This window comes from Flavobacterium sp. HJSW_4, assembly GCF_042436695.1.
Classification (GTDB): Bacteria; Bacteroidota; Bacteroidia; order Flavobacteriales; family Flavobacteriaceae; genus Flavobacterium.
Genome location: NZ_JBHNPP010000012.1, coordinates 1 through 57,671, shown reverse-complemented (window position 1 = coordinate 57,671; position 57,671 = coordinate 1). Strand labels below are relative to the sequence as shown.

The following is a 57,671-nucleotide window of genomic DNA, read 5'->3' as shown; positions in this document are numbered from 1 at the left end:
AGTCCAGGTGTTGTTCATTTAGTTTATATATTGAATTTAATGATTAAAGGTTTATGATCGCTGTACATTGTCCAATCTTGATAACTTCCGATTTCGACATGCTCTAAAGTTTCGATAAAGTCATTTGAAGCAAAACAATAATCAAGATGATATGGTTTGTTCTCATGGCGATACAGATACCAAGTTGGATGTTCTTCTTTGCCTTGAACTTGATTGAAGTATTTGTGATAGGTGCTGAAAATTTTCTTTTCTGCCAATTTATTTACAACTGTGGTGTGATTTCCTTCTCTTCGCGGTTTGTCCCAAATCGTGTTGCTGTTGAAATCTCCAATTAAAATAGTTTTGGTTTCTTGAATTAAATCTTCGTAATAATTAATCGCTTTCCAAATTTGGGTCACATAAGCACCATCTTTATCTGCGGGATTATTTGCCCAAATAGCAAAAAGGGTAAAGTCAAATTTTTCACCAGTTACGGCAATTGGAAGAATGTTTTTAAAATCGGGATTATGACAATCTAAAAGCTGAAATCGATAATCGCCATAAGAAAAAACGCCAATACCTTTATTCGGATTTGTTCCGTACCAAAGAATATCGGAAGGTAATTTTGTGTTGTCTGGGAATTTGAGTTTCTCAGGACTTTCACACTCAGAAATTACGACAATATCAGGATTGAAAGCTTGGAGAAATTGAGCTTTTTTTCTGAATGCCATATTGCAATTCCAAGCGATGAGTTTCATGTTTAAAATAGCTCTTAAGTAATTAAAATAACTGAAATCCTTATCAAATATACTTATTTAGAAGTTTAAAATCAGTTTCTTTAAGAACAAAAAAATGCCTTTTTTCAGTTTTGAAAAAAGGCATTTTAAAGATGTATTTTAATCATAATTTTATTCTTAACCAACAAGTCTTGTTGTGCCACAATTGATGTCAATTTCTGCAAAATGATGTTTTCCCATCACGATAAGAAGTTTATCTGAATTGTAACCAATATATCTTATTTCAGGATTTCCTTTTTGGGGATTTCCGCAAACAGAAATGACATTGGTTTGCCATTTCAACTTCTTTCTTTTGTAAGCAGATATGGTTTGTAAATCATTTTCAACATAGTAGACAATGTTGTTTTTCTTGATGCCTCTTTTTTGTGTTTTGGCGAAATTGATTTCTGAGCCTTTTGAAATTAAGGCATCGCTGAATTTTTGAGCAATACCAGTTTGAGTAACCAAAAAGGTTAGCATAGATAATTTTAGGAATGGTTTCATTAGGATAGAATTTGGGGGGTCTTAATCGCTTCAAATATAAATAATTAAAGCATATATTTAGAATTTTATTAACAAAAAAAAATACCCTTTTTCGAAATAGAAAAAGGGTAAAATATATCAGTTAATTTTGAAGAAAATTTATTTTTTCCAGCTAAAAATTTTCGGATCTACAGAAATCATTAGCCAAGCCCAGTTATTAGTATGGCTAGTGTCTCCTCCTTTTACAAATTCCATTGTTTTAGATCCAAACATTTGAGAATAACCTCCAGTTACTGTTATGTTTTTCTTGAAATTATATCCAAAAGTTGCATCAACTTCAGTTCCTAAATACGAATCTAATTTCTCATTTACAGGCGTAACAACATCTGCAGCAGTTAAAAATATATGCGGAATCAAAGCAAACTGCCATTTGTTTACATTGTAATTTAATTTGATAAAGGCATCCTGTAAACCAAAGCTGTTGGTGTAATTTCCAACATAAAAATAATCCATATAACCATTCAATCCGTGGTTAGTTCCAAAAAGCGGATTGAAAGATTTAATTACTGTACTTCCGTCATTTGAAGATTTTCCAGATAAAAATTCGTAACCTAAGCCAGCTTTAAAAGTATCTGTTATTTGATATCCTAAATTGGCAGCAGCATTCCAAGCGCTTACTTGTAAATCAGTGCTTTTTCCTGTTTGTCCGTACAACCAAAAACTAGTGTCTAATTTGCCTGTTTTATAAGTCAAATACGGTCCGAAAGTCTGTTTGTAATCCACTAATAATTTTGCATCTGCGTTAGCATATTCGTAACCTGTGTTCAGCAATAAAAAGCTTGCACCTAAATTTTCGCTGAATTGATTGTGGTACCATGCATATTGCATAGTTTTATACATATTAGCTACATTATAAGGTGTTTGAACAAGGTTTTCGGCATTGGAGTTGTATGCGCCTCCAAAATCTAATTTTTGACTTTTATCATGATAAGAAACTGTTAACGCATCGTGGCTTTGTCCTTGTTGTGCCCAATCCAATTCTCCAAGAATACGCTGATTATCATAAGAAAGCACTTGACGTCCCATTCTTGCGCTCCATTTTTCAGTGAAATTGTATTGTGCCCAAGCCTCGAAAACTGCTACTCCGTTTTTATCGGCAGTAGTTGTGCTTGGTACATCACCCCATGTTCTGGTATTTTGCAAAGTCAATTTTACGATTAAATCCTCTTGTTTGTAATTAATGCCTAAACGAGAGCGTTGTGAAATTTGCGATGTTCCTTCTTGTCCATAAAGCAACGGTTGCTTGTATCCGTTTCTATATTCAAAACGTGGTCTGAGTTGAAGATTTACATCTAATTCTTGGGCTTGGATTTCGAAACTTAATCCTACGATAAGTATTAAAATTAGTTTAAGTTTTTTCATAAATTATTTGGTTTATATCGGGGGTAAATTTATAAGAAAATACCGTCTTATAATATGATTGTAATCATATTTCTAATTTTTTTTTAATTTAATTCTAATACGCAGGCTCTAATTTTGCTTTACTTACTTTAACTTCTTTTTTACTAGATAGTTGGGTTATAGTGTAATGCATCCAAACTAAGCAAATAGTTGAAAATATTAAAATAAATATCCATGAACTTGACCAAATTCCGGTTGCAGTTAATAAATATCCGAAGATAATTGGACCGAAAAAACCTCCTAAACCGCCAATCATTCCGACCATTCCGCCGACAACTCCGACTTCATTCGGGAAATATTCTGGAATGTGTTTGTAAACTGCAGCTTTTCCAATTCCCCAAGAAATTCCAATTAGAATTACTAAAACTAGAAATACCCACATATTTGCGTCAAATTTAATTACGGTAACGCCTTTTGCGATTAGCTCTTTTTTAGCAACACTTTGATTGTGAGAAACAACAACATCCTGCCAGCTTGAAGTAGTTGGGAAAATGGCATTTTCTGATGTAGCTGTATTGGCAGTTTTTTGATTGATAGGATATTCTTTATCTCCAATTTTTACAGTTTTATCGCTGATTTCGTTTACAACTCCTTTTTTAGCGGCCAAGATTCCAGGACCAGAAGTCGTGATTTCCATTTTAGGGATTGATAATAAAGCGCTCAGAATTACTGAAGAACCCAAAACCCAATACATTACTTTTCTTGCTCCGAATTTATCAGACAAATAACCTCCGAAAGCTCTAATTACACCAGAAGGCAAACTGAACATCGTTGCAAACAAACCGCCCATAACTAAACTGGTTTGGTAAACGTTCATGAAATTTGGCAATAACCATTGAGAATATGCCACAAAGCATCCGAAAACTAAAAAGTAATACGCTCCAAAACGCCAAACTCTTTGCGATTTTAAAGGTGTAAGCATTTGTGAAATAGTTTTACCGCTACTTTCTATTTTTTTGTTTTGAGCGAAAATTAAAAAGGCAACACCAATTACTACTAATGATATAGCGTAAATAACAGGAAGAATTTTCCAGCCGTTTTGTGGATCATCAATTGAAAAATGATTTAATAATGAAGGCGCTAAAAATGTCGTAATTGCGGCGCCAGCATTTCCCATACCGAATATTCCGAGTGCACGGCCTTGCCATTCTTTTGGATACCAGATTGAAGTATAGCCAATTCCGACAGCAAAACTAGTTCCAACCATTCCGAATAAAAAGCTTAGTAAAGCGAACATGGCGAAACTGTCAGCGTAGGGAAGGAGAAATAGCGGAATCGAACAAAGCAGCAATAAAAGCGAAAAAACATGTTTCCCACCAAATTTATCCGTCAAGATTCCGATTGGGAGACGCATGATTGATCCTGTCAAAATCGGAATTCCAAGAAGCCATCCAACTTGAATAACATCCCAATGGAAAATTCCGTTATCAACTAAAAAGGTTACTAAAACCCCGTTTAATGTCCAACAGGCAAAACACACTGTAAATGCCAATGTGTTCAAAAATAAAATTTTGTGTGATTGCGATAGTGAGTTTGTATTTTTCATAGCACTTATATTTTTATGTAAAAATAAGTACTATAACTTAGTTAAAACCTGCTAAAACGCAGTTTTTGAAAAATAATTACGTATTTATACGTATTTTTTTAAATTAGAGAATACTCTGCAGCTTTATTAGAAAGTTCCATTAGGTTTTTGACTTTCAGTTTTTTCATTAAGTTAAAACGGTGTACTTCAGCAGTTCGTTTACTGATATCTAAGGCTTCGGCGATTTCTTTGTTTCCTTTTCCAGATAATAAAAGCGTAAGTATTTCTTTTTCTCTTTTCGTAATCATCATTTCTTCGCCTAAAGTTTGTTTAGGTTCTAATGATGTTGACGAATTTGTCAATTGACCAATTAAAATAGACGAAATATCACCACTGAAATATTTTCCTCCAGCAGCAACATTATGAAGCGCTTTTAAAAATTCTTCCTTGCTTGAACCTTTTAGTAAATAACCATCAGCTCCAGCTTTTATCGATTTCAAAACATATTCTTCCGATTCGTGCATCGAAAGCATGATGATTTTTACGGTATTATTCTCGCTTCTAAGTTTTTCTACTACCTCGATGCCGGTTAAGTTAGGCATACGAATATCTACTATAAGTAAGTCAGGTTTTGTAGCTACAACAACTTCAAGCGCATCTGCACCATCAATTGCTTCGCCCACAACCTCGATGTTTGCTTCGTTTTCCAGTAAAGATTTGATTCCGTCTCTAACAAAAACATGGTCATCTGCTAATACTACACGAATGATATTACTCATAGTTTACTTAATTTAGATTCTGGATTTTTACGTATATTCATCTATAAAGAAGACGCTAATATACGTACTTTTTTAAAAATAAATTCCAAAATTTTTAAATTCCAAATTCTAACATTAAAAAATCATTAGAAATCTAGGGAAGAATTCCAATAGAGAAATTTCAAATTTCAAATTCTGGATGTTCAGCTTTGACAAAGTTTTACTCGTAAAGATTGTCATTCCGACGAAGGAGGAATCTCACGCGGGATTTGACAAAGATTATCGATTAAGATTGCGGAGTTTCTTGTGGAGATCTCTCCTTCGTCGAGATGACAAAAATGAGGTAAATGCTGAGATGTAATTAGATAATTAGTTAATGTGTCAATTAGAAAATTATTTCATTGCGAAAAATTATCTAATTATCAAATTGCCACATTTTCTCATTTTAGAATCGGAATATTAAAAGTAATCCTAGTTCCCTCACCAGGAATAGAGTTCATAAACACACGACCATTGATGTATTGGATTCTTTCCTTCATAAATAGAAGTCCCATTCCAGATTCGCTGTTGCGTTTTTTATCGACTGAATTGACGTCGAAACCTTTTCCGTTGTCGTCTACGATTATGCTTAAAAGTGTTTCACTGTGTGAAAGCTGTACAATGATATGCGATGATTCCGCGTATTTTATGGCGTTATTTATCGCTTCTTGTGTAAGACGGTAAATATTGATTTCGATTAAAGAATCTAAACGTTGGTCAAAATCGGTTTTGTTGTAAAAAAGAATTTCTTTTCCAGTTAATTTAGAAAGTTCCTGCGTTAGTTTTGAAAGCGACGAAACGATTCCGTGATCGCTTAATTCTGGTGGCATTAAGTTGAAAGTTGCCGTTCTTACACCTTTTATAATATCTAAAGAAAGTTTCTTTAAATACTCAATTTTCTGTTCTGATTTTTCTCTATCATCTAGATTAATGCTTTCTAAACTGAATTTTAAACCCGTAAGCATTTGGCCAATTCCGTCATGAATTTCTTTGGCTATTCGGTTTTGTTCGTTTTCTTGATTTTCAACAATTTTACTTGAAATAATCTTCTGCTGATTGATTTTTTCGGTTGTGTTTTCAAGGTTCAAACGTTCAACTTCACGTTGTGCTTTTTTACGTTCGGTGATGTTAAAACAAACAATTAAAAGTTCCAGTTCGTCTTTTTTAATCATTACAGGAACCATCGATAAATCAAGCCAAATTTCTTTTTCGTCTTTGTTTACGATTTTGATTTCGCCCTGCCAGCCACTTCGTTGTTTTTCGAAAATTAGACGATCAAAATTAACCTGTTCTTTTTCGTCTTCAGTAAGTACTTCAGAGAATTTTTTGTTGGATGAAAATTTGGTGTAATTTAAAAGTTTGGCGAATTTTTCTCCAATATGAATGATCGAACCGTCTGGTGAAATTCGGCAATATAGCAAAGTGTTTTCCATCGCATAGTTAAGCGATTTTAATTCTTTTACTGAGTTTTCTTTGATTTCACTGATAATTTCGGTGTCGTATGCCAGTTTTAAAGCTTTCTTTTCAGAAGATAAAAGTTGAGCAATTAATCTTTCGATTTTCTTGTTGGTTGGTTTGAAAATAAAGAAAAATTCTAAAAGCAGAACAAGTAAAGTAAAACCGAAAATCCAATATTCAATTCGGCGTTGTTCGGTTACTTTTTCGTGTGCTTCAAGATCGTATTGAGTTACAATCTGATTCATTTTAGAAAGGAAAAGTCCTTCGTTTTCTAATATAGTTTGAACTAGTTTTTGATTTTCAGAAACTGATTTTTTCTGTTCTAAAATAAGTAAAAAAGAATCGGCTGTCTGCGCAATTTTATTGAAAATCGGATTGATTTCCAGATACAATTTATTTAGCGTTTCGCTTTTTTCTTTAGGAAAAGACAAGCTGTCACTTCCGTTTTCGAGTGCGTTTTGGTTCTTTTTCCAAAGCTGTAAAACCTCTTTTAAGTGCGAAGTTTTTTTGGCTGTAGCCGAATCAGAAACGTAATGTAAAATCAGAACTTCTTTGACAATTTTCTGGCTCAACATTCTTTGTTTTCCAGAAAAATTAATGATTTTAGAATCGCTTAATTGTTGATTCAGATTGTATTGAACTAGAAACTGACTGATAATTATGGTTAAGGCAATAGTAAGAAGCGCAAAAAAATACAGTCGTCGTAAATTTTTGAAAGTGATTTTTTCTGCAGCTTCCTGATTGCTTTTCTTCATATCTTTTTACAATCCCAAAGAAGCTTTTATTAGGTTTAAATTTTCTTCAGAATAGTTGATTTTTAAAGCTTTCTCATGTCCTTTATCCGACATTTTATCCCAAGTTTTCTTGATGATGTTTTTCAGCTTTTCATCATCGTGTTTTTGAACGAAAGGTTCTAAGTAATAATCTAAAAATACCAAACAAATTACATCTTCTAGTAATTGCGTTTCAGCATCTTTTTTCAGCAGTTTTTTTTCGATTAAGAAAGAAACACGATCTATGAAAGTTTGGTCATATCCCGCTTTTACTAATATTTCTGCTGTAGTTTTGGCGTGGAATTTTTTCAATTCTTCTCTCCATTTTAAATAGCCAACACGATCCATTGGATACGATTCGCGAGCCACTTTCCAACGACAGATGTGCTGTGCTTTTGAAGCAATTTGAACTTCTTCTGAAGCGTTGGGTTCAAACTGCATCAGTTTTTCATACATCCTATTCGAATACAATAATTCTTTTGGATATTCGATGTTTTGATCTAATTCGATGTTGGGATCTTGAGCGTTTTCAGCATCAATCCACTCGCTTGCTTTTTGAAAAGGTGTATTCATTTTTTGGTTGGATAATAGATTTCAAAGATACGGAATTTAGTGGGAAAGTCGAAAGTCAAAAGTCGAAAAGGGAGAAGCAAGAAGCAAGAGGAAAGATTGCTCAAAGTTTTTCAAATCTTGCTTCTTGCTTCTTTCATCTTTTAACGTCATCTTAAAAAAGTCTAATCTACAAACCCTACAAAAACTTCATCTTCAACAATTTTAATAGGGTAAGTTGCAATACTATAATCTTCGCCGTTTAAGTTAGAACCATCGACCAATGAAAATGTTTTTTTATGCATTGGACAAGCAATTTTCGGGATATCATCTGCAGAACCAGTCATTCCTCTTGAAAGTACCATTTCCATTTTGTGCGGACATGCATTTTGGCAAGCGTACCATTGATTTCGGCGCGCAAAATTGAAAATCGCGATTTGTTTGTTTTTGTATTTGATACAGCCTCCTCGGTTGGTTGGAAAATCTTCTACTTTACCAGCTTTGAACCAAATTGTTACATCGCTTGCGTGAACTGTTTCGTATTGATTTAAGATTTCTTCCATTTTGATTGAGTTTTGGGTTCCTGTTTCTTAGCCCTCTTTTACAATCATGAGAGTTATGATGGCGCAGTAAAAAGAGGGTAAGAAGGACAGCAAACGTTTAATGATTTTTTTTTCTTTTTTTTGGAGCTTTATTTTAAACACATAGAAACATAGATTTTTTGTTTTTTGTTTGAGAAATAGAAAATTAAAAGAAACTAGTTTCTAACACATAGAGCTATGTGTATTAATGCAAGTGAAACGCCTTTTTTAAGTTTAGTTGATCTATGATTCTATGTGTTTAAATTATTTATTTTATGACCAAGCTTTTGGCATTTTTTGATCTCTTAATGGAACAAAGGCAATGTTGTCGTCTTTGTCATCAGAGTTTACGAAATGATTGAAACGTTTCATTAATCTTGGCTTTTCTAGAACTTGCTTCCATTCGCATTCGAAGGTATTGACCATTGTTTGCATTTCAGCTTCAAGTGTTTCGCAGATTCCTAAACTGTCTTCAATGATTACTTGTTTCAAATATTCTAAACCGCCGTCTAGTTTTTCTAACCAAGTTGAAGTTCTAATAAGTGGGCCAGCGGTGCGGATGTAATACATTAAGAAACGATCCATGTATTTGATTACAGTTTCTTTATCAATTTTCTCAGCTAAAAGAACCGCATGTTTTGGATTCGCTCCACCATTTCCTGCGATGTATAAATTCCATCCGCCTTCAACAGCGATTAGACCGAAATCTTTTCCGCGTGCTTCGGCGCATTCGCGAATGCAGGCAGAAACACCACCTTTTAATTTATGAGGAGAACGAATTCCTTTGTATCTGTTTTCTAATTCGATCGCAAATCCGGCACTGTCGTCCATTCCGTAACGGCACCAAGCATTTCCAACACAACTTTTTACAGCACGAAGTGATTTTCCATAAGCATGACCGCTTTCAAAACCATTTTCGATTAAGATTTTCCAGATTTTTGGCAAATCACTTAAATGTGCGCCAAATAAATCAACTCTTTGCGCCCCAGTGATTTTAGTGTACAAATCGAATTGTTTTGCTACTTCGCCAATTACGATTAATTTCTCAGCTGTAATTTCACCTCCGGCAACCCTTGGAACAACAGAATAGGTTCCGTTTCGTTGAATATTCGCTAAGAATCTATCGTTTGTATCTTGTGTTGTTACGTGTTTGTTGGCAGTATCATTATAAATACTTGAGAAAATAGAAGCTACAACTGGCTTACAAACTTCGCATCCGTCGCCTTTTCCGTGATGATCTAAAACATCGTAGAAATTCTCGTATTTGTTGATTTTCACCAAATCGAATAATTCCTGACGTGTATAGCTGAAATGCTCACAAATAACCTCTTTTACTTCTTTTCCTAAAGATTTTTGAGTTGCTTTTACCAAATCAGAAACCATTGGCTTACAGCCTCCACATCCAGAAGTCGCTTTCGTTGCTTTTACAACATCTGAAAATGTCGCACAAGATTCATCTAAAATTTTACAGCAGATAGAACCTTTCGTAACATTTTCGCAAGAACAAATTACGGCTGTATCTGGCAAATCCATTACGCTTCCTAAAGAAGAACCTTCAGAACCGTCGCGAGAACCTAAAATCAAATCTTCTGGATTTTTAGGCAGCGCCATTCCGTTGTTATAAATCTGAAATAACGAATTATAATCACTAGAATCTCCAACTAGAATTCCGCCTAAAAGTGTTTTAGAATCTTTTGTAATGTTGATTCTTTTATAAATACCACTTAATTTATTTTCGTAAACTATTGCAGTAACATGTTCGTTTTCGATAAAAGGATCACCAAAACTCGCAACTTCAACACCAATTAATTTCAATTGTGTTGACATATCGATGGTTTCTCTCATGGTTTTGTCACCATTTAAGATTTGCTCAGCAGCGACATCGGCCATTTCGTAACCTGGAGCAACAAGTCCGTAAATATTTTGGTTGTAAAGCGCCGCTTCGCCAATCGCAAAAATAGAAGGATCTGATGTTCGCATTTGATTGTTTACCACAATTCCGCCTCTAACGCCAACTTCAAGCCCTGAAACTCTTGCCAGTTCGTCGCGAGGTTTAATTCCGGCAGATATAACCAACATGTCTACTTTTAACAATTCGTCGTTTGCAAACATCATTCCTGTTATATTTTCCTTTCCGTCAATATATTGCGTAGCTTTGTTAAGATGAATTCCAATGTTTAATTCTTCTATTTTTGATTGAAGCATATCGCTCGCGCCTTGATCCAATTGCCTTGGCATCAAACGAGGAGCAAATTCCACCACATGCGGATTCAATCCTAAATCTCGAACCGCTTTTGCAGCTTCTAACCCTAATAAACCACCGCCTAAAACAGCTGCTTCTGTAGCGCCTTTTTGTTTTATTTTTCTAGCGTAAGACATAATTGCATCTAGATCTTCGATGGTTCTGTATACAAAAACACCTTCTTTTTCTACACCTTCGATAGGCGGTACAAAAGCCGAAGAACCTGTAGCTAAAACTAAGTAGTCGTACGTATGCGTTTTGCCTAAGTGCGTATGTATTGTTTTTACATCACGGTTAATATCTGTAATTAACTCAGACGTGTTTAGAATAATATTGTTTTGTTCGTACCATTCGGTTGTTGAGAGTGATAAATCATCTGCAGTCTTTCCTCCAAAGTATTCGCTTAAGTGAACGCGATCATAAGCGCGTCTTGGCTCTTCTCCAAATACTGTGATTTGATACTTTTCTTGTCCTGATTTTGCAACAAACTTTTCGCAAAATTTATAACCAACCATGCCGTTTCCAACTACTATTACTCTAATCATGATTTCTTTAATTAAGTATTACTACGCAAATATAAGTATTAATACTTATAAAAATACGTAAAATAAATATTTTTAAATACTAGCTCTATTTAGTAGTCTACGTATTTTGTCTTAATCTTATACGTAGTGCGGGTTTTGAATGATTTTTGACTTACTTAGTTTTTTTAAATTTGAAAGGATTCTAAATAAGCGTTTCGAAAAAATGTCGTAAATTCATAAGAATTTTATAGGTGTTTTGGAAAAGAAATGCATTTTAAACTGAAATCTCATGAAAAAAATACTTTCAATATTGTTGTTGTCAATTGTAATGATAGGTTGCAAAACGACCGCAAATAAAGATTCTGCTGGAACAACTTCAACAATTTCAACAGAAGAAGATTTAAAATATTATTTTAAAGGCACTGGAAATGAACCGTTTTGGGGAATCAAAATAGGGAATGAGGAAATTGTCTTTACATCATTAATTCCAGGAAAAGAAAAAATTGTTTTTCCTGCTGTTGATGCGATTAGAGCAATGGATGCTAATGTGAAAATGTATAAAGTAAGTAATGAAACTACTTCAGCAACTATTACAATTCAGCAATTGGATTGTCAAGATTCTATGTCTGGTGCGATTTCGCCTTATAGCGTTAAAGTAGAAATCAAAAATAATTCAGAATTAGAAGCTAAAAAACTTAGTGGTTGCGGAAAATATTTAACTGATTATCGTCTTCATGATATTTGGGTTCTAGAAGAATTAAACGGCTATAAAGTTTTTGCGACTGATTTCCAGAAAGAATTTCCGAGAATCGAGATCAACTCAGCTGAAAATAGATTTATGGGTTACGGCGGATGTAATTCGATAACCGGACAAATCTTTTATGAGAAAGATCTTTTGCGTTTCACGAAAGTAGTTTCGACTTTAATGGCTTGTCCACAAGGGAATAAAGAAGGAGAGTTTTTGAAAGCTTTGCAAAGCACGACAACTTACTCTATTGGAAATAATCAATTGACTTTGTTGAATCCTTCGGGGAAATTGGCTGTTTTTAAGAAGGTGGATTAAAGGTTTGGTTTTATTATTGTTTCCCGCAGATTTGGCAGATTGAGCAGATTTTTTTCTGTAATAGATTTCACAGATTAAATTGATTTTTATCTGCTCAATCTGCAAAATCTGCGAGAGATTTTTTTAGGATATTTTAATCTTATTCAAACAATTCTTTAGGTTCATCATTTTCTGATTCTTCTTCTCCTTCAATAAAATCCAATTCCAAAGCTTTCACACTTTGAACTGCATTTCCGGCAATACCACGAATTGAACCGTACATTCCTAAAGTATTATGAACTACTTTTTCGATTTGTTTTTCTCTTTGTTTCCAAATTCTCTGCATTGCTCTTTTTTCAGAATCTAAATCACTTTGCATTGTTGTAAAGCCCTCTACAATTCCTTCAATCTGCAAACGGAATTCGTTGCTTGTAAGGAAATCGTATAACATCGACATTTTATCGCCTTTGTTTTCTTGTGCTTGAACGGCTTGATTAATTTGAATTAAAGACTGACGTAAAACGGCACTTAAGCCTTTAAATTCCTCGTACGTACAAATCCAGATTCCGTCGCGCATTCCCATTCGGTCCATTCCTGAAGGCATAACTTCGGTAACCAAAACACCAATATTGGCTCTTTTGGTTCTAATATCATTTTTGAATTTCTCAATCCAAGATGGCTGAAACGCTTTAGTTCTTTTACTTTCGTAATAAATAGAACCGCAATTTTGGTGCTCTCTCGTGTTTACGACTTGAAGACAATCGGCACCGTTTGCACCTTTTTTAATTTCGTCAATACTGTCAAGCGGGAAATTGTTGGCCAGCCATTCTTCAATCGCTAATTCCATTACTTCTCCTTGTAATTGCATCGAACCTTGTTCTTGCTTGCGTTTCATTTCTTCAGTCAGCTTTTTTTGTTCTTCGAGCTGTTTCTGAAGTTCTTTGAATTTCAACTCGTTTTTATCGTCTTCCTGTTTTCTAATTTTTTCGCGTTCCAAAGCCAATTGCGCGTTTAATTGCTTTTCTGCTTCAGCTTGAATTGCTTCTTTCATTTCCAGTTTTTCGCGCTGTAATTTTGCGATTTCACCTTCCATTTTATTCAATTCTCTGATTTTTTCAGATTTTTCAGAGAGTTCTTTTTCCATCAATAACAAACGGTCTTTGTTTTCTTCTTCCAGTTTTGCTTTCAGCTTTTCTGAAATTTCTTTCTCTGCGGTCTTTTTTTCGCGTTCCAAACGTTCAGCAAAAAGTTCGTTTTCCTGTTTTTTCTTCGCTTCAAATTCGGATTTAGCTTTTTCCAATTGCTCGTTTTTAAGCTCTAATTCGCGGTTTTGTACGTTTGCTTTTTGTTGAAATTCTTTACGGATGCTATCTTCCAATTGATGTTTTAAAACATCATTGACATCGATAGGGGTTCCGCAGTTTGGACACTGAATTGAAGATTGTTCAGCCATTTTATATTAATTTTTATGGAATGGAATTATAGTTTGCTAAGGTATTTAAAAGTTCTGTTTTTCTGATGTGGATTTCTGTACTAATTTGTAACGAATTTTTTTTATGGCCACAAAGGCGCTAAGGCACAAAGTTTTTTCTCATTTTTTGTTTTCCTGAGCGAAGTCGAAGGGTCGCATGCTAAATCCATACAGTGCGTGTCCTTCGACTTCGCTCAGGAGGACATAACTTTATGGCTATTTTCAAAAGAAAAACTTTGCGCCTTAGCGCCTTTGTGGCAACAAAAAGGCAACAGCAGATTGCGTGATTTCTGAATGATCATCTTTTGAAGTAATTAAGGAAACTTTGGTATATAAATTGACTTTTTTCAATTCCACAAAACCAATTCCAGGATCTTGATTGTTTTTTGCAATATTTGAAGGAACAATCGAAATTCCCAATCCGTTTTTTACTAATTGTACGATTGAGTTAATGTTATTCGCTTCGTGAATAATCTTCGGCGTAAAGCCATAAAAAGCGCAAAGTTCCAACAAAACTTCATGATAATGTGGTGCATAATCCTTATTGAAGAATACAAATGTTTCATCTTTTAGTTTTAAAATATCGCTTTCTGATTTTATTTGAAAAGCATTTTTATTGTAAACCAATGAAAATCCGTCTTTAAACCATAAATGCGATTTTATTTTTGGTGAATGAATGGGCGATCTAATAATTCCCATTTCGATTTTTCCTTGTTCTAAAGCGTCGATTTGTTTGGTTGTGGAAATTTCGAAAAGTTTGAAATTAACGTAAGGAAACTGTGCTTTCAGATGTTTTATTAAATCTGAAATGACAGAAGAATAAATCGAACTGATGTAAGCGATTCTGAATTCGCCTGAAACGTTCTCTGCAATCTTTTTTGTTTTGATAGAAATATGTTCTAAGTTTTGAAAAAGTGCTGTTACTTCTTCTTTAAAATATTTTCCAGCTTCGGTGAGTTCTACTTTTTTATTGTTTCGAATGAAAAGCTTTGCTTGAAGTTCTTCTTCTAATTCTGCAATTTGTCGGCTTAATGGCGGTTGTGAAATAAAGAGTTTTTCTGAGGCTTTGGTAAAGTTCAGTTCTTCGGCTACAGCCAAAAAATATTTTAGGTGACGTAACTCCATGATACTTTTAAGGTATTATTAATTGATAAAAATAGTATTTTTAAAGTATTTATGAAAGAAGTAGTTTTGAAATATAAAAATAACCCTCTCGCAGATTTAAACAGATTTAGCAGATTATTAATTTAGATAAATCATCTTAATCATAATAATATCCCAATCATATAATAGCAAAAAGATTCGTTTTGTCTGCTTGATCTGCGAGAGATTAAAGAAAAATAAAAAATAAGTTTCACGCAGATTTAGCAGATTTAAGCTGATCAAAGCAGATTTTTTTTTTACTTGAATCGTAAAGAATAAGAGAAAGAAAATCATTTTTAAATCTGCCTTAATCTCTTTTAATCCCGATAGCTATCGGGAGCGTGAAAAATTTAAAAAAACAAAAGACCATGAAAAAATCAACTATTGAAGAAATCAAAGAACGATTTGACAATGATGTCGAACGATTTTCAAATTTAGAAACTGGACAAGTGGCTACAATTGATGCTACAATTTCTTTAGAATTAATAACTGAAGCTTCAAAACGAATTGTGCCGAATGCCAAAAATGTTTTGGATGTAGGCTGTGGAGCAGGAAATTATACTTTAATGATGTTGTCTAAAGTGCCGAACTTAAATTGCACTTTGGTCGATTTGAGTTTGCCAATGTTGGATCGTGCTTTTGAAAGGATTTCGGCAGTAACAAACGGAAAAGTCGAAATAAAGCAAGGCGATATTCGTGAAGTAGATTTGGAAGAAGAAAGTTTTGATATTGTTTTGGCTGGAGCGGTTTTGCATCATTTGCGCGATGATAATGATTGGGAAACGACTTTCACTAAATTATTCAAATTATTGAAGCCTGGAGGCTGTTTAATGATTTCTGATTTAATCACACAAGATACCGATTTGTTAAATGAATATACTTGGCAACGTTATGGCGAATATTTGGAAGGAATAGGAGGGGCGGAGTATCGTCAGAAAGTTTTGGATTATATTGAAAAAGAAGACACTCCAAGATCTATGAATTATCAATTGGACTTGATGAAAAGAGTAGGTTTTTCAAAAGTTGAAATTTTACACAAAAACATGTGTTTCGGAGCTTTTGGCGGAATTAAATAAAGGTTTTTTTGCCACGAATTACACGAATTTGCACGAATTAATTTTTTAGTTTGGAAAAGAAAAATTAGTGAAATTAGTGGCGAAAAAAACTATGCGTTAATAGGCATCGGATATTTGTTTCTAAGATCGAAAACTAATTCTGAAGGTCCATTTTTCTGCAGGTAATCTAATTTTTCTACAGCTTCTTCCATAGTTGGGATTTGTCCTTTTGGAATCCACCACATTGCGGTATGCGCTTTTCCGAATTTTTGAAACCATTCTTTTCGGCGTCTTAAAAATTCGCTGTGAAACGTTTTGTACATGTAATGTTCTAATGTTTCGATACTTTCCCAAACGGATACGTTGATAATAATCTGTTCATCATTGTACGGATTCAGACTTGTGGCATTGTAACTGTCTGTATCGTCTTTTAATCTCCAAACAAAACCTTCGCTTTCTTCGGCTAAACGGTTTACAGTATCTAAATTGTCTACAAATTCTTTCATTATAGGGTCGCTGATGTCGACTCCTTTCATTTTGGCAATATTGATTTCAGCAAGATGATAATGACTCATGAGTTTTTATGTTTCTGAATGAGAGGCAATTTAGCTTTTTTCTGAATAAATATGCAGGAATTTTTTCGCCACGAATTCACGAATTTATTTTTTAAAATCTATGTGTAAAGATTTAAATTAATTCGTGAATTGCTTCGCCTGTTCGCTATCGCTCGAGTCGTGGCGAAAAACCTTTATAGAATCTGTGCAGTTTTGTAAACTTGAATTGGGCTCGAAACTAGACTTTCAGTATTTTTAATGAAATCTTTCAAGTATGATTGGCTGTTGTGTAAATCTAAACCAGCTTGATCTTTCCATTCTTCCCAAAGGATAAAAACATTTTCAGAAGTGTGTAAATCGTAACGAATACAAGCTGCTTCTTTTCTAGTTTCATTTACTAAATTGGTAATCAAGTTTTGAATTTCAGTTAAATGCTCTGGTTTACTTTTCAAAATTGCTGTAATCGAAATCATAATTATAAGTTTTTAAAGGTTTCTTCTAAATGTTTCGTGTAATTCTCTTTAAAGATAACGATATTTTCTGGTGTGGCACCTTTTTCTACGTCATGGAAGTGGAATCCGTTTACGCGTTTCATTCCTGTGAATTTGTTCATTTTGTGGAAGCCAAACATTGCACCGTCATCAACAGAAGTTTCTTCGAAGAATTCTCCTGGAAGCGTAAAAGCCGTTGCAGGTGCGTTCCAGCTTGTGGTAAGCATGTATTTGCGTCCGTGTAAAAGTCCGCCAGTTCCGTAATTAATGTCTGGATTTACTCGGCTTCTTCCATCGCTTTTGTAAATTCCGTTGTTGTGTCCTTGCGTGAAAACATCATCGATGTATTTTTTGAAAAGGTTCGGAATTTGAAACCACCAAACTGGTGTGTGATAGATGATTAAATCTGCCCAAACGAATTTTTCTACTTCTTTTTGAAGATCAATTTCGTCTTCAACGTGAGTTGTTTTTATTTCGTAATCATTGTTTTTAGAAAGAAATTCTACTGTCCAATCTTGAACGGTTTTATTGAATTTTCCTCCTGAATGCGCGAATTTTTGTCCGCCGTTAATTATAAATATCTTTTTCATTTTAATTGTTCTTATGAAAACGGATGTGTGAGGGATAGTAGTGGAAATCCTTTTGTGCTGGGGTTCGGCATAAAAGATTGCAACGGATAGCCCGGCCCTTGGGACACACCCAAATTGTTATACTTTTTGAGATTTTGTTTTTAAACACATAGAAACATAGGTTTTTCTTTCGTGAAAAGGGAATTGAAAGAAACTCGTTTCTAACACATAGCTATGTGTGATTATACAAGTGAAACGCCTTTAACGACAACGAAAGAGTATGTTTCTATGTGCTTAAATATTTTAAAAGAGAATTATTTTATTTTAGCAATTGCCTGATTGATGAATTCTAATTCTGAAGCTGATAAATCGAAATTCATTGTTTTGGCATTTGAAATCGCTTGTTCTGCGTTTCTTGCTCCCGCTAAAACTATTGCAATTCCTTTTTGTAAAGAAGTCCAACGAAGAACTAATTGCGATAAACTTGCTTCTTTTGCGTGTGCTAATGAAGTTAATTCTTCGACTAAAGTTTTTACTTTTTGAAGATCGAATTGGCTGAAATAGCCGTTTCTGTGATCGTTGTCTTTTAATTTGCTGTCCGTGAAATATTTTCCTGTCAATAAACCTCTTTCCATTGGGCTGTAAGCAATGATTCCGATGTTTTCTGAAACTGTAAACGGAATTAATTCGTCTTCAATTTTACGATTCAACATGCTGTAAGCTACTTGGTTTGAAGCGATTTGAATTGTTTTTTGTGCTTCTTGAATTTGTGAAACGTTGTAATTACTAACTCCGAAAGCTCTGATTTTTCCTTGTTGGATTAAACTTTCTACAGCTTCCATTGTTTCAGAAATTGGTGTTGTAGAATCTGGCCAGTGAATTTGCAATAAATCGATATAATCGGTTTGAAGGCGTTTTAAGCTTTCTTCAACTTCTTTAATTACGTTTGCTTTTGATGAATATTTGTAAACTGGAACTTTTTTACCATTGTCATCTGCGTCGAAAAAGAAATCGCCTTTTCCGTTATTGCTTCCGTCCCAAACTAAACCAAATTTAGTAAGTAATTGAATTTTAGAGCGATCCTGACTTTTAATTGCTTCTCCAATCATTTCTTCGCTTAAGCCAAATCCGTAAAAAGGAGCGGTGTCAATTGTAGTTACACCGTGGTCGATTGATGCGTGAATTGAGTCGATTGAATCTTTCTTTTCTGTTCCGCCCCACATGGTTCCGCCAATAGCAAAAGCACCGTAAGTGATGGTTGATAATTCTAGTTCTGAGTTGCCTAACTTTCTATATTCCATGATAGTGATTTTTTTCGTTTAAAATTGATGAGGCAAAATTATACCGTTTTTATGATTCTAATTTGGTATATATTTGTCTTTTTTAGGTATATTTGCATCTTCAAATAAATTGAATTATGAAAAAAGAAAACTTATATGAGCCTTTTACGGTTTCTTTTGAAACGTTGAATGAATATCCAGATGTGGGAGATCGTCATAATTTTTTCGAATTGGTTTATATTTTGGAAGGAACAGGAAGACAATGTATTAATAAGAATATTTTTGAATATGATCCTGGGCATTTGTTTTTGCTAACGCCTGAAGATTGCCATAATTTTACGATTGAAACTGAAACGAAGTTCTTCTTTTTAAGATTTAATGATATTTATTTGAAAAATTCGAGTCTGCAGAATGAGAATATTCAGCGATTGGAGTATATTCTTCAAAATGCGAATCACCAGCCGGGTTGTATCTTAAAAAATGATCCTGATAAATGCTTGGTAAAAGTGATGATTGAAGCGATTTGCCGTGAACATCAGGATAAAGATGTTTACAATCAGGAATTGATTCAGCAATTGGTGAATACGCTGATTATTATTGTAGCGAGAAATATTGCAAAATATTTGCCTGAGCAAGTTTCAATAAGTACAGAAGCGAAAGCGATGGATATTCTGCAATATATTCAGAACAATATTTACTATCCTGAAAAGATTAAAGCGGAATCTATTAGTGATTATTTCGGAATTTCGAATACGTATTTAGGTCGTTATTTTAAGAAACATGCGAGCGAAACGATGCAGCAATATATTAGTAATTATAAAACGAAACTGATTGAACATCGTTTGCAATTCAGCGATAAGCGTATTAATGAAATTGCCTATGAATTTGGTTTTACCGATGAAAGCCACTTTAATAAATTCTTTAAAAAACAAAAAGGAAATAGTCCGTCCGAGTTTAGAAAGACGATTCGATTGAGCGCTTAGGTTTTTGCACAAAAAAGTTAGATGGAGAGATATGATGCCAAAAAGACAATTGCAATTCATGAGTTGAAACAAATGTCTGACAAAGAGAAATTGGATATTTTGGAACATAATTATTGGTTTTTTGGAGATAAAGAGGGAATAAAAGAATCTGTACAAGAGGGTTCTTATCCCAAAATCTCAGAGGCTATGATTGAAATAATTGATAAAACACCAAAGCCGTTTTTGAATGATGAATCAGAAACATTATTAGTTGATTATCAAGTAGGCAGATTAAAACATGTTACTAATTTATATCTGCAAATCAAGTTAAAAGATTTAAATCCTGATTTTAAAGAGGAGATTTTTGGAGAAATAGAAAAAGCAGGTTTATGTCCCTGCTGTGAATATTTTTCAATTGATTATGGAGAAGACGGTTTTTATGATATTTGTCCTGTTTGTTTTTGGGAAAATGGAGGAGACGGACCAAATCATATGACTTTAGCGGAAGCTAAAATGAATTTTCAAAGATTTGGTGCTATTGACGAAAGATCACTAAAATACGTTGATATAGAGGGCGTAAAGAAATATTTGAAAAAATAAATCTGCCGGATCTGCTAAATCTGCGAGAGAAAAAACAAAAATATCAGTATAAATCCGAGCGCTTTAACTTTCTTTTCCAATAATAAAATCAAAGTGTTCGGTTTTACCTTCTCTTAAATTATTGATTTCGTTTTTGATTAATTCTTCTAAAGAATCTGCGACAATATCTCTTGACCAAGATTCATTTTGTAGTTCTATAATCTGGCCAAATTTTCCTTTTGAAGCAGGATCTGTGTCATAAACTAAATAATCGCCATTTCTTCCAGTTGCAAACGGAATCCATTTTGGATTGGCGTAGTTGTTGGTTTGGATTTTTTCGAAATCTATTTCTTGTTCTGGTAAATCTTCTTCGTCAAATTGTAAATCTTGAATTGAATTCCATTCTTCTGCAATATCTTCAAACGGAATTAAATCATAACTCCAATTGTTTACTCCAAATTGAAAAACAGCCGTTACAGGATCGTAATCTACATTTTTAACTTTGTAAAAGTTTACTAGTGCTGGCGGTATTGTAATGTCATCTTCAAGTTCTCTGTGTTCTTGAATATCTTCTTCAGAAATTCCGTCTGTAAGATTGTAGTAATCGTTATTAGTTGAAACAATTTTATTGATTTCCGAAATCCATTCTTGCCATAAAGGTTCAAATAATTGGAATTCAGGATCAACAGCTGCGGTTCTTTTCTTTTCTTTTTCTTCGTTGGCTGAAATGCTCAAACTTGTAATTTTGCCATCTTCTTTATCAAACCAAACACTTATTCCGTTAAGAATGAAAGCGCCGCTTCGATCTCCTTTAAAAAGTTTTACCAGCTGATTTTTATTGTTTTCGTAGTATTGAAATAATTCTTGTCCGTCAAAAATAAATTCTCCTGTAAAGATGCTTTTTGCACAATAATCATATTCTCTAACTTCAAATTCAATCGCAAGGCTTTCAACTTTATTTCCTTCTTTAGAAAAAGCCATAATGCCTAAATCATCCCAAGTGTAGATATGATTGTATTGTTTTTTGATATATCGGGAGTCTCCTAAAGCTTGTTTTAAAATTGTTATATCAATTGGGAATTCAATGTTTACGCTGTTAATCTGAAAGCCTGTTTTGGATAAATCAAGTTTAGTCATTTTGCTTTTTTGAAGGTTAGATAATCTTTTTAATTACACGTAATTTATGGGTATGCTTTCTTAATTCAGGATTGTAAATTCCAGTATGATCCAAACGGTCAATACGAACTTTTCCACTTGCGTGAATGATGTAATTGTTTTCCATAATGATTCCGACGTGGGTAATATTTCCTTCATCATTATCAAAGAAAGCCAAATCGCCTGGTTCGCATTCTTCAATAAAACTTAACGGATCTCCTTCAAGCGCTTGTTGAGAAGCATCTCTATGAATTTTATAGCCGTTTAATTTGTAAACCATTTGAGTGAATCCAGAACAATCGATTCCAAAAGGTGTTTTTCCGCCCCATAAATACGGAGCATTCAAATACATAAAAGCCGTTTTTATTAAAGCGCTTTTAGGTTTGATACCGCTGGTTTTGGTTCCTTCAAAATCAAAGCTTGAAATATTGATTTCGCTATTATTTAGAAAAGATAATGAAGCTCCAAGCGGAATTGGAAGCAATAGATTGTTTGGTGCGGTGATGTAGTCAATTAAGTCAGCATTTAAAATAATGGACTCTTTGCTCAACAGATCAAATTGTTCTTTGGTAATTTCCTGATATTGTTTAGAATCTACCCAGCCTTCATAATCATCAAATTGAATTCTTATTTTGGCCCATTGATTATGGCGTTCTAAAATTTCGATATGTTCGCCAAACAAAAGCTGCGTAACAATTTCACTTCTGTCGCTGGCTTCAGCTCGAACGGGTACTATGGCTAAATTGCAAATTCCAAACATTTAAGGAAATTTATAAGTTGAAAAATCAGGAGTTACATTTATAACTCCTGATTTTTTGTGATATTGTTTTAAGCTCTTTCGATAACAATTGCTGATGCGCCACCACCACCGTTGCAAATTGCAGCAGCTCCAGTTTTTGCATTGTTTTGTTCTAAAACATTAAGTAAAGTTACAATAATACGCGCTCCAGAAGCTCCAAGAGGATGTCCTAAAGAAACTGCACCACCGTTTACGTTTACTTTATCGTTATCAAGGTTTAATATTTTTGCATTCGCTAATCCAACAACAGAGAAAGCTTCGTTAAATTCGAAGAAATCTACATCTGAGATTGAAATTCCTGCTTTGTTTAAAGCTTTTGGAAGTGCTTTTGCTGGACTTGTTGTAAACCATTTTGGTTCTTGCGCAGCATCTGCATAGCCTTTTATGTAAGCTAAAGGTTTTAATCCTAAAGCATTTGCTTTTTCTTCAGACATTAAAACTAAAGCAGCAGCTCCGTCATTAATTGTTGAAGCGTTTGCAGCAGTTACAGTTCCATCTTTTGTGAAAACAGGGCTTAAAGATGGAATTTTATCTAATTTAACATTAGTATATTCTTCGTCTTTAGAAAATATAATAGGTTCGCCACGTCTTTGCGGTACTTCAACAGGAACAACTTCATTGTCGAATTTTCCAGCGTCCCAAGCTTTTGCACTTCTTTCATAAGATTGAATTGCAAATGCGTCTTGTTCTTCACGGCTGATTTTGTATTCAGATGCACATAAATCGGCGCAAACTCCCATTGCGTTGTTGTCATAAGCATCTGTCAAACCGTCTTTCTGCATTCCGTCCAACATAGTTGCAGGACCAAATTTGTTTCCAGCACGCATTTGTACATAGTGAGGAATCAAGCTCATGCTTTCCATTCCGCCCGCTACAACAATTTCAGCGTCTCCGCATGCGATTGCTTGTGCAGCAAACATAACGGCTTTCATTCCAGATGCACATACTTTGTTTACTGTTGTAGCAGCAACTTCTTCTGATAATCCGGCAAATAATGCAGCCTGACGCGCTGGAGCTTGTCCAACACCCGCCTGAATTACATTTCCCATGAAAACTTCATCGACTAATTTTGGGTCAAGGTTAATTTTTGAAAGCGCTCCTTTTATGGCAGCAGCGCCTAATTTTGGTGCAGGTACAGTAGATAACCCGCCCATGAAACTTCCGATAGGTGTTCTAACGGCAGAAACGATAACAACTCTTTTGTTCATTTTCTGTTTAATAATAGTTAGTAAGCAAATTTAATGTTTATTTGAATAAATTCAAATTTTGTGTTAGATCGAGGTGAATTTAAATTTAGGGTGAAATTTTTGTTAATTCTATTTGTTTGATTGTGAAGTGGTTTTGAAAAAAGATGAAAAAAAACTAAAAAAACTCAAAAAAAAGCTTGTGAGATATGGAATGTTGTTATACATTTGCACTCGCAAAACGGAAGCAATTCCTTGAGCAAGGAGAGGTGCCAGAGCGGTAATGGAGCAGATTGCTAATCTGTCGACGGGTAACCGTCGCCAGGGTTCGAGTCCCTGTCTCTCCGCTTAATTTTTGCCTCGGGGTGTAGCGTAGCCCGGTTATCGCGCCTGCTTTGGGAGCAGGAGGCCGCAGGTTCGAATCCTGCCACCCCGACTACAATTGAAATAATGGTCGCATAGCTCAGCTGGATAGAGCACCTGCCTTCTAAGCAGGCGGTCGAAGGTTCGAATCCTTCTGCGATCACAAAAAACCATTCACTCGAATGGTTTTTTTGTTTTTATGTAAATACTTTTGATTTTTTTCTTAGAAATTTTAAAGTAACGGTTCCATAGCTCAGCTGGATAGAGCAACGCACTTCTAATGCGTAGGTCGAAGGTTCGAATCCTTCTGGGATCACAAAAAAAGCCACTCAAATCGAGTGGCTTTTTGTGTTTTGTGCTAATTCGGATTATTATGAGTCATTTTTATATTTTATATTCAAAATGGCTAGATCACTATTATATTGGTTACACTTCAGAACTTATTCAAATAAAAAAAGACCAAACATTTTTAAACGTTTGATCTTTTATTTTTTTGAGTTTTCTAAATACCAATAAAGAAGTATTAATAATTGTCAAATTCTCTTCGTTTGTAAAAAGTATCGTCATTACTTTCAGAAGCAAGGCGCGATTCTTCTGTAGGATAATAAGAATTCAATACTCTTCTTTCGTATTCCCTATCAAAATCATTTTGCCAGTTGTATCGGCTTGTTTTTCTAAAGGTATCGTAGCCAATGTTGTTGGCCATGACAATTTTAGTGTCTTTATTTATGCTCACAGAACCAATTGGAATGATAATATGGCTGTCTCCATCTTTGTAGATAAATTCCTTTCCATTTTCATTCGCAATTGCATCATGCACTTCATTACGACTGTCTTCAATTAATCCTTTGTCTAGATTAACATCAAGATAAACAACGCGTTGCATGTCTTTATTAACCCAAAGATTATCAATTTTTCCTATTGTGCGGTTGTCTGCGTCTACAATTTTCCAACCTCTTACATCAGAATAGTTTGAAGCAACTTTATAATCTGAAAGCTCATCTAATCTGTATAAATTTCTATCTTTATTTTCCATAGTTCCTTAATAATTTGCTGTGCTATCTACACTAGAATTGTTTTCGATTTCCATTCTGTTTTCGTTTTGCACTTGATCATCTCTCAAAAAGACATAGTATACAAGTGCTGAGATCAATAGGACTGCTACAATCCATGGCCAAATTGGCTTCTTTTTCTCAATTTTGATTTCTGCCATAACCTATATTTTTTATTATGAATATTTAATTTTAAATAAAGGTACAAATGGGAATAGCGTTCGGAAGTATTTAATTTCAGGCAGAAGTTATACAATTTCCAGTTGGATAAAAAATTGATGTAGAATGGTTTAAGAATGATGATTTCTAAGAATAAATAGATTTACTTCTGTTTTTTGAAATTATTTCTATTAATGCTAATGTTTGAAAATCTAAAAACGCTTTCGCTTTAAAGTCAATGTTTGTGGGGATTTTAGCTCTTTTAAAAATATTTTATAGTAAATTGCTTCTTCATTTTTAATTCTAATAACAAATAAAAATTTTTACTACACTCCATGAATGAAGAAATAAAATTATACCGAAACGCCAAGAAAACTAGAAGCTTACTTTTATACGCCATTTCAATCAGTATTTTATTAGCGATTGCACTTTTATACGGTATCGGAATTTTTGATGGAATATTCAAAATAAAACTATCAATTGCTTCAGGCGCAATTCTTTTGATAATGCTTGTTCTGACTTTTAAAATGCTTGCAAACGTAAAAGATAAATCTCCATTAATTCAGATAGACTCCAATGGTTTTTCAGGAAGAACAACTCCAGTGGCTAAGGCTTTTGGGAGAATAGAATGGGTAGATGTTACAGGTTTACAATTGCAGAAAGTAGGAGGTGATACCTTGGTTGTGGTGACAATTGACAATACAGCAAAGTATGACGGTCGTGTTTCTAAGTTTCTGTGGAAAATGGCTTATGATGAGCAAACTTCAAAATTGAATATAATGTACTCCGCGTCAGAAATTGATGTCGATGCAAATAGATTGTACGATTTGTTTGTAAGTCATTCGAAAAAATAAAAAAAGAGCTGCTCAATTGAGTGGCTTTTTTTATGTTTAGATGAAATGATTTTTTTGTTTTGATTTAAACAATTCTGAGAAGAAGAATTAATTCACTATTCTTTTCGCATTTTCCATCTGATTAAAGCATTTTAAATGAATTTCCAGGCCTTCTTTATATTGTTCAAAAGTCATTCCGTACAAATAGGTTATATTTTCAAAATTGATCTTATTTGAGGTTTCAAATTGTTTTTGAATGGATTCTGATTGGTTGTTTTGTTTTTTATTGGGATTTTGATTTGGCATAAAATGAATCTTTGATTGAGAGTGTGCTTATGTTTATTAGGTTTCTGACGTTAAAAGCTTTATTTTTTCAATTGCTTGTTTGTTTTCGTAAGCTACTTCTACTAATGCTAATAAAATATCGTTTCTGAATATTGTTTTGTTTCTTACATTTCGAATTAATGCTTTACTTGGAGCAGTTTGGCCTTTTTGAACGATGCAAGCAATAGTAAGATCAACATAGGTAACTGGTAAATGCTTAGCTATAAATTCATAAGCTTTTTTATTGTGAGAATTATCTTCTTTAAAATCACTATTATTGATTAATTTTGACATATATTTGCTAATTATTAATGACATGATTATTGGTGTATGTAAATGTAAGAATAATATTATATTTATTATTCTTTTTAGTGTTAAAAATATATTTTGGCTATATTTTGGATGAATTTTAATGATGATGATGTATCACGAGAAACTAAGTAAATTCTTTAAGGATAAAGGATTAAAACAAAAAGAAGTTGGGGCAATTCTAGGATTTAGCCCAGCAATGATTGGAAGATATTTACACGGAACGGCTAATATTGGTTCTGAATTTATTATTAGCTTAAGTAAAAATTTTCCGGATGTGGATTTAAATGACCTTTTTGCTTCCGATGAGCAAAATATGGTTAATGAAGCTGGAGCAGTTTATGAAAAACAAACTATTTTAAATGATTTGCAAGAAATAGAAGGTCGTATTCATAATATCAGACTGCGTCTGGCCGACAAAAAGTTTGAGGAATGATAAAAAGTTTTCCCAAAAAAAGCATCTGACAATTCTAATTTAACAACATTAAATTTAACCACTCTAAACAGAGTGGTTTTTTGATTTAAAACACTTCGTTTTTAATTGATTCAATGCTAATAGGTTAAGTTTTTTTTTATTAAATTTGGTTAACAATTTCTAGCAGTAACCAACATGGAAAAATTAAAAAGACCGGTTTATGTTAAACCAGGAACGGATGATTTTTTTAAAAAGATGCGTTTAGAAGTGAATGAAACGGTCTTAAAAAACTCGTCCTTGTATGTATTAAATGTGGTGAAGTCTCTCGGACTTCTAGCAGTATTTTTTTTGTTCTACGCCTGTATTTTAATTTTTGGGAACCAGACCTCATTACTATTTCTGTTTTATATTTTGTCTGGTATTACAATGATCGTTTTATTTATAAATGCTTTTCATGATGCTGCCCACGGAGCTTTGTTTAAAAAGCCAAAACACAATGAATGGTTTTTGTATGTTTTAGAACTCTTCGGGAGTAATCATTGGTTATGGATGCGACGTCATATAGGTCTGCATCATGCGTACCCAAACGTGCCCGATTGGGATGTTGATATCAAACAGAGCGATATCATTAGAATTTTTCCAAACAGCCCGTTGTTCAATTATCACAAGTATCAACACATTTATATGTGGTTTATTTATCCTCTTTATAGCCTAAATTGGCTTTATATAAGAGATTTTAAAGACTTTTTTGGCACAAAGGATAATTATGTAAAGAAAGTCGTGGATAAGATTCCAAGGCAAGAAGTTTACAGATTGTTTGCAGCCAAGATTATTAATTTAATTTACCTGCTATTTATACCGATGATGCTTTTAAATCAGCCTTGGCATAGAGTGCTTTTTGCTTGGCTATTGATGCATTTGTGCGGTAGTGCAACTGGTGTTGTCGCATTGGTTTCAACTCATGTTGATGAAGATGCGCACTTTCCTCACGCAGATGAAGACGGAAATCTTTCTGATACTTGGGTAGTTCACCAAATGATTGTGACTAAGGATTTTAGTACAGAAAGTAAATTGGCGAATTTTTTATACGGCGGATTTACTCATCACGTTGCGCACCATCTTTTCCCAGCGGTGGGGCATACGTATTATCCTTATATTACGCCAATTATAAAACGCTATGCAGCAGAATATGGATTACCTTATACTTCATATCCATTTCATCACGCTGTTCGTTCTCATTTCAGAATGTTGAAAAACAAAGGAGTAAAAGAAAATATTTTAGTGACTGGAGAAATATAGTCCTGGAAAGTATCAAATAAAAAAGCGGTTTTTAAACCGCTTTTTTTATGATTGTACTTAATTTTTAATTTCGGCATTTTGCTTTTTAATGTCTAAATCTTTTAGGAAAGCATCTTTAATTTCAATATTAAAATCATCTTCTTTAAAAATTGTCAGTTTAGATTCAGCAAACTTGTAGATGTTAATTTTGTTGCTTTTAACATCAATATATAAATCATACGAAAAAGAATTGCAATCATGCTGTTTGCATCCCCAAGCGTGAAGTATATTGTCTTGCTTTTCAAAAGGAGTTTCTGTATTCCAAGTTTTTACCATTTGGTCGTAATCGGTTCCCAATAGTTTTTTTAATCTTGGCGCTAAACTGCTTTTCGTTAAAAACTGTGTTCCGATGACGCTTTTGTCTACTAAATTATACAAAGAATCTGTCGGGTTTAAAACGGTGCTGTCAGCTTTTAAAGCTTCTGTTTTTATAGATGTGGAATCTGTTTTTGGAACACTTTTTATAATTTCTTTTTTACAAGAAAAAAAGATTAAACTAGTCAATATGGCTGCTGAAACGTATTTGGCTCTGTAATTCATATAACTGTTTTTTAGAATTAATAATTTAATTTACAAAGTCGTAATAATCTAATTTTCATAAAGATATTAAAAATAATGTTTGCTTTGAAAGGAATTTAATACTGATTATGGATTCAAAAAAGTAAAAAATTAACTTTAAAGAGAAATTACGAAAATCGGTTATTAAGATTTTTTTGTTTAATTTCAATTTTTAAAATTTGTCTGAAAATGAATCACACGTTAAAAACTTTAGTCTTTTTTCTTTTAGGAATTAGCTTCTTACAAGCTCAAAATGAAGTTTATACTGCTAAAGCTGAAGCTAAAATATCTGATACAACTTTTGTAAATCTGAGAGATTATAGCAATGATTTTGTCTATGATATGAAATATGCAACTGAGGATAATTTTCTGAAAACAAAAGTGTACGATTGTGCAGAATGTATGCTTCGTTTAAAGACCGTAAAAGCATTAATTGCAGCCAATAAAGATTTTCAGAAGAAAGGATACAAAATCAAGTTATATGATTGTTATAGGCCTTTGGATATTCAGAAAAAGATGTGGGAGATTGTATCGAATCCTATTTATGTTGCCGATCCAAAAAAAGGCTCCATCCACAATAGAGGAGGAGCCGTAGATATTTCTTTGGTTGATATAACAGGAAAAGAAGTCGATATGGGAACTTCTTTTGATTTTTTTGGAACGATGGCCAGTCATAATTTCAAACAGCTTTCAAAAGAAATACTTTTAAAAAGAGCGTATTTAAAAAGTACTATGATTAAAAATGGCTTCAATTCATTCGATTCTGAGTGGTGGCATTATAATTTAAAAACAGGTTTAAAAGATAAAGTTTCTAATCAGAAATGGAAATGCGATTGATTACTCAACGCATCTTATATTTTCTTGGAAATAAGTGTTAGGATGCGTAACCTTTCCGTTTAATTCAGAGGTAAGTTCTCTTTTTACAATATAATCTTCAATATTGGTAAGATATTTTACTCGCATAATTGAAATAGGCGACTTTTTCAGTTCTTCGTAATTATCTTTCATGAACATAAAAATTCCTGTGTTTATGCGGTTATTAAAACCTTTGTCATCACGAATTAATGTTCCGCAATTTTCTTGATTAATATGCATCAAGGTTACAATCTTGCCGTTTTCTAATTGTAAAAAGATTTTTGAGTTTTTATCAAAGCAGTTCGCTTTAATAAAATCTTTACTTTTTTGAATAGACTGTAGATTTAAAGTAGGCAATCCGTCTGTTTGAGCTAATGAAAAGAAGATATAATCAAAGTTTCCTCCAAAATATTTTTCGCTCATTAAATACTCATTTGTTACTTTATAGCTTCCAATTGAGTCATTTACATTTACACTATATTCACAAGGTTTTTGGGCAAATGCGGTAAAGGTTAATAGGAAAAGAGTTAGTGTAATTAGTTGTTTCATTGTATTAGTTTATTTTGGTGCAAATTAAAACTATTTTGTTATCTTTTACATCAGTTGTAAAAAAACAATACAAATTCCCTCCATTTTTTATTTTCCATTTTTTTCTAATGTTTTCTACGGTCTCTGGAAAATTGCGTGTAGTTATATTGGCCTGCTGATTGGCAAGCTCATTTTTCATTTCGTTTTTGTTGTATGAAATGACTTTTTGAATCTCAAATTTTCTTCCTGGAAAATCAATTAAATTCTCAGAAGTATACAAATGCGAATGTTTGTGCAATTTATCAATTTGAAAAGCGATGCTTACTTCATCAAAACCGCCAGATTTCATAATGGCAGCGTTAGGTTCGTAAAGATATTTCTTCGGAAAGTCTAAAGAGGCGTAAGAGATTTCATCGCCCAAAACAAACTCAAAAGTTTCTGTTTTTTCTTTTAAAATATTAGCAGTTTTTAAAGTTATTCTATCTGAATAATCTTTATGAATCTCAAAAAGAAGTTCCTTAACTTCATTTTCAAGCGCTATAATATGAATGTTCTTTACGTTTTTTAATTCTGATAATCCTGCTGAAATATCTAATAACGGAGCAGTTTTAATTAAAATAGAATCTGATTTTTCAAAATAAAAATCAAGCAGTTCTGGAACATTTGGCAAACAATCTTTCAGCATGAATACTTTGCCTTTGCTGTCATTTCTTCGTGAAGGATCAATATAAATCCAATCAAATTTCTGATTGGTTTCTTCTAATAAATGAATAGAATCGCCAGCATGAAAAGTGCAGTTTTCAACTTTTAACTGATCAAAATTGTGTGATACAATGGCAGATAATTCTTCATTGATTTCGCAATGCGTTATCGATTTGAATTTCTTCGAAAAATAATAATCATCAACGCCAAAACCTCCAGTTAAATCAATTAGAGTTTCGCCAGAAATTAAAGAAGCTTTGTAAGCAGCTGTTTTTTCTGAGGAAGTTTGTTCGACTGAGATTTTACTTGGATAAATAATGTTTTCCGCACCAAACCAAGTCGGAAGTTTTTCTTTAGCTTTTGTTCGCGCTTCAATTTGATTTAAAATTAAAATCCAATCCACTTCTGGAAACGGATTTTTCTGCAGCGCCAATTTTGTTGTATCTGCACCAGTATTTTGAATGATAAATTGTTGAATATCTGGATGCAAAAGGGAAATGTTCAAAGCTAAATTCTTTCGGTTAATACGGATACAATTTTATTGTCAGGAAAAAATTCTTTTAAAATCACTTTAATCATTGTAAAAGCAGGAACGGCAATGATCATACCTACAATTCCAAACGTGATACCGCTGATCAAGATTACTAAGAATATTTCTAACGGGTGCGAATTTACGCTTTTTGATGAAATTATTGGCTGACTAATATTATTGTCAATTGCTTGAACTACCAAAAAGCCTATAATTACATAAATTGTCTTTGGCAATATTTCAGATTGAAAATCTTGACCGATCATACTGATCATGGTTAGAATTCCCGCCAAAGTTGTTCCGATAATTGGTCCTAAATATGGAATTATGTTTAGAATTGCACATAAAAAAGCAATTACAAAAGCATTTTTATTTCCGAAGATTAGCAATACAATTAGGTAGAGAATAAATACAACTATTAATTGTAACAGTAATCCAATAAAATATCGGGTTAATAAATGGTTGATTTTTGTGATAGAATTCAGAATTTTATCTTCATTTGAGTCAGGAAGTACTCTTCTTGCTTGATTTTTAAAAATATCTTGATCTTTAATAAAAAAGAATGTAATAAAAAATACCGATACTAATCCCATTCCCATATCGGCCATGAAATTAATGATTGAATTGATAAATCCTGTAAAATAGCTAAAATCTAACAGCGAAGTAAGTTTGGAATCTTTTATAATTTTATTTAAATCAATATGTTGAATATTAAAGTATTCTTCAAGATGTGTTTCTGTTTCTATAAATTTAGACTGTAAATGTGCAGTGTCTAAAAGCGCTAAGTTGTTGGCTTGAGAAATAATTAAAGGCACAAATAAAAGAATAAAACCAACAATCAGAAATACAAAAAGGATGATCGTCGTTGAGGCTGCCATCGAATTGCTGAATTTCAGTTTGTTTTTTAAAAATAAAACCAGAGGATTGGCAATTAAACATAATATTAGAGAAACACATAAGTATACAATAACTGTCTGAATTTCATATAAAAAATATAAAGCGAGGCCAATTATTACGATTGTTGCTAATGCTCTTAAGATTCCTCGCGAAATGGTTTTTGACGTGATCATGTTTAAAATTTAGATTATAAATATAGGAAAAAGCATTTTAAAATCTAGGCATAAACAAAAAAAGCGAGATGAAAACATCTCGCTTTGACTGATTTTTTTGATTCAACTATTGTGCAAATGAGGCTCTAGCTCCTCCAGTTGTAAAAATAGCTGATATTCTGCTTTTTTGTCCATTTGAAAACATGTACATTGCTGCATCATCAACATAATCCATGTAGTTCATTGTCATCTCTACAGGCGTTCCAGAGCAAGTGCTGTAGTGTGGATATGCAGGAACTCCGTAGTTTGCAGTATTATGAGTAGGAGTATCTGCAACAAGATCGCTTCCGCAAGTTGCATCTCCCCAAATGTGACGTAAATTCATCCAGTGTCCTACTTCGTGAGTAGCTGTTCTTCCTAAATTAAATGGAGCGTTTGCAGAACCAGATAATCCGAAGTAACGAGAATCGATTACAACTCCGTCAGTTGCAGAAGCACCTCCAGGAAATTGTGCATAACCTAAAATTCCGCCTCCAATGTTGCAAGACCACATGTTTAATTTTGTAGTTGGAGTAGTTGGAGCAAGTCCTCCTTGAGCTGTTTTTTTCATCGCGTCATTTGTTCCCCAAGAAGTCTTAGTTGTAGATTTTCTAATAACTTGGTCTAAAACAAACGAAATTCCAATATTAGCCTTAACTCCTGCAAATAATGCTGGTACATTATTGTAATCTGAGTTTAAAGCATTAAAATCTTTGTTTAGCACATCAATTTGTGATTGAATTTGTGCAGCTGAAATGTTTTCTGCAGCCGTTCTGTATAAAACATTAACGACAACTGGAATTTCAATTTTTCCATTTACCAGACGGCCTGTAAAACTTGAACCAGCATGTTGTACAGTAAAAGTTTCGATCTCATTCATTCTAATAGCTAATGAAGGATCAGCTTTTAATTGAGCTTCTAAAACTTCTTGTGTTGCGCATCCTCTTCTAGAAGCAACACTTGCATCTGGGTTAGCAGATTCAGCTGATTGATCATTTTGACAAGCAAACAGCATTATTGCTGCAAATGTGGTAATAATAACTTTTTTCATAATAACTTGGTTTTTTTGTTATAAAAACGTTGATTGGTTAAACATTGCAGCAATTTTATAACAAAAATATAAAGTGGAAAAATATTACAAAGATTATTTTGTGAGAAATTTTACAATCCCTTACAAACATTGATTCCTACAAAAAATAAATCAAAAATATTAGTAAGTTTTTTCTTTCTTTTTTATTTTTTTAATGCATTTCATCTTGATTATTTGCAGTTTAACGATTTTTTCGTGTCTGCTGAATCAGTAGAATTTGTGTTGAAAGTGAAAAAAAGCGATTTTTTAACTTTTTTTTATAAAGAAGTAATCTCGTAAAGTGCAATACTAGCGGCTTGAACAACATTCATACTGCTGTTTTTGCCAAACATATTAATATGCACAATTTGATGAGAAAGTTTTAGAAGTTCTTCTGAGACTCCATTGATCTCACTTCCAATTAAAAGTGCGATTTTTTTGTTTTCTGGAATAACGACTTCTCTTAAAGGTTTACTATCTGAAGTTATTTCTAAAGAGATAATTTCAAAATCATTATCTAGAAGAAAAGATTGAAGTTCTGTAAAATCTTCAATTACAGAATGCGCCACATGAAGATGTGTACTACGCGAAGTTTTATTGATTTTGCGAGGCGTCAGCGGAATGTCTTTTCCGAAAAAGATAATATTTTCAACTCCAAAAGCTTCAGAAATTCTGAATAAAGAACCAATATTCTGCTGAAAGTAAATATGATCGCATACTAAAGTAATGGGAAACGTTTTTCTTTCAAATTGATTTTCTTCGTGAGTTAACTGCACCTTCTAAAATTTAATTGGTAAAAATATAATTGATAATGTTAGCGCCCATTTTCAGCGCTTTGTCTCTTACGTTTGCGGGATCGTTGTGTACTTCTGGATCTTCCCAGCCGTCGCCCAAATCACATTCGTAAGTATAAAGTAAAACAAGTTTATTGTCGATAAAAATTCCAAATGCCTGCGGACGTGTTCCGTCATGTTCGTGAATTTTCGGTAATCCGTTCGGGAAAGGAAACGGCTTTTGAAAAATAGGATGATTAGCAGGAATTTCAACTAAATTATTATTCGGAAATATCTTTTTGATTTCTTTTCGAATAAATTGATCCATTCCGTAATTATCATCAATATGAAGAAAACCGCCGGCAGTTAGATAATTTCTCAAGTTTGTCACATCGGCATCGCTAAAAACAACATTTCCGTGACCTGTCATGTGTACAAACGGATACGAAAGCAAATCCGGATTACTTGGCTCTACAGTTGAAGGTTTGTTTTTGATGCGAGTGTTAATATTGGCGTTGCAAAAACTAATCAAGTTAGGTAACGAAGTCGGATTTGCATACCAATCGCCACCTCCGCTGTATTTAAGCAAAGCAATTTCTTGTGAAAAAGAAGAAACAGAAATTAATAAAAACAGCAGATATATTTTTCTCATAATACTTTAAAACGAATTAATTAGGAACTTCATTAAAAAAGACAACACTATGACAAGCCACAATAGCAGCTGTCTCTGTTCTTAAACGTGTGTTTCCTAAAGTTACAGGCTTGTAATTATTTTCTAATGCCAATGCAATTTCCTTTTCAGAAAAATCGCCTTCTGGACCAATTAAAATCGTAACGTCTTCATTAGGTTTTAAAACCTCTTTCAACGATTTTTTGTCGGTCTCTTCGCAATGCGCAATTAACTGCAGCCCATTTTGTTGTTGTTTAATGAAGTCTTTAAACGAAATTGCTTCATTTAATTTTGGCAGAAATGTTTCGTTGCATTGTTTCATTGCCGATAAAATGATTTTTTCGAAACGATCTTTGTTAATTACTTTTCGTTCAGAACGATCGCAGAAAATAGGCGTAATTTCTTGAATGCCAATTTCGGTTGCTTTTTCTAAAAACCATTCAAAACGATCATTCATTTTGGTTGGCGCAACAGCCAAATGCAAATGGAATTTAGGTTTTTCGGCATTTGTTATAGAAAGTACTTCCACAATACATTTATTGTCAGAAGCCAAAGTAATCTGCGTTTCAAACAATAAACCAAAACCATTGGTAACATGCAGAATATCTGAGTCTTTCTTTCGAAGCACTTTTATAATATGACGGCTTTCTTCTTTATCAAAAGAAAAACTTTCCGTTGTCTCGTCTATATTCGGATTGAAAAATAACTGCATGATTAAAATTCGATTCTTGCTTTAGAAACCACAGCAGAAGTTTCAAAACGATTAGATAAGTATTTTTGGTAGCCTACAATTCCAATCATTGCAGCATTGTCTGTGGTGTATTCAAATTTCGGAATAAAAGTTTTCCAGCCGTATTTGCTTTCAGTTTCTTTTAATGTTGCTCGAATTCCTGAATTTGCAGAAACTCCTCCGCCAATAGCGATTTGAGTAATTCCGGTTTCTTTTACGGCCAATTTTATTTTATCCATCAAAATTTCGATAATCGTATGTTGAATAGAAGCGCAAATATCATTCAGATTTTCTTCAATAAAATTCGGATTCAGCTGTTTGTTTTTTTGAATGAAATACAAAATAGCTGTTTTCAATCCAGAAAAACTGAAATCTAATCCTGGAACTTTCGGTTTTGTAAAAGGAAACGCTTTCGGATTTCCTTCTTTCGCATATTTATCAATCAAAGGCCCGCCAGGATAAGGAAGTCCTAGAATTTTGGCACTTTTGTCAAATGCTTCACCAACAGCATCATCTGTGGTTTCTCCGATAATTTCCATATCAAAAAAGCTATTCACTTTTACAATTTGCGTATGTCCGCCACTGATTGTTAAAGCTAAAAAAGGAAATTCTGGTTTATCGTAGCCTTCTTCATCAATAAAATGAGCTAAAATATGAGCATGCATATGATTTACAGCAATTAGCGGCACATTTAAGGCTAGAGATAATGATTTACTGAAGGAAGTCCCCACCAATAATGAGCCCATTAATCCTGGTCCTTGCGTAAATGCGATTGCGCTTAACTGTTCTTTTTGTACATTTGCTTTGCGAAGTGCAGCATCTATTACAGGGACAATATTCTGCTGATGCGCGCGTGAGGCCAATTCAGGAACAACACCTCCGTATTGATTATGAATTAATTGATTGGCTACAACATTTGACAATACTTTGTCGTTATGTAAAACCGCGGCAGCAGTATCATCGCATGAACTTTCGATGGCTAGAATAAAAACCTCTGGATTTTGCATATAAAGGCACAAATTTTGAATTATATTTGACAAATCAAATTTTTAAATTTCTTTGATTTAAGCAGTGCCCCAAAATTAAAGAATTTTTATCAAAAACAGCCGTTCTTTGTCTGTTCAAAATAAATTAAAAGAAAAACTAAAATTAAAGAAGCTATCAGAAAAGTAAAGAAAATAATATCACGAACCCTAATTGGGTTGATTTTACTTTTGTTAGCACTCGCTATCATACTATCTCTTCCTGTCGTTCAGACACAGATTGCGAATTATGTTACCAACCGATTAAACGAAGATTACAAAGTCAATATTAATGTTGAAAAAACAGCAATTAATATTTTTGGCGGAGTAAAATTGAAGAATGTAACGATTTTAGATCATCATAAAAAAACGATGATTTATTCGGATATTATTACAACCGACATTGCCAGTTTCAGCAGATTATTAGACGGAGATCTTATTTTTGGAGATTTGCGTTTGACAGGTTTGATTTTTAATCTGAAAACCTATAAAGGTGAAGACGAGAACAATATCAACAAATTTATACAAGCTTTTGAAGTTGAAGATACTCCAAAGAAAAAATCAACGAAACACTTTTTGCTGACGGCTAAAAACGGTTACATCGAAAAAGGAAGATTTTCTGTTGTTGATGAAAATAAAACGACTCCTAAATTTCTGGATTTTACAAAACTAAACGCTTATATCAGCGAGTTTAAATTGTACGGGCCAGATGTAAATACTAATATTCATAGGTTTTCTTTTATGGATCACCGTGGTTTGTATGTTTCCAATTTTGCGGGGAAATTTAGTTATACTAAAAAACAGATTAAAGTTGAAAATCTGGCTATTAAAACAAAAAGGTCTTCGATTTATGGTGTAGCAATTTTGAATTATAAACCATCAGATTTTCTTGATTTTACAGACAAAGTTCGATTTGATGTTTTGATAGATTCTTCTTCTATTGCTACAAACGATATTCGTCATTTTTACGACGGTTTAGGTAAAAATCAGCATTTTAAACTTAAAACCAAATTAGACGGTCCGTTAAATAATATGACGCTTACAAGATTGAGATTAAGCGATACAAACGGATCAAAAATTAATGGAACAATCAATTTTAGAAATCTTTTAGGAAGTAAAACTCAGAAGTTTTCTATGGATGGAAAGTTTGATAAATTGCTTTCTAGTTATGATGATTTGGTGATTCTTCTTCCAGTTGTTTTAGGAAAAAGGCTTCCGAAGGAAATGAAGAAAATCGGTAAGTTTAATATTGTCGGAAAAGCAAAAGTTTCTACTACAGCTTTGGAAACCGATTTTAAAATGGCAACCGATCTTGGGAACGGGCAAGTAGATCTCCATCTGAATAATATGGATTTTATTGACCGAGCTTCTTATTCTGGAAATATCATTTTGACAAATTTTGATCTTGGAACTGTTTTAGGCCGAAAAGATATTGGAAGAACTACTTTAAATCTTGATGTAGATGGAGTTGGTTTTACTGAGAAATATTTGAATACTGTTGTTAAAGGAGATATTTCGAAATTAGATTACAATAAATATACCTATAATAATATTGTAGTAAACGGGAATTTTAAGCTTCCTTATTATAAAGGACAAATCGCGATAAACGATCCGAACTTGAATTTAAGTTTTGATGGTTTGTTGGATTTAAGTAAAAAAGAGAATCGTTACGACTTTCATATTAATGTTGAAAATTCAGATTTACGAAAACTTAAGTTTATTGGTGATTCTATTTCGAAATTTAAAGGAGATGTTGTCGTTCAGCTGACTGGAAATTCTATTGAAAATCTTCAGGGAGATATTTTTATCAATGATGCTGAATATCAAAATCCAAAAGCAACTTATGTTTTTGATCAAGTGAATTTGAATTCGAGTTTTGATGCCGATCGTTTAAGAACCATTACCATTAGTTCAAATGATGTTGTCGACGGAAAAATTGTGGGTAAATTTAGATTTGATCAATTGGATAAATTGGTCATGAATTCAGTTGGTAGCTTGTACACCAATTATAAACCGTACAAAGTTCGAAAAGGGCAATTTTTGCGTTTCAATTTCCGTGTTTATGATAAAGTGGTTGAAATGCTTTATCCGCAAATAAATATTGATTCGTCTACTGTTGTACGAGGAAAAATAGATTCTGATTTGCAAGAATTTAAATTCCGTTTCAGATCTAAAAAAATTACAGCAGACAAAAATACATTTGATAATATCCGTATTAATATCGATAATAAAAACCCGCTTTATAATGCGTATGTTGAATTAGACAGTATTAAAACGCCTTATTATAAAATACGTGATTTTAACTTGATTAATGTTACGGCAAATGATACTCTTTATGTGCGTTCGGAGTTTAAAGGAGGAAATCAAGGAGAAGATTACTTTAATCTAGATTTGTATCATACAATTGATAAGAATAAAAACAATATTGTCGGAATCAAGAAATCGGAAATGAAATTTAAGGACTATATCTGGTACTTAAATGAAGATGCTGAGAAAGATAATCAGATTGTAATTGATCAATATTTTAAGAATTTCTCATTTGATAATATTGTCTTATCTCACGAAAACCAGAAAATCGATCTTAACGGAGTTATTAAAGGAACAGATTACAAAGATCTGGCACTGACTTTTGAAGATGTTGATATCAATAAAATTACGCCTGTAAATTCCAAATTTGTATTCAATGGTAATTTGAATGGAAGTGTCAATTATAAACAAAACAAGAATGTTTATCAACCCACGGCATCCATAAAAATTGACCATCTCGTCATGAATAAAACAGAATTGGGTACGCTTAATTTTGATATTTCTGGAGATGAGAGCTTTAAAAAATTCACTGTCAATTCATCCATTCAAAATGGTTTTACAGAATCGTTTAGAGCAAACGGAACTTTTGCAGTAGAGAACAAAGAAACCGTTATGGATATGACTTTGAAACTGGAAGGTTTCAATCTGGCCACATTAGGAACTATCGGTGGAGATGTTATATCTAATGTCCGTGGTTCTGTTTCTGGAAATGCTTCAGTTGTTGGAAATTTAAAAAAACCAGAAATCAATGGTCGTCTGTATGTAGAAAAAGCTGGAATGACAATTCCGTATTTAAATACGGATTATGAATTGAGTGATCGAACGGTGATTGACTTAACGAACGAAAAATTCTTGTTTAGGAATAATCAGCTGACAGATACTAAATATCATACAAAAGGTTTGCTGAATGGAAGCATTGAGCATAATAATTTTGGCGATTGGAAATTAGATCTAAATATTACTTCTAAACGATTAGTAGCGCTTGATACAAAAGATAGTGAAGATGCTGCTTATTTCGGTACGGCATTTATAAACGGATCGGCAAGTATAAAAGGTCCTGTTGATGCGCTGTTTATTAAAGTAGATGCAAAATCTGAAAAAGGAACTGAGGTTAAGATTCCAATTAATAATACGCAAAGTGTTGGAGAAAGCAGTTGGATTCATTTTGTAACGCCAAAAGAAAAGTATAATCTCGCCAACGGAATTGTAGAAAAAACGAGAGATTATAACGGACTTGAACTAGAGTTTGATTTTGATATTACGCCAGATGCCGAAGTAGAAGTTATTCTAGATCGAAATTCTGGGCATGGTATGAAAGGAAAAGGATATGGATCGCTTTTATTTAAAATCAATACTTTGGGTAAATTTAATATGTGGGGAGATTTCCAGGCATACGAAGGAACTTATAATTTTAAATACGGCGGACTTATCGATAAAAAGTTTACCGTTAAAAAAGGAGGTTCGATTATTTGGGAAGGAAACCCGATGCGTGCTCAGCTGAATTTGGAAGCCGTTTATAAAACGCAGGCCAATCCAGCAGTGCTTTTGGATAATACTTCTTCATTCAATAAAAAAGTTCCAGTAGAGGTTGTTATCGGGCTAAGAGGAGATTTGGCGAGTCCAGAGCCTAATTTTGATATTCAGTTTCCTTCTGTGAGTAATGTTTTAAAATCGGAGATTCAATATAAACTTGATGATAAGGATATTCGCCAGACACAGGCGCTTTATTTACTGTCAACGGGTTCATTTATGAGTACCGACGGATTCAGTCAAGGAGATTTCTCTGGAACATTAACAGAAACGGCTTCGAGTTTGTTGGGAGGAATTATCAAATCGGATAATGATAAGGTAAATATTGACTTAAATTATATTGCAGCAGATAGAAGAACAGGGCAGGAGGTTGACGGTCAGTTTGTGGCTAATATATCGTCTCAGGTAAATGAACGTATTACGATTAATGGTAAGTTAGGAGTTCCTGTTGGAGGAGTAAACGAATCTGCGATTGTCGGAGATATTGAGATCTTGTATCGTGTAAATGAAGATGGTACGATGAACCTTCGTTTATTCAATAAAGAAAATGACATTAATTATATAGGACAAGGAATTGGTTATACGCAAGGAGTCGGTATTTCGTACGAAGTAGATTTTGATACCTTTAGCGAGCTTGTAAATAAGCTGTTTAAAAGCCATAAAATTGAAAAAGCCGTAAAGGGTTCTTCCGCAGATCAAATGCAAGATTCTTATTTGAATCCGGATTACATGAATTTTACAAGTAAGAAAGAATCAGAAAAAAACAAAAAGAAAGCCAAGGAAGACGAGGAGAAAAGGAAGAAAGAGGAAGAGAAAAAGAAAAAAGACCAGCCACAAACCACTCCTAACAATAATCAAGGAATGATTCCGGACAACGATTATTAACACTTTGTTAAAAATAGACTTTTATAAAACCATTATTCTCATAATGGTTTTTTTTGTGCTAAATTTAGGAACTCTAATAAAATTTTCCATGTGAGCGGGAAATTCTGATTTTTATAACACTTCATCAGGGTATTGTTAATTTTGACGATTTAATTAAAAAAATACTGTTTTATTATTTTTAATGAAATTTTTTCCTAGAAAAAACTTATTAACGAAAACGTTTGAATTTAACAGAATTTATTAATTTATGATAATCACAACCTGAAAAGTGATGAATGTTTGCTAATTTTACACTTTAATACTTAAATAATGCCAAAAACAATAAAAAAAGTAGGTGTTCTTACCTCAGGAGGAGATTCACCTGGAATGAATGCTGCAATACGATCAGTTGTTCGAACTTGCGCATACCATAATATAGAATGCATCGGAATTTATAGAGGGTACCAAGGAATGATTGAAGGAGACTTCAAAGAAATGGGACCACGAAGCGTAAATAATATTGTAAACAAAGGTGGAACGATCTTGAAATCGGCTCGTTCAGTTGAGTTTAGAACCCCTGAAGGTAGAAAAAAGGCACACGAAAACCTTGTTAAGGCTGGTGTAGATGCTTTGGTTGTTATTGGTGGAGACGGAAGTTTTACTGGAGGATTGATTTTTAATTCAGAATTTGATTTCCCAGTAATGGGAATTCCTGGTACAATTGATAATGATATTTATGGTACAAGTTTTACTTTAGGGTATGACACTGCTTTAAATACTGTTGTAGACTGTATTGATAAAATTAGAGATACTGCAAGTTCTCATAACCGTCTTTTCTTTGTAGAGGTTATGGGTAGAGATGCTGGTCACATTGCTCTTAATGCCGGTATTGGTGCAGGAGCAGAAGAAATCCTTATTCCTGAAGAAGATTTAGGTTTAGATCGTCTTTTAGATTCACTTCAAAAAAGTAAAGCATCAGGAAAATCATCAAGTATTGTTGTTATTGCTGAAGGAGATAAAATTGGTAAAAACGTATTCGAATTAAAAGATTATGTTGAAGCTAATTTACCAGAATACGATGTACGTGTTTCTGTTTTAGGACACATGCAGCGTGGTGGTTCTCCATCTTGTTTTGACCGTGTTTTAGCAAGCCGTTTAGGTGTAAAAGCAGTTGAATCTTTAATTGAAGGAAAATCGAATTATATGGTTGGACTTCGTGAAGATAAAGTAATCTTAACGCCACTTGAGCAAGCAATTAAAGGTAAATCAGAGATTGATAGAGAGTTATTAAGAGTGTCTGACATCATGTCGACATAACCAATATAAAGTTTAAAAAGAAAGAGAAGTTTATTGTGAGGAAATTAGACTTTGAATTAGTGTAATAAAAACAAAAGCAAAAATTTAGTAAAATGTCAAAAGTAAAATTAGGAATAAACGGATTTGGACGTATCGGAAGAATCGTTTTTAGAGAGTCTTTCAATAGAGATAATGTAGAAGTTGTTGCAATCAACGATTTGTTAGACGTAGATCATTTAGCTTACTTATTAAAATATGATTCAGTTCACGGTCGTTTCGACGGAACTGTAGAAGTTAAAGAAGGAAAATTATATGTAAACGGAAGAAATATCCGTATCACTGCAGAAAGAAATCCTGCTGACTTAAAATGGAACGAAGTTGATGTAGATGTGGTAGCTGAATGTACTGGTATCTTCACAACTATCGAAACTGCAAATGAGCACATTAAAGGTGGTGCTAAAAAAGTTATCATTTCTGCTCCTTCTGCTGATGCTCCAATGTTTGTAATGGGAGTTAACCACGAAACTGCAAAAGCTTCTGATTTAGTAGTTTCTAACGCTTCTTGTACTACAAACTGTTTAGCTCCATTAGCTAAAGTTATCAATGATAATTTCGGAATTGTTGAAGGTTTAATGACTACTGTTCACGCTACAACTTCAACTCAAATGACAGCTGACGGACCTTCTAGAAAAGACTGGAGAGGTGGACGTGCTGCTGCAATCAACATCATTCCTTCTTCAACAGGTGCTGCTAAAGCGGTTGGAAAAGTTATTCCAGAATTAAATGGAAAATTAACAGGTATGGCTTTCCGTGTACCTACTGCTGACGTTTCTACAGTAGATTTAACGGTAAAAGTTGCTAAAGAAACTTCTTACGAAGAAATTATGGCAGTTTTGAAAAAAGCTTCTGAAAATGAATTAAAAGGTATCTTAGGATATACTGAAGATGCAGTTGTATCTCAAGATTTTATCTCAGATAAAAGAACTTCTATCATCGATGCTGGTGCAGGAATTGGATTAAATTCAACTTTCTTCAAATTAGTTTCTTGGTATGATAATGAGTACGGATACTCAAGCAAATTAATTGATTTATCTGTACATATTGCAGGTTTAAAATAATAATATATATTTTTGCAAAATCCCGTTATGTAAGTAACGGGATTTTCTTATTTTGTTACCTCTATAATTAATGTGAAATTTACACTTTTAAATTGAGAGTAGAGAAACCTAATTCCAAAAACTAAACAAATGAAATTAATAGTTGATAGTGGATCTACTAAAGCCGATTGGATTGCGATAGATGATAATGGAAAAGTACTATTCACAACACAAACTTTAGGATTAAATCCTGAAATTCTAGACGAGCCAGAAATCATCGACAGATTAAATGACCGTTTCGATATCTTACAAAACAAAAAGAATGCTACACATTTATTCTTTTACGGTGCTGGTTGCGGTACTGACAGAATGAAAGAGTGGTTAAAAAGAATTTTTCAAGAATATTTCTCAAACGCAATTGTAGATGTTCAAGAAGATACTTACGCTGCTGTTTATGCAACAACTCCAAAAGGAGAAGAGGCGATAGTTTCAATCTTAGGAACAGGTTCTAACTGCAGTTATTTTGATGGGAAAGTATTGCACCAAAAAGTACAATCATTAGGATATATCGTTATGGATGATTGTAGTGGTAATGTTTTTGGAAAAGAATTAATTAGAAAATACTATTTTAATAAAATGCCTAAAGAATTGGCTGTTGAACTTGAAAAAGAGTACGACGTTGATCCAGATTTTATTAAAAATAAATTATATAAAGAAGCAAATCCTAATGCTTATTTAGCTACTTACGCTAAATTCTTGATCAAGCATAAAGACACAGAATTCTGCAGAAAAATCATCTTCAAAGGAATGAAATCTTTCGTTAAGAATTACATCAAACAATTCGATAACTGTAAAGAAGTTCCAGTACATTTTGTTGGTTCTATTGCATTTTACTTGAAAGATGAATTACAAGAGACATTCAATAAATATGAACTTCAATTAGGTAATGTTTTAAGAAGACCTATTGATGGATTAATTGCTTACCATGTCGCTAATCAATAGTTCTGGTTTTATGGAAATTGCCATTATTGCTCATGATGGTAAAAAAGCTGATTTAATTGATTTCTTGATCAAAAATGAAGCTATTTTACACAATGAAAAAATAAGGCTGATTGGTACAGGTACTACGGGAGGAAAAGCAGAAGCTGCTGGGTTTAAAACTCAAAGAATGCTTTCTGGACCTCTTGGAGGCGATGCGCAAATTGCAGGAAGAGTAGCGGAGGGAATTACACAGATGGTTTTCTTTTTTAAAGATCCTCTATCAAGTCATCCGCACGAAGCAGATATTAATATGTTAATTCGCGTTTGCGATGTGCATAATGTGCCGCTGGCAACCAATGAAGCAACGGCACAATTATTATTAGATGCTATTGCACAGCAATTATAGAAATTTCTACATTAACATTTTTTGGCAAACAAGCCACTTGAACCGTTTCACGAGCTGGAGCGGTTTTTTCGTTAAAATAAGATCCGTAAACGGTATTTATTGCTCCGAAGTTATTCATGTCCATGATGAAGATTGTTGACTTCACAACGTTTTCAAAAGTCATATCTGCTGCTTCAAGAATTGCAGCGATGTTTTGCATCACTTGGTGCGTCTCATCATTAATATTGTCTGTAATTAATTCTCCTGACTCTGGATTGATTGCAATTTGTCCAGAAGCATAAAGTGTATTTCCAGATAATACGGCTTGATTATACGGCCCGATTGGAGCCGGAGCTTTCTCGGTGAAAATGATTTTTTTCATAATAAAATTATTTTGATTCGAAAGTAGTTTATCTATTTGAAACGCTACGTTTGTTCCATTTGATATCGCTAAGCATACCAGATTTAATTCCAATAAAGAAATTCCAGTTAGAGTTTGTACCCAAAGGTTGCCAGTTAAAAGCCATTCTCCAGCTTAATAAATCTCTTTCAAAACGGAATTGTGTAAAGGTAACTCCTTTTTGAACAAAATCGTAACCTGTAGAAACCCCAGCTTTCCATTTAGGAGTAAGATCGGTATTGATAGAAACCATGATAGAGTTTCCAGAAATAGTGCTTTCTCGTTTTACGTTTGAATACGTTAACGAATAGGCAAGTGTCATATCCCACGGAACTTTTGAATTAAAGAATTCTGTGATAACATCATTTTCAGTATCATTTTCAAACTGGCTGTTACGGCTGTCATTTAAATCGGTATTGGTACCAAACAAATCATCGTCTCGTCCACCATTACGCTGACTTTGAGAATTGGTTTTCTCTTTTTTGTCGCCCTTATTCGAGAATGAGTAGTTTAAAGTTACGTTTGCACTTGTCATTCTGAACAAACTTCCTCCATTGTCAATATTGAATTTATCAATTTTGTTACCACCATTATCAATCGCGTAAGGATCTAATGTTGCACCAAAGTTCATATTCATTTTATTGTCGAAAAACTGTGTTCCACCACTAACTAATACAGGCTGCCATCCAAAAGTAGATTTTCCGTCTGCATTGAAATTATAGCTTGTACTGAAGTTTAAGTTGTTTAACAGCATTATCTTTTTAGGTTCTGTTTTTGTACTGTCTCGATCTCTCACTTTAGCTTCAAAAGTGTTGCTTAAGGCAAAACCAACAATGTTTGAATTGTCTTTTCCAGGCGCTCCAAATAAACCGTTTTCAAATCTTGTGTACTGAGAAGTAATTATTCCAGAAGCGTCGACTGCGTAGGTATCGTAATATTTTTCAAAACTTGGCGTATAAGCATAAGTAACGCTCGGACGCATTACGTGTCGAATAGATTGAATTCTTTTATCATCTCCAAAATTAAAGGTTCCGTAAATCGTCGTACCTAAATTGGTGCTGAAATTGTAAGTTCTAAAAGAGTCAAAACCATTTACATTTTGATTAACTGTTTGCGCAGAAGAAGGGTCGTAAACCTTCTGAATTGTTTTGTTAACCCATGTTTCTTGGTAAGTTGTAGATGCTCCAGCACTAAAATATTTGAAAATTTTAAAGTTAGTGCTCAACGGAATTGTATGCTGCATTCCTAATTGAGCTTCATCAAACATTTGAGGCTTGAAAAACAAAGAATCTTTTGTTTTAAAATAGTTTTTACCGCTTACATTGTATTGTAAGTTGATGTTTTTAATTAATCCTTTCTTTACACCATCTTTTCCAACAAAAGGATATACACGGTCAATACTTCCTTGTAAGGATGGAAGGGTCATAATAATGTCTTCTGTCTGCGTATTCTGGCTGTGGGTTGCAGATAACGAAATACGTGAACCAGGAATGGTATTAAATGTTTTGTTGTATGAAATAGACGAACTTAATGTGTTATTCAAGTTCGATCCAATATTTGCTTGGTTGATAGATTGTTTGAAGTACTTGCTACTACCCATGTTAACGGAAGCAGAGAAAGTTGAATTCGGATTTGATTTTGTGTCTTTAGAATGTGACCACTGAATGTTGTAAATACTTTGTTTTGAGTAATCTGGATAACCGCGTTCGCTGCTAATTAAATTTTCAAAACGAATATTAACATTTCCTCTATACTTGTATCGTGTAGCATACGCCGATTCAAATCGCATAGCGTAACTTCCATTTGTATAATAATCTCCGAGGACGGTCAAGTCGTAATTATCGCTTAATGCAAAGTAATAACCTCCGTTTTGTAATGAAAAACCACGGGTGTTAGAGTCGTTATAACTTGGAATAATAATACCAGAAACACTTTTTTCTTTGCTTAACGGGAAAAAACCATAAGGCAATGCAAGAGGTGTAGGGACATCAGCAATTACCATTTGCGTTAAACCAGCAACAATTTTTTTACCAGGCACAAATTTTATTCGGCTAGTTTGAAAGTAATATTCTGGATTGTCGATATCTTGGGCAGTCGTTATACGCGCACCTTTTAAGAAATAAACGGAGTCATTTTCTTTTTTGGTAACAGAAGCTTTAATATTTAACTCTCCCTGCTTTGTTCTCGAATTATAAATTAAAGCCTTTTTCGTTTTAAAATTAAAGCGAATAGAATCTGGCTGAACTTCACTCGATCCTTGTTTGAAGTTAGGATATTGACTTAAGACACCTGCAGAATCTTTTATTCTTCCTGCATAAACTTCATCTTTTTCATAATTAAGTACGATTATACCCGATTTCAATTCGACATCCTTATAGTATAATTCGGCTTCATTATATAAAGTGATCAGCTTTTTTTTCTGATCAATTTTGGCATAATCTTTTGCTACATATCGTACTTTTCCGTCCAAAAAAGTCTTTTTTGGTTTGACGGTATCAAGTTTTATGGTGTCTGTAATCGCAGTGGTTTCTTTATCTGTTTGTTTTACAGCAGGTAAAGGTTTTTTTTTGTTTTTTATTTCTTGCGAATATACATTACCACAACCTATAGTTAGGAAAAATGATATTAAAACGATATTAAATAAGTTTGTATGCAAAGGTTTAAATGCTATTTTTGTAAAATTATGGCTTGTTTTTTGACATGTCAAACTTACATATAATTTTTTGGCAAAAATAATCAATTCTAAAAATTATAACAGCTGCATTTTATTAAAATTAACTTTTAGATTTATGAATAGAATTAACAAATTTAAGGTAATATTTACTTTATTTCTAATAATATCGTCCTTTTGTGCTCATAGTCAGTCAAATGTATTTAAGGTTACACTTGACGCCGGACACGGAGATCATGACTTTGGCGCTGTTTATAGCGGACGAATTGAAAAGAATATTGCTTTAGCTATTGTTTTGAAAGTGGGGAAGATTTTAGAACTTAATCCTAATGTTAATGTAATTTATACTCGTAAAACAGACGTTTTTATAGATTTGGTTGAAAGAGCTAACATTGCCAACAGAGCAAATTCAAATATTTTTGTTTCTATTCACTGTAATGCTAATAAAAATACAGCAGCCGACGGAACCGAAACATATGTAATGGGTTTAAGTAAAGTGGCATCAAATCTTGAAGCAGCGAAAAAAGAGAACTCGGTAATTACATTAGAGAAAGACTATAAACGTAAATATGAAGGGTACGATCCAAATTCTCCTGAATCGATGATTGGTATGACTTTAATGCAAGAAGAATATTTAGATAATAGTATTACGCTTGCAACTAAAATCGAAGAGAATTTTGAGAAATTAGGAAAAAAACTTCGTCACGGTGGAGTAAAACAAGCTCCTTTCATGGTTCTTCATAAAGCATATATGCCAAGGGTTTTGGTAGAAACAGGATTTGTATCTAATCCGACAGAAGGAAATATTTTGAATTCTGAAGAAGGTCAGGACGATATCGCAAAAGCAATCGCAGAAGCAATTTTAAGTTATAAACGTGAATATTTTGGGTCAGGAGCGGAAGCTACTGAGAGTCGGCCCATAAGAGATACTACTCCCGCAAAACCAAAAACAACTACACCAGTTGCAGTGGTAAAAAGTGCTCCAAAAGGAACTTTTTTTAAAGTACAACTTATTGCAAGTATTAAAAAAACGCCTTTAGAGCCTAAAAACTTTAAAGGACTGAAAAATGTAACGATGGTATACGAAAATAATATTTATAAATATTTCTACGAAGAAACTCCAAGTTACGAAACAGCACAAAAATATCTGCAAGAAGCTAAAAGTAAAGGATATGGCGCTGCATTTTTAGTGGCAACTAAAGATGGTGAAAAAATCAGTATTCAGGACGCGATTAAATAATAAGCGCAAGTTCGAATATTTATATTAATTTTGTACAAACACTTAGAATTTTGAAACTAACAAGAGAAATTAAAACGGCTATATTAGTCATCGCATCTATTTTATTATTTATCTGGGGATATAGTTTTTTAAAGGGAAGAGACCTTTTTACAAATTATACTATATTATATGCTGAATATGATAATGTTGAAGATTTATCTCCATCAGCTCCAGTAACCCTTAATGGACTTGCGATTGGTAAAGTAAATAAAATTACAATTGATGAAGTAACTGGTAAATTACTAGTAGAACTTCAACTAAAAACAGATTTTCCAATTTCTAAAACGAGTACAGCGGCGATCTATTCTCCGAGTTTAATCGCAGGAAAACAAATTAAAATTATTCCAAATTTTGCTGATAAAAATTTAGCGGAAGACGGACAAAAATTAACTTCTTCTGTTGAATTAGGATTGACTGAATCATTAGGAGGGAAAATTGAACCAATTCAGCAAAAGCTAGATAAAATGCTTTTGAATATTGATAATTTGGTGACAGGATTGAATAATACTTTAGATAAAAATACTCAAGAAAATCTGAAGAAAACAATTGCTGAGTTAAGCCAGACAATGCAACAATTTCACAAAGCTTCTGGAAGTCTTAACAATATCTTAGATACTAATAAAGGACAGATTAATGGAATGGTTTCAAATTTCAATAAAATGTCTGGTAACTTCAATAAAATTTCAGATTCATTAAACAAAGCAGATTTGGGTAAAACAGTTCGTAACTTGAACCAGACTTTAGCTAAAGTAGATGTCTTAATGAGTAATTTGAATTCTGGAAAAGGAACTGCAGGTAAAATTTTACATGATGAGGCATTGTACAATAATTTAGCAAAAACTTCAAAAGAGCTTGAATTGTTATTGCAAGATGTACGTCTTTATCCAACTCGTTACGTAAACGTTTCTCTTTTTGGAAAGAAAAATAAACCATACGTAGCACCAACAGAAGAAACAAACTCAACTGATAAAAAATAGTTATAAATGAGTTATTTAGATAATATTTTATTCGCAGTACTTCTTATAGTAGGTTTCGGTTTTTTTGCAGCGAGCGTAAAAAAAATCATCCGAAATATTAATTTGGGAGTCGATGTAGATCGAAAAGATAATCCTAAAGCTCGTTGGAAAAACATGGCATTGATTGCTCTTGGACAATCAAAAATGGTGAGACGCCCTGTTGCAGGAATCCTTCATATTTTTGTATATGTAGGTTTCGTAATAATTAATATCGAATTATTAGAAATCATTATTGATGGACTTTTTGGAACACATAGAGTTTTTGCTCCGTATTTAGGTGTAGTCTATGATGTTTTAATTGCTTCATTTGAAATATTAGCAATACTTGTAATTATTGCTGTAGTTACTTTTTGGATTAGAAGAAATGTAATTCGCTTAAAGCGTTTTATTAATTCTGATTTAAATGGTTTTCCTAAAAGTGATGCAAATTACATTCTGTATTTTGAAACAGTTCTGATGATTCTGTTTTTATTGATGAATGCTTCAGATTTGCATTTACAGAATGTTCCTGGAGGATATTCTCATTTTCATAAAGCAGGAAGTTATCCGATAAGCCAATTTATTGCACCAATTTTTAATGGTACATCTAATGAAGCTGTTGGATTATTGTTTGAAGTTTTCTGGTGGTTGCATATTGTTGGTATTTTAGTTTTTATGAACTATTTATACTTCTCCAAACACTTGCACATTCTTTTGGCTTTCCCAAATACGTATTTTGCGAACTTAAAACCAGAAGGACAATTTGATAATTTGGCTTCAGTTACAAAAGAGGTAAAATTAATGATGGATCCAAATGCAGATCCGTTTGCGGCTGCTCCGGTTGATGAAAATGCAGCTCCTTCTAAATTTGGTGCAAGCGATGTTCAGGATTTAAACTGGGTTCAGTTGTTAAATGCTTATACGTGTACAGAATGCGGACGTTGTACTTCTTCTTGTCCTGCAAATCAAACAGGTAAAAAATTGTCTCCACGTAAAATTATGATGGATACAAGAGATCGTTTGACCGAGGTTGGTAAAAATATCGATGCTAATAAAGGTGTTTTTGTTCCAGATAATAAATCACTTTTAAACGATTATATTACTCCAGAAGAATTGTGGGCATGTACTTCTTGCAACGCTTGTGTTGAAGAATGTCCAGTAAATATTAGTCCGTTGTCTATTATTATGGATATGCGTCGTTATTTGGTGATGGAACAAAGTGCTGCTCCAATGTCATTAAACGCCATGATGACTAATATTGAAAATAACGGTGCGCCTTGGCAATACAGTCAGCAAGACCGTTTAAATTGGAAAAACGAGAATTAATATTTATTGTTTAATCGGTTAGTTGTTTAACCGTTTAATCGATTTTAAAATAATATTTCGGTTTTTATAGAATTGTCATTTTGCTTGTAGCGATTAAACAATTTCACGATTAACCGATTAAACAAAAGTGAGAGAGATGTCAGAAAATTTAGTAGTACCAACAATGGCAGAAATGCTTGCCGAAGGAAAACAGCCAGAGGTTTTGTTTTGGGTAGGTTGCGCAGGAAGTTTTGATGATAGAGCAAAAAAAATTACAAAAGCGTTTGTACGAATTTTAAATCGTACTAATGTTTCTTTTGCAGTTTTAGGTACAGAAGAGAGTTGTACTGGAGATCCTGCAAAAAGAGCTGGAAATGAATTTTTGTTTCAAATGCAAGCCATGATGAACATAGAGGTTCTGAATGCTTATGAAGCGAAGAAAATCGTTACAGCTTGTCCGCACTGTTTTAATACACTTAAAAATGAATATCCTGAATTAGGAGGTAATTACGAAGTTATTCATCATACAGAATTTTTGAAATCGTTAATTGATGATGGAAGATTAACTGTTGAAGGCGGACAATTTAAAGGGAAAAAAATCACTTTTCATGATCCTTGTTATTTAGGAAGAGCAAATAAAGTTTACGAAGCGCCTAGAGATTTAATTCAGAAATTAGATGTTGAGTTAGTTGAAATGAAACGTTCTAAAGCAAACGGATTATGCTGTGGAGCAGGTGGAGCACAAATGTTTAAAGATGCTGAACCTGGAAACAAAGAAGTAAACGTTCTTCGTACAGAAGATGCTTTAGAAACTAAGCCAGATATTATTGCAGCTGGTTGTCCGTTCTGTAATACAATGTTAACTGACGGAATTAAACACGCGCATAAAGAAGGAGAAGTAAAAGTAATGGATGTTGCTGAATTAATTGCGAATGCACAAGATTTGTAATCTAAGGTTCAAAGTAACAAAGTTGCAAAGTTGCAAAGGTTCAAAGTTTTAACCTGAAACCTGAAACCTGAAACAAAAACAAACAAAAACAAATTTTAAAATGTATATACCTTTTGAAAATTTACCAGGTGAATCTAGAATTTGGATTTACCAATCTAACAGAAAGTTTTCTGAGGAAGAGTTTTCTGAAATAGAAACTGATTTGAAAGCTTTTGTAGAACAATGGGCTGCACACGGCACAAGTCTAGAAGCTTCATTTTTATTGAAATACAATCGTTTTATTATATTGGCAGTAAACCAAGATGTTCAAGCTGCTACGGGATGTTCTATTGATAGTTCTGTCGAATTTATTCAAGCATTAGAAAAGAAATATGACGTTGATTTATTAGATAAAATGAACGTTACTTTTAAATTAGGAGAACATATTGCTCATAAACCATTAATTGATTTCAAGAAAATGGTTAAAGATAAAGCGGTAACAGCGAATACAATTGTATTTAATAATTTGGTTACCAATATCGAAGAGTTTAACGATGCTTGGGAAGTTCCTGCTGGCGAGAGTTGGCATAGCAGATTTTTCTAAGATTTATTTGTAAAATATTTTAAAGGCATGAAATTTAGATTTTGTGCCTTTTTTTGTGGTTTAAAGTTCGTGTTTCAAGTTTAGTAGTGTCGCATTGTTTAAGGAAACTCAATTTCTGATGTAAAACAAAAGTTCTAATCTAGCCCCGATTGGAGCGGTATCCTTTTATGGCGGGGTTCGCCATAAAAGATATAGCGGAAAGCGGGACAACTGTTCTTTTTTACTACTAATGTTGTGCTTCTTAAAAATAATATTAACTAGGATTAATCTAATTTTGTCAAAAAACTAACAATTTAAAAGCCTGATGAAACGCTATTTTTGAGTATTTTCGTAGAATTAAATTTAATCCATGAAAATAGCAATAGTTTGTTATCCTACTTTTGGAGGTAGTGGTGTAGTAGCCACCGAGTTAGGGCTCGAGTTAGCCAGAAGAGGACACGAAATACATTTTATCACATACAGTCAGCCAGTTAGATTGGCACTTTTAAATCCGAATGTTCATTACCACGAAGTAAATGTTCCGGAATATCCATTGTTTCATTATCAGCCTTATGAATTGGCTTTGTCGAGCAAATTGGTCGATATGGTTAAATTGTACAAAATAGAGCTTCTACACGTGCATTATGCTATTCCTCACGCTTATGCGGGTTATATGGCAAAGCAAATGCTGAAAAATGAAGGAATTAATCTTCCGATGATTACAACGCTTCACGGAACTGATATTACACTTGTTGGAAATCATCCGTTTTACAAACCTGCGGTAACTTTCAGTATCAATAAATCAGATTATGTGACTTCGGTTTCTCAGAGTTTGAAAGATGATACTCTGAAATTATTCAAAATCAAGAATAAAATTAAAGTGATTCCGAATTTTATCGAATTGGATAAAGTAAAGAAAGATCCAACAGCACCTTGCCACCGTTATGTAATGGCAAATGAGGACGAACGTATTATTACGCATATTAGTAACTTTAGAAAAGTAAAACGTATTCCGGATATTATTAAGATTTTCTATAATGTTCAAAAAGAAATTCCAGCTAAACTGATGATGGTTGGAGATGGGCCTGAAAAAGAAAAAGCTGAGATTTTATGTCAGGAATTGGGAATTTTAGATAAAGTTATTTTCTTTGGAAATAGCCATGAGATTGATAAAATCTTATGTATGACCGATTTGTTTTTGCTTCCTTCTGAAACAGAAAGTTTTGGTTTGGCAGCTTTAGAAGCAATGGCATGTGGCGTTCCAGTAATTTCTAGTAATTCTGGAGGTTTGCCTGAAGTTAATTTTGATGGTTTTTCTGGATACTTAAGTAATGTTGGTAACGTAGAAGAAATGGCTCAAAATGCATTGAAAATCTTGAAAGACGATGCTGTTTTAAGTCAGTTTAAAGCAAATGCTCTAGAAGTGGCGAGAAAATTTGATATCAAAAACATTTTGCCGAAATATGAAGCTTTATACCAAAAAGCGGTTGACGATTATAAGTATGAAAAGCACTAATTTAAAAGGATAAGAATGAAAAAAGTAATTTCTGTTTTAGCGATTTTTGTTTTGGTTTCGTGCGGAGTTAAGAAAGTTCAAAGTTCGAATCCGTCATTGTATGAGGTTTTGACAACACAAACAGACGGCGGAGGAAATATTAAATTTTTCGAAATTTTGACTGAACCAAATGAAATCAAAATGCTTGAAAACGATCCGAATTTGGCTCATAAAATGAAAGATCCAGATGTTCAAGATTATAATTATGTGATTTTGAATATGGGCGAAAAAAATACAAGCGGTTATTCTATTGATGTCGAAAAAGTAGAAGAAACAGATAAGAATATCATTATCACTGTAAAAGAAAATAGCCCAGCTAAAGATGTCATGACAATGCAGGTTATTTCATATCCTTATACAGTTGTGAAAATTCATTCTAAGAAAGAAATTATTATTAAATAAAATAAATAGGAATTGGCTTCGACTCCGCTCAGCCTGACATTGATTGTTTCTTAGGAAGCAATTTCAAAGTTTGTCAGGCTGAGTGGAGTCGAAGCCCTTTTTAATTTCTTTTGAAAACATAAAAAAAACCTGTCGCTTTTAAACGACAGGTTTCTTCTTACAATTATTTTTTATTTTTAATTAGAATCTGAATTTAACGCCTAAACCAACGTCAAATCCAAAATTATCGTCGTCATAGTATCCAGAACCAATTTCAGGTCTTGCATCTAATGATAAAGTAATTGGCACTTCGTCAAATCTGTATTCAATACCAATATCTCCAGCTGCAAAAACATAAGTTCCGCTATCTTTATATCTGTAATTGTTACTGTAGTAATCGTAATTCCAAGAAGCTAAACCTCCACCGACACCAGCGTACCAGTTAAAACCTCCGTCAATGTTCCAAACCCATTGGTAAAGTGCTACTCCTTTTACGGCGTCAACATCTCTACTGTTTCTCCAGCCTAAATCGAACTCTAGTCTGTTTTTTTGATTTAATCCTAATTGGTATGATATTTCTCCTCCAAATCCGTTATTGTCCCCCAAACGTAATCCTAAAGCGTGTTTTGAAATTTCTTGTGATTGAGCCGTAAATGCTAAACCAAGAAGCATAATGGCAGATAAAAGTATCTTTTTCATAAAAATGGTTAATTAATTTTTTTCAAATGTATTATATCAGTCAAATAGAGAACGTATAATATTTTTGAAAATTGTTATATAATTTACATTTTCAGGAATTTCGATAGTTAAAATTCTTAAAAAACTGCTTCTGAGGTCTTTATTTTAGGATTATCGAAGAAATAAGCTGTGAAGTGATCAAATCTTCCATTTCTAAAAGATTTTCTTCTTCTGCAAAATTACTGGCTTTGTAAGAAAATAATTTCCAACGTTTTTTATGGTATTCTAAAGCGGTTAAATTTTCTACCCAGTCACCAGAATTAAGATATAAAGTAGAACCATGTTTGTTTTCTTTGGTCATGATTTTTGGTTCATGAATATGCCCGCAGATTACATAATCGTAATTTTTTTCGATAGCTAAATCAGTTGCTGTAGTTTCAAAATCAGAAATAAATTTTACGGCTTTTTTTACGCTTGCCTTAATTTTTTTAGAAAAAGAATACGGTTCGCGTCCTAGTTTTGCCAAACACCAGTTGACGAATCGATTCGTTAAAATTAAATAATCATAACCTAGTCCGCCCAATTTTGCAATCCATTTTGAATGCTGAACAGATGCATCAAAAACATCTCCGTGAAAAATCCAGGCTTTTTTATCGTCTAATTCTAAAACTAATTTGTCAACAAGAGAAAAATTTCCCATGCTCATATCACTGAATTTTCGAAGTATCTCATCATGATTTCCAGTAATATAGTAGACTTTTGTTCCCTTAGAAGCCATTCCGATTATACGCTGAATAACTCGTAAATGTGCTTTAGGAAAATAAGATTTACGAAACTGCCAAGCATCAATTATATCGCCGTTTAAGACTAAAGTTTTGGGTTTAATGCTTGAAAGATAGTTGTTTAATTCTTTAGCATGACTTCCGTAAGTTCCTAAGTGAACATCAGAAAGAATGACCAATTCGACATTTCTTTTTTTCAATTTTTCTTGATTTGAAGTTTTACAAATGAATGAAAATTTGTGAAATTTGATTTTATTAAAAGGTTATCAAAAAGCGGGTAATTTTACCAAATTGTGATTTTTATTCCGTTTAATGTTTCGTTAATAATACCAGTTTTAAATTTTTTAATTTAATTCATAAAACTTACATTTGCTCAAAACAAAACACAATGGCAGGAAATAGCTTCGGCACACTATATAAAGTAACTACATTTGGAGAATCTCACGGTGAAGCTTTAGGCGGTATTATCGACGGATGCCCTCCGGGAATTCAATTAGATTTTGAAGCAATTGAAGTGGATATGGCAAGAAGAAAGCCAGGTCAGTCGGCAATTGTTACGCAAAGAAAAGAACCAGACAGCGTTCAATTCTTATCAGGAATATTTGAAGGAAAAACAACTGGAACTCCAATTGGTTTCATTATTCCGAATACCAACCAGAAATCAGATGATTACTCTCATATAAAAGATAACTACAGACCAAGCCATGCTGATTATGTTTACGATCAGAAATATGGTTTCCGTGATTATCGTGGTGGCGGAAGAAGTTCTGCAAGAGAAACAGCAAGTAGAGTAGTGGCAGGCGCAATTGCAAAACAAATGTTGCCTGAAATTAAAATCAATGCTTATGTGTCTTCTGTTGGTCCAATTCATTTAGATACACCTTATCAAGAATTGGATTTTTCTA

General features: G+C 33.3%; 57 protein-coding genes and 4 tRNA genes (1 of these 61 running past the window's edge). 25 read left to right on the top strand and 36 right to left on the bottom strand.

What is annotated here, in order from left to right; translation table 11 throughout:
- The 10 genes from ACE01P_RS13105 to nirB all read right to left on the bottom strand — a co-directional run.
- Positions 1-18 carry the 5' portion of a class I SAM-dependent methyltransferase gene (locus ACE01P_RS13105; RefSeq protein ID WP_379698461.1) on the bottom strand. 606 nt of this gene lie to the left of the window's left edge, so the window shows 18 of its 624 coding nt (coding positions 1-18); the start codon lies at positions 16-18; the stop codon falls past the left edge of the window.
- A 5-nt stretch (positions 19-23) separates the two neighbouring features.
- The gene (locus ACE01P_RS13100; protein ID WP_379698458.1) at positions 24-737 is read right to left on the bottom strand and encodes an endonuclease/exonuclease/phosphatase family protein; all 714 of its coding nucleotides are present in this window, start codon (positions 735-737) and stop codon (positions 24-26) included.
- Between the two features lie 156 nt (positions 738-893).
- Positions 894-1,259 carry a hypothetical protein gene (locus ACE01P_RS13095; protein WP_379698455.1) on the bottom strand — a complete coding sequence of 122 codons (366 nt, stop codon included), beginning with the start codon at positions 1,257-1,259 and terminating at the stop codon, positions 894-896.
- Between the two features lie 138 nt (positions 1,260-1,397).
- Entirely contained in the window at positions 1,398-2,660 is a 1,263-nt protein-coding gene (locus tag ACE01P_RS13090; RefSeq protein WP_379698453.1) for an alginate export family protein, read from the bottom strand.
- Between the two features lie 94 nt (positions 2,661-2,754).
- Positions 2,755-4,245, bottom strand: a complete 1,491-nt coding sequence (locus tag ACE01P_RS13085; RefSeq protein ID WP_379698451.1) for a nitrate/nitrite transporter — start codon at positions 4,243-4,245, stop codon at positions 2,755-2,757.
- 98 nt (positions 4,246-4,343) lie between these two features.
- Positions 4,344-5,003: a response regulator gene (locus ACE01P_RS13080; protein WP_379698448.1), complete on the bottom strand. Its 660-nt coding sequence runs from the start codon at positions 5,001-5,003 to the stop codon at positions 4,344-4,346.
- Positions 5,004-5,422: 419 nt separating this feature from the next.
- Positions 5,423-7,234 carry an ATP-binding protein gene (locus tag ACE01P_RS13075; protein WP_379698446.1) on the bottom strand — a complete coding sequence of 604 codons (1,812 nt, stop codon included), beginning with the start codon at positions 7,232-7,234 and terminating at the stop codon, positions 5,423-5,425.
- A gap of 6 nt (positions 7,235-7,240) precedes the next feature.
- A complete protein-coding gene (locus ACE01P_RS13070; RefSeq protein WP_379698443.1) occupies positions 7,241-7,825 on the bottom strand; it encodes a DUF4202 domain-containing protein in 585 nt (194 codons plus the stop codon).
- A 161-nt stretch (positions 7,826-7,986) separates the two neighbouring features.
- The gene (gene nirD / locus ACE01P_RS13065) at positions 7,987-8,364 is read right to left on the bottom strand and encodes a nitrite reductase small subunit NirD (protein ID WP_379698441.1); all 378 of its coding nucleotides are present in this window, start codon (positions 8,362-8,364) and stop codon (positions 7,987-7,989) included.
- 291 nt (positions 8,365-8,655) lie between these two features.
- Positions 8,656-11,169, bottom strand: coding sequence for a nitrite reductase large subunit NirB (gene nirB, locus ACE01P_RS13060; protein WP_379698439.1), 2,514 nt, complete (start codon positions 11,167-11,169; stop codon positions 8,656-8,658).
- 268 nt (positions 11,170-11,437) lie between these two features.
- Between nirB and ACE01P_RS13055 the strand changes: the two genes are divergently transcribed.
- Complete coding sequence (locus tag ACE01P_RS13055) at positions 11,438-12,211, top strand: META domain-containing protein (RefSeq protein ID WP_379698437.1); 774 nt, start codon at positions 11,438-11,440, stop codon at positions 12,209-12,211.
- A 139-nt stretch (positions 12,212-12,350) separates the two neighbouring features.
- On the opposite strand, the gene ACE01P_RS13050 is transcribed toward ACE01P_RS13055, so the two are convergent.
- Together ACE01P_RS13050 and ACE01P_RS13045 are read right to left on the bottom strand one after the other, a co-directional pair.
- Positions 12,351-13,643, bottom strand: a complete 1,293-nt coding sequence (locus tag ACE01P_RS13050; RefSeq protein ID WP_379698434.1) for a DUF2130 domain-containing protein — start codon at positions 13,641-13,643, stop codon at positions 12,351-12,353.
- A 261-nt stretch (positions 13,644-13,904) separates the two neighbouring features.
- On the bottom strand, positions 13,905-14,786 hold the full coding sequence (locus ACE01P_RS13045) for a LysR family transcriptional regulator (RefSeq protein WP_379698432.1): 882 nt from the start codon (positions 14,784-14,786) through the stop codon (positions 13,905-13,907).
- A 386-nt stretch (positions 14,787-15,172) separates the two neighbouring features.
- Here ACE01P_RS13045 and ACE01P_RS13040 point away from each other — a divergent pair, with 386 nt between their 5' ends.
- Positions 15,173-15,880 carry a class I SAM-dependent methyltransferase gene (locus ACE01P_RS13040; protein WP_379698429.1) on the top strand — a complete coding sequence of 236 codons (708 nt, stop codon included), beginning with the start codon at positions 15,173-15,175 and terminating at the stop codon, positions 15,878-15,880.
- Between the two features lie 89 nt (positions 15,881-15,969).
- Here the strand turns inward: ACE01P_RS13040 and ACE01P_RS13035 are convergent, their stop codons facing one another.
- The 4 genes from ACE01P_RS13035 to ACE01P_RS13020 form a co-directional block, all read right to left on the bottom strand.
- Positions 15,970-16,434, bottom strand: coding sequence for a DUF3291 domain-containing protein (locus tag ACE01P_RS13035; protein ID WP_379698427.1), 465 nt, complete (start codon positions 16,432-16,434; stop codon positions 15,970-15,972).
- Between the two features lie 173 nt (positions 16,435-16,607).
- Complete coding sequence (locus ACE01P_RS13030; RefSeq protein ID WP_379698424.1) at positions 16,608-16,886, bottom strand: putative quinol monooxygenase; 279 nt, start codon at positions 16,884-16,886, stop codon at positions 16,608-16,610.
- Positions 16,887-16,888: 2 nt separating this feature from the next.
- Positions 16,889-17,494: an NAD(P)H-dependent oxidoreductase gene (locus ACE01P_RS13025; protein WP_379698422.1), complete on the bottom strand. Its 606-nt coding sequence runs from the start codon at positions 17,492-17,494 to the stop codon at positions 16,889-16,891.
- Between the two features lie 293 nt (positions 17,495-17,787).
- Positions 17,788-18,774 carry an aldo/keto reductase gene (locus tag ACE01P_RS13020; RefSeq protein WP_379698419.1) on the bottom strand — a complete coding sequence of 329 codons (987 nt, stop codon included), beginning with the start codon at positions 18,772-18,774 and terminating at the stop codon, positions 17,788-17,790.
- A gap of 116 nt (positions 18,775-18,890) precedes the next feature.
- Here ACE01P_RS13020 and ACE01P_RS13015 point away from each other — a divergent pair, with 116 nt between their 5' ends.
- Positions 18,891-19,736: an AraC family transcriptional regulator gene (locus tag ACE01P_RS13015; protein WP_223704397.1), complete on the top strand. Its 846-nt coding sequence runs from the start codon at positions 18,891-18,893 to the stop codon at positions 19,734-19,736.
- A 21-nt stretch (positions 19,737-19,757) separates the two neighbouring features.
- On the top strand, positions 19,758-20,315 hold the full coding sequence (locus ACE01P_RS13010) for a CPCC family cysteine-rich protein (RefSeq protein ID WP_379698416.1): 558 nt from the start codon (positions 19,758-19,760) through the stop codon (positions 20,313-20,315).
- A 63-nt stretch (positions 20,316-20,378) separates the two neighbouring features.
- On the opposite strand, the gene ACE01P_RS13005 is transcribed toward ACE01P_RS13010, so the two are convergent.
- From ACE01P_RS13005 to ACE01P_RS12995, 3 genes are all read right to left on the bottom strand, one after another.
- Positions 20,379-21,431, bottom strand: coding sequence for an SMI1/KNR4 family protein (locus ACE01P_RS13005; RefSeq protein ID WP_379698413.1), 1,053 nt, complete (start codon positions 21,429-21,431; stop codon positions 20,379-20,381).
- A gap of 16 nt (positions 21,432-21,447) precedes the next feature.
- Complete coding sequence (locus ACE01P_RS13000) at positions 21,448-22,209, bottom strand: NlpC/P60 family protein (protein WP_379698410.1); 762 nt, start codon at positions 22,207-22,209, stop codon at positions 21,448-21,450.
- Between the two features lie 68 nt (positions 22,210-22,277).
- Complete coding sequence (locus ACE01P_RS12995) at positions 22,278-23,456, bottom strand: acetyl-CoA C-acyltransferase (RefSeq protein WP_379698408.1); 1,179 nt, start codon at positions 23,454-23,456, stop codon at positions 22,278-22,280.
- 239 nt (positions 23,457-23,695) lie between these two features.
- Between ACE01P_RS12995 and ACE01P_RS12990 the strand changes: the two genes are divergently transcribed.
- The 4 genes from ACE01P_RS12990 (at position 23,696) to ACE01P_RS12975 (ending at position 24,111) form a co-directional block, all read left to right on the top strand.
- Positions 23,696-23,779 (top strand) — tRNA-Ser (locus ACE01P_RS12990).
- Positions 23,780-23,793: 14 nt separating this feature from the next.
- Positions 23,794-23,868: transfer RNA gene (locus tag ACE01P_RS12985), tRNA-Pro, on the top strand.
- Between the two features lie 16 nt (positions 23,869-23,884).
- Positions 23,885-23,958: transfer RNA gene (locus ACE01P_RS12980), tRNA-Arg, on the top strand.
- Between the two features lie 79 nt (positions 23,959-24,037).
- Positions 24,038-24,111: transfer RNA gene (locus ACE01P_RS12975), tRNA-Arg, on the top strand.
- 207 nt (positions 24,112-24,318) lie between these two features.
- On the opposite strand, the gene ACE01P_RS12970 is transcribed toward ACE01P_RS12975, so the two are convergent.
- Positions 24,319-24,831: a PRC-barrel domain-containing protein gene (locus tag ACE01P_RS12970; protein WP_202003876.1), complete on the bottom strand. Its 513-nt coding sequence runs from the start codon at positions 24,829-24,831 to the stop codon at positions 24,319-24,321.
- Positions 24,832-24,837: 6 nt separating this feature from the next.
- Positions 24,838-25,008: a hypothetical protein gene (locus ACE01P_RS12965; RefSeq protein WP_202003879.1), complete on the bottom strand. Its 171-nt coding sequence runs from the start codon at positions 25,006-25,008 to the stop codon at positions 24,838-24,840.
- Between the two features lie 333 nt (positions 25,009-25,341).
- On the opposite strand from ACE01P_RS12965, the gene ACE01P_RS12960 reads away from it, so the two are divergent.
- Positions 25,342-25,860: an STM3941 family protein gene (locus ACE01P_RS12960; RefSeq protein WP_379698405.1), complete on the top strand. Its 519-nt coding sequence runs from the start codon at positions 25,342-25,344 to the stop codon at positions 25,858-25,860.
- 87 nt (positions 25,861-25,947) lie between these two features.
- Here the strand turns inward: ACE01P_RS12960 and ACE01P_RS12955 are convergent, their stop codons facing one another.
- Together ACE01P_RS12955 and ACE01P_RS12950 are read right to left on the bottom strand one after the other, a co-directional pair.
- Positions 25,948-26,145: a hypothetical protein gene (locus tag ACE01P_RS12955; protein ID WP_379698402.1), complete on the bottom strand. Its 198-nt coding sequence runs from the start codon at positions 26,143-26,145 to the stop codon at positions 25,948-25,950.
- A gap of 36 nt (positions 26,146-26,181) precedes the next feature.
- Positions 26,182-26,481 carry a hypothetical protein gene (locus tag ACE01P_RS12950; protein WP_379698399.1) on the bottom strand — a complete coding sequence of 100 codons (300 nt, stop codon included), beginning with the start codon at positions 26,479-26,481 and terminating at the stop codon, positions 26,182-26,184.
- 94 nt (positions 26,482-26,575) lie between these two features.
- On the opposite strand from ACE01P_RS12950, the gene ACE01P_RS12945 reads away from it, so the two are divergent.
- On the top strand, positions 26,576-26,908 hold the full coding sequence (locus tag ACE01P_RS12945) for a helix-turn-helix domain-containing protein (RefSeq protein ID WP_379698396.1): 333 nt from the start codon (positions 26,576-26,578) through the stop codon (positions 26,906-26,908).
- Positions 26,909-27,082: 174 nt separating this feature from the next.
- Positions 27,083-28,186 carry a fatty acid desaturase family protein gene (locus ACE01P_RS12940; RefSeq protein WP_379698394.1) on the top strand — a complete coding sequence of 368 codons (1,104 nt, stop codon included), beginning with the start codon at positions 27,083-27,085 and terminating at the stop codon, positions 28,184-28,186.
- 57 nt (positions 28,187-28,243) lie between these two features.
- Here ACE01P_RS12940 and ACE01P_RS12935 read toward each other — a convergent pair whose 3' ends face one another.
- Positions 28,244-28,765 (bottom strand): hypothetical protein, encoded by a 522-nt coding sequence (locus ACE01P_RS12935; protein WP_379698391.1) that lies wholly within the window; start codon positions 28,763-28,765, stop codon positions 28,244-28,246.
- Between the two features lie 207 nt (positions 28,766-28,972).
- Between ACE01P_RS12935 and ACE01P_RS12930 the strand changes: the two genes are divergently transcribed.
- Entirely contained in the window at positions 28,973-29,620 is a 648-nt protein-coding gene (locus tag ACE01P_RS12930; protein ID WP_379698389.1) for a M15 family metallopeptidase, read from the top strand.
- Here ACE01P_RS12930 and ACE01P_RS12925 read toward each other — a convergent pair whose 3' ends face one another.
- From ACE01P_RS12925 to tsaD, 8 genes are all read right to left on the bottom strand, one after another.
- Positions 29,621-30,187: a hypothetical protein gene (locus tag ACE01P_RS12925; protein WP_379698387.1), complete on the bottom strand. Its 567-nt coding sequence runs from the start codon at positions 30,185-30,187 to the stop codon at positions 29,621-29,623.
- Positions 30,188-30,191: 4 nt separating this feature from the next.
- Positions 30,192-31,373: a class I SAM-dependent methyltransferase gene (locus tag ACE01P_RS12920; RefSeq protein WP_379698385.1), complete on the bottom strand. Its 1,182-nt coding sequence runs from the start codon at positions 31,371-31,373 to the stop codon at positions 30,192-30,194.
- A 2-nt stretch (positions 31,374-31,375) separates the two neighbouring features.
- The gene (locus ACE01P_RS12915) at positions 31,376-32,467 is read right to left on the bottom strand and encodes an AI-2E family transporter (protein ID WP_379698383.1); all 1,092 of its coding nucleotides are present in this window, start codon (positions 32,465-32,467) and stop codon (positions 31,376-31,378) included.
- A gap of 106 nt (positions 32,468-32,573) precedes the next feature.
- The gene (locus ACE01P_RS12910; RefSeq protein ID WP_379698381.1) at positions 32,574-33,536 is read right to left on the bottom strand and encodes a zinc metalloprotease; all 963 of its coding nucleotides are present in this window, start codon (positions 33,534-33,536) and stop codon (positions 32,574-32,576) included.
- Between the two features lie 296 nt (positions 33,537-33,832).
- A complete protein-coding gene (locus tag ACE01P_RS12905) occupies positions 33,833-34,330 on the bottom strand; it encodes a TrmH family RNA methyltransferase (RefSeq protein WP_379698378.1) in 498 nt (165 codons plus the stop codon).
- A 10-nt stretch (positions 34,331-34,340) separates the two neighbouring features.
- Positions 34,341-34,979, bottom strand: a complete 639-nt coding sequence (locus ACE01P_RS12900) for a DUF4159 domain-containing protein (protein ID WP_379698376.1) — start codon at positions 34,977-34,979, stop codon at positions 34,341-34,343.
- Positions 34,980-34,995: 16 nt separating this feature from the next.
- A complete protein-coding gene (locus tag ACE01P_RS12895; RefSeq protein ID WP_379698373.1) occupies positions 34,996-35,709 on the bottom strand; it encodes a 16S rRNA (uracil(1498)-N(3))-methyltransferase in 714 nt (237 codons plus the stop codon).
- 2 nt (positions 35,710-35,711) lie between these two features.
- Positions 35,712-36,734: a tRNA (adenosine(37)-N6)-threonylcarbamoyltransferase complex transferase subunit TsaD gene (gene tsaD / locus ACE01P_RS12890; protein WP_379698371.1), complete on the bottom strand. Its 1,023-nt coding sequence runs from the start codon at positions 36,732-36,734 to the stop codon at positions 35,712-35,714.
- Between the two features lie 195 nt (positions 36,735-36,929).
- Here tsaD and ACE01P_RS12885 point away from each other — a divergent pair, with 195 nt between their 5' ends.
- From ACE01P_RS12885 to ACE01P_RS12865, 5 genes are all read left to right on the top strand, one after another.
- The gene (locus tag ACE01P_RS12885; protein ID WP_379698368.1) at positions 36,930-41,471 is read left to right on the top strand and encodes a translocation/assembly module TamB domain-containing protein; all 4,542 of its coding nucleotides are present in this window, start codon (positions 36,930-36,932) and stop codon (positions 41,469-41,471) included.
- 309 nt (positions 41,472-41,780) lie between these two features.
- On the top strand, positions 41,781-42,767 hold the full coding sequence (gene pfkA / locus ACE01P_RS12880; RefSeq protein WP_144219088.1) for a 6-phosphofructokinase: 987 nt from the start codon (positions 41,781-41,783) through the stop codon (positions 42,765-42,767).
- A 92-nt stretch (positions 42,768-42,859) separates the two neighbouring features.
- Positions 42,860-43,864, top strand: a complete 1,005-nt coding sequence (gene gap, locus ACE01P_RS12875) for a type I glyceraldehyde-3-phosphate dehydrogenase (RefSeq protein WP_379698365.1) — start codon at positions 42,860-42,862, stop codon at positions 43,862-43,864.
- 129 nt (positions 43,865-43,993) lie between these two features.
- A complete protein-coding gene (locus tag ACE01P_RS12870; protein WP_379698362.1) occupies positions 43,994-44,845 on the top strand; it encodes an N-acetylglucosamine kinase in 852 nt (283 codons plus the stop codon).
- Between the two features lie 10 nt (positions 44,846-44,855).
- Entirely contained in the window at positions 44,856-45,230 is a 375-nt protein-coding gene (locus ACE01P_RS12865; protein ID WP_091493358.1) for a methylglyoxal synthase, read from the top strand.
- Here ACE01P_RS12865 and ACE01P_RS12860 read toward each other — a convergent pair.
- Both ACE01P_RS12860 and ACE01P_RS12855 read right to left on the bottom strand, forming a co-directional pair.
- Positions 45,211-45,591 carry a RidA family protein gene (locus tag ACE01P_RS12860; protein WP_379698358.1) on the bottom strand — a complete coding sequence of 127 codons (381 nt, stop codon included), beginning with the start codon at positions 45,589-45,591 and terminating at the stop codon, positions 45,211-45,213. The two genes, ACE01P_RS12865 and ACE01P_RS12860, sit on opposite strands and share 20 nt — an antisense overlap.
- Positions 45,592-45,619: 28 nt before the next feature.
- The gene (locus tag ACE01P_RS12855; RefSeq protein WP_379698355.1) at positions 45,620-48,316 is read right to left on the bottom strand and encodes a putative LPS assembly protein LptD; all 2,697 of its coding nucleotides are present in this window, start codon (positions 48,314-48,316) and stop codon (positions 45,620-45,622) included.
- A gap of 82 nt (positions 48,317-48,398) precedes the next feature.
- Between ACE01P_RS12855 and ACE01P_RS12850 the strand changes: the two genes are divergently transcribed.
- The 7 genes from ACE01P_RS12850 to ACE01P_RS12820 all read left to right on the top strand — a co-directional run bounded on the left by ACE01P_RS12850 (position 48,399) and on the right by ACE01P_RS12820 (position 55,327).
- A complete protein-coding gene (locus ACE01P_RS12850; RefSeq protein ID WP_379698352.1) occupies positions 48,399-49,520 on the top strand; it encodes an N-acetylmuramoyl-L-alanine amidase in 1,122 nt (373 codons plus the stop codon).
- Positions 49,521-49,570: 50 nt separating this feature from the next.
- On the top strand, positions 49,571-50,536 hold the full coding sequence (locus ACE01P_RS12845; protein WP_379698350.1) for an MlaD family protein: 966 nt from the start codon (positions 49,571-49,573) through the stop codon (positions 50,534-50,536).
- Between the two features lie 6 nt (positions 50,537-50,542).
- Positions 50,543-51,880: a 4Fe-4S dicluster domain-containing protein gene (locus tag ACE01P_RS12840; protein WP_379698347.1), complete on the top strand. Its 1,338-nt coding sequence runs from the start codon at positions 50,543-50,545 to the stop codon at positions 51,878-51,880.
- Positions 51,881-52,016: 136 nt separating this feature from the next.
- Positions 52,017-52,808 carry a (Fe-S)-binding protein gene (locus ACE01P_RS12835; RefSeq protein ID WP_379698344.1) on the top strand — a complete coding sequence of 264 codons (792 nt, stop codon included), beginning with the start codon at positions 52,017-52,019 and terminating at the stop codon, positions 52,806-52,808.
- Positions 52,809-52,908: 100 nt separating this feature from the next.
- A complete protein-coding gene (locus tag ACE01P_RS12830) occupies positions 52,909-53,391 on the top strand; it encodes an ABC transporter ATPase (RefSeq protein ID WP_379698341.1) in 483 nt (160 codons plus the stop codon).
- Between the two features lie 349 nt (positions 53,392-53,740).
- The gene (bshA, locus tag ACE01P_RS12825) at positions 53,741-54,886 is read left to right on the top strand and encodes an N-acetyl-alpha-D-glucosaminyl L-malate synthase BshA (RefSeq protein ID WP_379698338.1); all 1,146 of its coding nucleotides are present in this window, start codon (positions 53,741-53,743) and stop codon (positions 54,884-54,886) included.
- Positions 54,887-54,901: 15 nt separating this feature from the next.
- Complete coding sequence (locus ACE01P_RS12820; RefSeq protein ID WP_379698335.1) at positions 54,902-55,327, top strand: protease complex subunit PrcB family protein; 426 nt, start codon at positions 54,902-54,904, stop codon at positions 55,325-55,327.
- 180 nt (positions 55,328-55,507) lie between these two features.
- On the opposite strand, the gene ACE01P_RS12815 is transcribed toward ACE01P_RS12820, so the two are convergent.
- Both ACE01P_RS12815 and ACE01P_RS12810 read right to left on the bottom strand, forming a co-directional pair.
- Positions 55,508-56,005: a hypothetical protein gene (locus tag ACE01P_RS12815; protein WP_379698332.1), complete on the bottom strand. Its 498-nt coding sequence runs from the start codon at positions 56,003-56,005 to the stop codon at positions 55,508-55,510.
- Between the two features lie 139 nt (positions 56,006-56,144).
- The gene (locus ACE01P_RS12810) at positions 56,145-56,966 is read right to left on the bottom strand and encodes a UDP-2,3-diacylglucosamine diphosphatase (RefSeq protein WP_379698329.1); all 822 of its coding nucleotides are present in this window, start codon (positions 56,964-56,966) and stop codon (positions 56,145-56,147) included.
- Positions 56,967-57,154: 188 nt separating this feature from the next.
- On the opposite strand from ACE01P_RS12810, the gene aroC reads away from it, so the two are divergent.
- The coding region (gene aroC, locus ACE01P_RS12805) for a chorismate synthase (protein WP_379698326.1) at positions 57,155-57,671 on the top strand (517 nt) is incomplete at its 3' end.

Coding starts and splice junctions, on each gene's coding strand:
- ACE01P_RS13015 (WP_223704397.1), top strand. CDS start 18,891: ATGAAAAAAGAAAACTTATATGAGCCTTTTACGGTTTCTTTTGAAACG.
- bshA (WP_379698338.1), top strand. CDS start 53,741: ATGAAAATAGCAATAGTTTGTTATCCTACTTTTGGAGGTAGTGGTGTA.
- ACE01P_RS13070 (WP_379698443.1), bottom strand. CDS start 7,825: ATGAATACACCTTTTCAAAAAGCAAGCGAGTGGATTGATGCTGAAAAC.
- ACE01P_RS13045 (WP_379698432.1), bottom strand. CDS start 14,786: ATGGAGTTACGTCACCTAAAATATTTTTTGGCTGTAGCCGAAGAACTG.
- ACE01P_RS13095 (WP_379698455.1), bottom strand. CDS start 1,259: ATGAAACCATTCCTAAAATTATCTATGCTAACCTTTTTGGTTACTCAA.
- ACE01P_RS12915 (WP_379698383.1), bottom strand. CDS start 32,467: ATGATCACGTCAAAAACCATTTCGCGAGGAATCTTAAGAGCATTAGCA.
- ACE01P_RS13000 (WP_379698410.1), bottom strand. CDS start 22,209: ATGTTTGGAATTTGCAATTTAGCCATAGTACCCGTTCGAGCTGAAGCC.
- ACE01P_RS13025 (WP_379698422.1), bottom strand. CDS start 17,494: ATGAAAAAGATATTTATAATTAACGGCGGACAAAAATTCGCGCATTCA.
- ACE01P_RS13075 (WP_379698446.1), bottom strand. CDS start 7,234: ATGAAGAAAAGCAATCAGGAAGCTGCAGAAAAAATCACTTTCAAAAAT.
- ACE01P_RS13080 (WP_379698448.1), bottom strand. CDS start 5,003: ATGAGTAATATCATTCGTGTAGTATTAGCAGATGACCATGTTTTTGTT.
- ACE01P_RS12995 (WP_379698408.1), bottom strand. CDS start 23,456: ATGAACAAAAGAGTTGTTATCGTTTCTGCCGTTAGAACACCTATCGGA.
- ACE01P_RS13055 (WP_379698437.1), top strand. CDS start 11,438: ATGAAAAAAATACTTTCAATATTGTTGTTGTCAATTGTAATGATAGGT.
- ACE01P_RS13090 (WP_379698453.1), bottom strand. CDS start 2,660: ATGAAAAAACTTAAACTAATTTTAATACTTATCGTAGGATTAAGTTTC.
- ACE01P_RS12895 (WP_379698373.1), bottom strand. CDS start 35,709: ATGCAGTTATTTTTCAATCCGAATATAGACGAGACAACGGAAAGTTTT.
- ACE01P_RS12870 (WP_379698362.1), top strand. CDS start 43,994: ATGAAATTAATAGTTGATAGTGGATCTACTAAAGCCGATTGGATTGCG.
- ACE01P_RS12900 (WP_379698376.1), bottom strand. CDS start 34,979: ATGAGAAAAATATATCTGCTGTTTTTATTAATTTCTGTTTCTTCTTTT.
- ACE01P_RS12835 (WP_379698344.1), top strand. CDS start 52,017: ATGTCAGAAAATTTAGTAGTACCAACAATGGCAGAAATGCTTGCCGAA.
- ACE01P_RS13020 (WP_379698419.1), bottom strand. CDS start 18,774: ATGGAATATAGAAAGTTAGGCAACTCAGAACTAGAATTATCAACCATC.
- ACE01P_RS12970 (WP_202003876.1), bottom strand. CDS start 24,831: ATGGAAAATAAAGATAGAAATTTATACAGATTAGATGAGCTTTCAGAT.
- ACE01P_RS12925 (WP_379698387.1), bottom strand. CDS start 30,187: ATGAAACAACTAATTACACTAACTCTTTTCCTATTAACCTTTACCGCA.
- tsaD (WP_379698371.1), bottom strand. CDS start 36,734: ATGCAAAATCCAGAGGTTTTTATTCTAGCCATCGAAAGTTCATGCGAT.
- gap (WP_379698365.1), top strand. CDS start 42,860: ATGTCAAAAGTAAAATTAGGAATAAACGGATTTGGACGTATCGGAAGA.
- ACE01P_RS13100 (WP_379698458.1), bottom strand. CDS start 737: ATGAAACTCATCGCTTGGAATTGCAATATGGCATTCAGAAAAAAAGCT.
- ACE01P_RS13085 (WP_379698451.1), bottom strand. CDS start 4,245: ATGAAAAATACAAACTCACTATCGCAATCACACAAAATTTTATTTTTG.
- ACE01P_RS12950 (WP_379698399.1), bottom strand. CDS start 26,481: ATGTCATTAATAATTAGCAAATATATGTCAAAATTAATCAATAATAGT.
- ACE01P_RS12910 (WP_379698381.1), bottom strand. CDS start 33,536: ATGAAAAAAGTTATTATTACCACATTTGCAGCAATAATGCTGTTTGCT.
- nirB (WP_379698439.1), bottom strand. CDS start 11,169: ATGATTAGAGTAATAGTAGTTGGAAACGGCATGGTTGGTTATAAATTT.
- ACE01P_RS12850 (WP_379698352.1), top strand. CDS start 48,399: ATGAATAGAATTAACAAATTTAAGGTAATATTTACTTTATTTCTAATA.
- ACE01P_RS12840 (WP_379698347.1), top strand. CDS start 50,543: ATGAGTTATTTAGATAATATTTTATTCGCAGTACTTCTTATAGTAGGT.
- ACE01P_RS12935 (WP_379698391.1), bottom strand. CDS start 28,765: ATGAATTACAGAGCCAAATACGTTTCAGCAGCCATATTGACTAGTTTA.
- ACE01P_RS12965 (WP_202003879.1), bottom strand. CDS start 25,008: ATGGCAGAAATCAAAATTGAGAAAAAGAAGCCAATTTGGCCATGGATT.
- ACE01P_RS12865 (WP_091493358.1), top strand. CDS start 44,856: ATGGAAATTGCCATTATTGCTCATGATGGTAAAAAAGCTGATTTAATT.
- ACE01P_RS13005 (WP_379698413.1), bottom strand. CDS start 21,431: ATGACTAAACTTGATTTATCCAAAACAGGCTTTCAGATTAACAGCGTA.
- nirD (WP_379698441.1), bottom strand. CDS start 8,364: ATGGAAGAAATCTTAAATCAATACGAAACAGTTCACGCAAGCGATGTA.
- ACE01P_RS12815 (WP_379698332.1), bottom strand. CDS start 56,005: ATGAAAAAGATACTTTTATCTGCCATTATGCTTCTTGGTTTAGCATTT.
- pfkA (WP_144219088.1), top strand. CDS start 41,781: ATGCCAAAAACAATAAAAAAAGTAGGTGTTCTTACCTCAGGAGGAGAT.
- ACE01P_RS12955 (WP_379698402.1), bottom strand. CDS start 26,145: ATGCCAAATCAAAATCCCAATAAAAAACAAAACAACCAATCAGAATCC.
- ACE01P_RS12860 (WP_379698358.1), bottom strand. CDS start 45,591: ATGAAAAAAATCATTTTCACCGAGAAAGCTCCGGCTCCAATCGGGCCG.
- ACE01P_RS12945 (WP_379698396.1), top strand. CDS start 26,576: ATGATGATGATGTATCACGAGAAACTAAGTAAATTCTTTAAGGATAAA.
- ACE01P_RS12960 (WP_379698405.1), top strand. CDS start 25,342: ATGAATGAAGAAATAAAATTATACCGAAACGCCAAGAAAACTAGAAGC.
- ACE01P_RS13030 (WP_379698424.1), bottom strand. CDS start 16,886: ATGATTTCGATTACAGCAATTTTGAAAAGTAAACCAGAGCATTTAACT.
- ACE01P_RS12830 (WP_379698341.1), top strand. CDS start 52,909: ATGTATATACCTTTTGAAAATTTACCAGGTGAATCTAGAATTTGGATT.
- ACE01P_RS12940 (WP_379698394.1), top strand. CDS start 27,083: ATGGAAAAATTAAAAAGACCGGTTTATGTTAAACCAGGAACGGATGAT.
- ACE01P_RS13035 (WP_379698427.1), bottom strand. CDS start 16,434: ATGAGTCATTATCATCTTGCTGAAATCAATATTGCCAAAATGAAAGGA.
- ACE01P_RS13010 (WP_379698416.1), top strand. CDS start 19,758: ATGGAGAGATATGATGCCAAAAAGACAATTGCAATTCATGAGTTGAAA.
- ACE01P_RS13040 (WP_379698429.1), top strand. CDS start 15,173: ATGAAAAAATCAACTATTGAAGAAATCAAAGAACGATTTGACAATGAT.
- ACE01P_RS13050 (WP_379698434.1), bottom strand. CDS start 13,643: ATGGCTGAACAATCTTCAATTCAGTGTCCAAACTGCGGAACCCCTATC.
- ACE01P_RS12820 (WP_379698335.1), top strand. CDS start 54,902: ATGAAAAAAGTAATTTCTGTTTTAGCGATTTTTGTTTTGGTTTCGTGC.
- ACE01P_RS12930 (WP_379698389.1), top strand. CDS start 28,973: ATGAATCACACGTTAAAAACTTTAGTCTTTTTTCTTTTAGGAATTAGC.